Origin of the sequence: Plantibacter sp. LMC-P-059a, assembly GCF_030209505.1 — a bacterium.
Lineage (GTDB): Bacteria > Actinomycetota > Actinomycetes > Actinomycetales > Microbacteriaceae > Plantibacter.
The window spans coordinates 391841-449511 of sequence record NZ_JARVRZ010000004.1 but is presented as its reverse complement, the minus strand read 5'-3'; the positions used below and the strand labels follow the sequence as shown (position 1 = coordinate 449511).

The following is a 57671-nucleotide window of genomic DNA, read 5'->3' as shown; positions in this document are numbered from 1 at the left end:
GCATGATCGACGAGCTGCAGCGCGACTACCCGGTCGACGGCACCGGAGCCTGGTGGCAGCCCCGCTCGCTCGGCGGCACGGCACCGACACCCGCCGAAGCCGCCGCGGCCGACCTCGAGCGCGAACGCCGACGCGAGGCGCGTCGGCAGTCGGCGAGCTGAGCCCACGTCCGCCGCGGTCTATCCTGTGGAGGTGCCACCTCTGACCTCGCCGACCCTTCCCGTGGAGCACCGTCGCTCCGCCGCCCCGTGCCGTGCGTGGACGGTGACACCGTGAGTCGCGGGTGGAACGGCTTCGTGGCGAAGTCGGCCTGGCTCCCCAAGTCCTGGCGTGAACGAGCCGAACGCGCGCTGAGCGAGGAGTCGACGACGGCACCGTCCGCGGCCGACCCGTCGCCCTCGTCGGAGCCGCAGCCCGCCACCTCCGGACGGACACCCGATGCGTCGACCGGTCAGGCCTCCGCCCCGGCGGCACCCGCCGGATCGGCGACTCGGGACGCCACGGAGCACCCGCCGACGCCGGCTCCCACCGCCGACACCGCCACCGCCGCCGGCCAGCAGTCGATGCGATTCATGGACCCGGTCGCGCTCCCCGTCACGGCGTCGGCCCCGGTCGTCCCGCTGAGCGTCGCCATCACCGACTTCGAACTGGCCGACGACTCCGTGATCGGGCCGGCCTCGGTCCTCGACAACCTGGAACTCACCAAAGCGGCCGTCACCAGGATCGCAGCAGCGATCCTCTCAACGGAGGGGCCGATCGCCGTCCCCCGGCTCGTCACGATCGTCGCCCGTCGTTTCGGCGTGGACCGGCTGCCCGAGGAGACCCGGACGGACTTGTCCGCGTTGGTGACGGAGGCGTTCGTCGTGCAGAACGGCTTCGCCTGGCCGACCGGACTCGACGTCGTCACCTGGCGCGGTGTCCGCCGGGTCGTCCATCGCGACCACCGTGCGGTCACAGACATCAGCCCCGCCGAGATCTGCAACGCCATGGAACTCGTCATCGCCGCGAGCCCTGAGCAGGAGGTGGACCGCGAGCAGCTTCCGATGCAGGCGGCCTCCGTCCTCGGCTACGGCCGTCTCGGTGAGACCGCTCGTCGCTGGTTGGATCTGACGCTCGACCAGGCGGTGCTCCACGGCCGTCTCGTCGAGGACGGCGAGCGCATCCGCCTCCCGTGAGACCGGGTCGTCAGCGGACGGGCGGACCCTGCTGTCCGTAGGGGAGGCTCGTGTCGGTGACGCCGTCGATGAAGGCGTCCATGCGCTGCAGGTTGAACCGCCCCTGATCGTTGAGCAGGAACTGGTACTCGTGCTCGAGTCCGGGCCGGTAGTCCGGGTTGAAGATCATGGACTGCACGTCGACCCCGAGCCCCTGGAGTCTCGCCTTGAACTCGACGGACTGCGGGTAGAGCGGGTCCCAGTTGCCGACCGTGATGTAGGTCGGCGGATACTTCGCCGTGAGGTAGTCGACGACCGACGCTGAGGCGACCTCAGGCCGCGTCTTGTAGTCGCGCGCGCCGAAGTAGGACCACAGCACCGTGTCGAGGAACCATCCGAAGCTGCCCTCGGCGTTGACCAGGCTGAGGTCGTAGGCGCCGCAGGCGAGCACGACGCCGGCCAGCTGCTGCGGTTCGATGGGCGACTCGACCTCGATCGAGCTGGCGTACTCGGAGCTCGTCACGACGTTCGCGACCTGGGCGGCGATCTGCGCACCGGCGGAGTCACCGGCGAGGATGAGCTTGGAGGAGTCGACGTTGAGCGCCCGCGCATTGGCGTCGAGGTAGCCGAGGGAGTCGGCGACCTGCTCGATCGGCAGCGGATACTGCCCCTCCGGAGCGATCGTGTACTCCACCGCGACCGCCGTGTACCCCTCACCGGCGAGCACGCGCATGTAGTTGGAGATGAGTTCCTTGCTGCCGGAGATCCAGGCGCCGCCGTGCACCCAGACGATGGTCGGGAGTGCGGCACCGCTCCCGCGGACACCGTCGGGCGTGTAGACGTCGAGGAGGGCGTCGGCGTCGCCGGACCGGTACGGGATGTCGCGTCGCACGTCGACGCCGTCCGGCACGAACTTCTCGAGGTCCGACTGCACGACTTTCGCCCGCTCGTCGAACGCCATCCGGATGACCATCGACCCCGGCCAGGGCGTCAGTTGCAGCCAGACGAAGATGACCAGCGCGATGGCGAGGATCACACCGATGATCCAGAACATGGTGTTGCGGACGATGCGCAGGAATCGCGAGAAGCCGGAACGAGGGCGGTCTGTCCTCAAGCGATTCACCTCCTGGCGGGTCTGGACGGCGGCACTGCCTGGCGGAACACGAACATCAAGTGTCGCATCCGTCGGCGCACCACTGGAGCCGCCGAAGGTTTTCGACGGATTCCGTGACGAATGGGACGCGAGCTGCGTCTTACCTCATGAACCGGTCATCACCGCCGGTTTCCAACGCAGAAGAAGGAGTACGCCATGAGTGCATCGGACAAGATCCAGAACGCCGCTGAAGACCTCGCGGGCAAGGCGAAGGAAGCCCTCGGCAAGGTCACCGGCGACGACAGCAAGGTCGCGGAGGGCAAGGCCGACCAGACCAAGGCCGACGCCAAGAAGGCCGGCGAGAATGTCAAGGACGTCTTCAATAACTAGTCCTCGCGATACAGTGGCTGGCCCCGCTCACCGGCGGGGGTAGCACCACGATCGGTCGGCACCCCGCTCGATCCAGCAATCACATTTGGAGACATCATGAGTTTTCTCGGCTTCCTGCTGCTCGGCCTCATCGCCGGCGCCATCGCCAAGGCCATCCTTCCGGGTCGTCAGGGCGGCGGCTGGTTGATCACGCTGCTGCTCGGTGTCGTCGGGGCACTGCTCGGTGGTTGGCTCGGCGGCCTCCTCTTCGGCGCGAACCTCCAGGAGTTCTTCTCGCTGCAGACGTGGCTCCTCGCCATCGGCGGTTCCATCGTCGTGCTCCTCATCTACGGCGCACTGACCCGCAACAAGAAGGCGTAACGACAGCCTCACAGCACGCGAACGCCCGGTCCCTCTCGAGGGGCCGGGCGTTCGTCGTTGTTCGGTCAGGCGGTCAGGCGTGCTGGCCCTCGTGCTCGCCCTCGCCGATCTCTTCGACGAGCTTGGCGTTGAACGCCGGCAGGTCGTCGGGCGTCCGGCTCGACACCAGACCCTGATCGACGACGACCTCCTCGTCGACCCAGGAGGCTCCAGCGTTCCGCAGGTCCGTCTTGAGGCTCGGGTAGCTGGTCAGTTCGCGGCCTCGGACCACATCGGCCTCGACGAGGATCCATGCGCCGTGGCAGATCACGCCCACCGGCTTGCCCTGCTCGAAGAAGGCCTTCGCGAAGGCGATCGACGCCTCGTCCAGGCGGAGGTCGTCGGCGTTGACGACACCACCGGGCAGCACGAGCGCGTGGTAGTCGTCAGAGGATGCCTCGGCGACGGCCACGTCGACCGGCTGGACGTGCCCGTTCTTGCCGGTCACGTCCTGCGTCGCGGGGGAGACCAGTCGGGCCGTGGCGCCTGCACCGGTGACCGCCTCCCAGGGGCTGGTCAGTTCGCTGTCCTCGTAGCCGTCCGTCAGGAGGAAGGCCACCTGCTTGCCGTCGAGTTCTGCACTCATCGTCGCTCCAATCCATCAGCGTCAGGGACGCCGACCGGCGACCCGTCAGCGACGATACGCGCAGCCCTGAAGCGACGGCCCGGCCTTCCGCCGAGCGCGAACGGGCTTGCTCAGGCGTCGCAGGCGATGCCGTCCCCGTCACGGTCGAGGTCGTACACGTCGCTTCCGACGACGTACACCGGTCCCGGCGTGTAGGCCGGTCCGTTCCCGCTGCCGCCGGCGCAGTCGACGTCGCTCGCGATCGGGACGCACTGCCCCTCGTAGTTCGGGTCGCAGCCGCCGCCGACCGGGTCGGCGACGGGTGCTGGAGCCACGGGCGCGGGTTGCCGGGTACCGACCGAGGTCACCTGCGTGACGGGCTGCACCGTGACGATCTGGGAGACGACCTCGCGGGCGACCTCAGCACCGGCCCGCGTCGTCACGCGGTAGGTGTTCGTCTGCTGACCGTCGACTCCGACGGTGGTGACGGCGACCTGACCGACGTCGAGGTTCGGGTCCTGGACCTCGGTCGCCGTGAATGGCACCGCGACGACCTCCGTCACCTCGGTGACGACGTCGGTCGGGGTGGGTGTCGAGGTGGGACGCGGTTCGACGGCAGCATCGGCCGAGCCGTCTGGGGCGGACAGCAACGCTGCCGGACGGTTCACGACGGGATGGACCGCCGCATTGGCGCTCCCGCCGACCACGACGAGACAGAGGCCCGCCCCGATCACTGCGGCAGCCATGCCGCGGTTCCGGATCCCCAGAGACGTGACTCGACCACGGACGAGCGCGACCGTTCCGATGACCGCCGCAACGACGGCGACGAGCGTGAGCATCGCCCAGAACGCGCCGCCGACTGCACTGATCAGCAGCAGGGCGCCGACGAGACTCAGGAGCACGATGTGGAGCGGGCCGAGCCGTCGCGTCCGCGTCGTCGGGACGCCGTCGGCCGGCGTGGCTGCGAGAGGGAGGGTCGGCGTGCTCGCCAGGACGCGCTGGCCGCCCCAGGCAGCACCGGTCCACCATCGCTGGCCACCGGGCTGTTCAGGGTCCGGGTACCAACCCGCGGGAGACGTCATGCCCTGATGGTGGGGCCTGGCGCCCATCCGCACAAGAACCCCGAGTGGGGCGGTGGGGGGTTTCACCCACAGGTGTCGTCCTGCGAGGCTCAGACGCCCACGAAGCGGACGGTCTGCTGGAGCCTGGTGCGGATGTCGAACAGCTGGTTGCCACCCATGCGCTCGATGCCTGGAAGACCCGTGCGGAGCACGTCGGCGAGCCGGGAGCGCTCCACGAGGACGGTGACGGGGTGCTTCCGGCCGATGAACTCGACGGACTCCTCGACGGCGCCGTCGGGCACGACGATGACCGAGGCGGTGAACTTCACGCGAGCCGCCTTCGCGACCGTGCGCGCCGAGCGGACGATCGATCGCACGGGCTCCTCTCGGGCGCCGAGCGTCTCGCCGACGACCTCACCACGATGCACGCTCACCGGCCCGCCCCAGTCCTCGGACTTCACCGCGAACAGCCCGGTGGGGCCGAGGACCACGTGATCGATCTTCGCCTCGCCGGGAGCCAGGACGTCGTGCCACACGGTGTACCCGATGCCGAGCGTCGCCACCGTGCGCGCTGTCTGCTCCTCCGCCAGTGCGTTGGCGAGCTGGTGTCGGATCTCGCGCGGGGCGGAACGGACGAGCTTCGGGTCGTACGGGTCGTCGAGGGGGACGCCGCGGCCGACCCACTCCCTGATGAGCTCGAGGTAGGCCTCCCGTGAGTCGCCGCCGGGGTGCCCGTAGGCCCGCGCTCGAGGACGGGAGTCCGCCCGCTGGGTGCCGGAGCGACCGGTGGTGGACGCGGACCAGGTGGGCTCGTCGTCCGCGTCGACGCCGCCGGACGGGACGTTCCGACCGCGATCGTACGCGGCTCGACCGTCGACCGTGCCGACGCGTTCCCACGCCAGTTGCACGGCGTTGAACTGCCGGGCGCTGCCGCCGAGGTCGGGATGCGTCTCGCGCATCAGCCGGCGATACGCCCGTCGGAGCTCGTCCTGCGACGCCGTCGCGCTCACACCAAGCACCTCGTACGGGCTGGCTGAGAGTGGGCTCTCCGGCATCGAGGGTGGTCGCTTTCGTCGGCGGGGTCGGTGTCTCCGACACGGGAGACTATCGCGGTCAGCTGGCAGAGCGCCGAAGTGCCGCTCGCCGACCGTGCTCCCGATACGGCGCCCGATCAGACGGCGGGAAGCAGGATCCCGTCGTCGATGAGCGCCCGCACGCGGGGGAGGAGTTCGTCGCCGAGCTCGACGGCGTCGACCTCGACGAGTTGCGCGATCGCGTCGACGATGGCACCGAGGGCGAGTTCGCCGTCGCACGCACCGACGAGTCCGGCGAGTCCCGTGTCGACGCCCACGGACCTGGCCAGCCCGCCGCCCTGGCGCAGGTGCATCGCCGTCGGGTCCTCGTCGCCCGGCCAGTAGTGACGCTCCTCCGTGACGTCGCCGGCGAGGACGACGCGCTCACGGAGCAGGGCCTGGTCGTCGAGCGCGACCTGCCAGTCGTGCGCGGCGAGGCAGACGGCGAGGTGGGCTCCGAGGCCCGCCGAGTTGGATCCCGCATGGCCGTGGAGACGCTCGAGCCGGCGCAGCGGGGTGGGGGAGTCGGTCCGCCGGAGCAGGACGTACCCGAACCCGACGCCCGTCACCGACCGTGATGCGAAGTCGTCGAGCCAGGCTGCCGCGAGGCGTTCGAACTCGGCGGTGCCGGCCCTCGTCCCACCGTCCCGGATCCAGGTCTCGGCGTACTCCGCCGGATCCTGCACCTCGCGTTCGATCACCCAGGCGTCCACCGTCTCGCGACTGTGCTCCACCCAGTCCGCCACGCGATCGAGTCCGTCCGTCCGCGCGCGGTACTCCCAGTTGCCGAGGAACTGGGCCACCCCGTCCTCCGTCAGATGCCGGGCCGCCTCGACGAAGACCGACTCGACGAGGGCGTCACCGACGAGCCCGCCGTCGCGGTACTCGTAGTTCGGGACCCCCTCCATCCGTGGCGTGATGACGAACGGCGGGTTCGAGACGATGCGGTCGAACCGCTCGCCGGTCACCGGCTCGAACATGCTGCCGAGACGGAACTCGATCGAGTCGATGCCGTTGAGCCGCGCGTTGAGTGCCGCGAGCTCGAGCGCCCGCTCGGAGATGTCCGTCGCGACCACGCGGTCGGCGATCCGCGACAGGTGGAGTGCCTGGATGCCGCACCCCGTGCCGAGGTCGAGTGCCGATCCGACCCGCTCGGGCAGGATGATGCCGCTGAGGGTCATCGATGCGCCACCGACGCCGAGCACGTGCTCCTCACCGAGTTCGTGGCCGAGGGCGAGTTCGCCGAGGTCGGAGGCGATCCACCAGGCCCCGCTGCCGTTCGCGTCCACCCAGGCATAGGGGCGGAGGTCCAGGGCCGGCCGGAGACCACCCTCGTCGGCCCGGCTGAGGAGGCCGAGCTCCACCGCTCCGTCGGCGCCGAGCGTCGGCAGAGCGCGGGAGACCGCATCGACGTCCGCCGGCAGCCCGAGGATGAACAGCCTCGCCAAGGTCGCGACCGGCTCCACGCCCTCCGTGCCCTCTCGGGCGTCGAGCGCTCGGATCGCCACGACACGGTTCGATCGGTGCAGGGCCGCCTCGGCCATCTCACCCCACAGGCCGCGCACCCGTTCCACGGTGTACCCGGCGGTCGTGAGGTCGGCACGGAGGAGGTCGATCAGTCGCTGGTCCACGCCCCCAGTGTGCCAGCTGCGGGGTGAGCAGTTCCGCGAAGCGGCCCCACTCACCCCGCCCGCCGATCAGCGGTCCGCCGCCATGATCGACTCCAGGTCCTCGTCCGCGTCCTGATCGGTGGACGCGGCCGCCTGCTCGGCCTTGGCCGCACGCTTCCGCTCCCGCTTCGCGAGACGTCGCTCGGTGCGCCGCTCCAGGAGCAGGTAGAGCACCGGCACGAGGATGAGCGTCAGCAATGTCGAGGAGACGAGACCGCCGATCACCACGATCGCGAGCGACTGCGAGATGAAGACGCCGCCGCCGGTGAGGCCGAGAGACATCGGCACCAGGGCGAAGATCGTGGCGCAGGCGGTCATGATGATCGGTCGCAGTCGGAGCCTCGCGCCGTGCAGGACGGCGTCGTCGATGCCGTCACCCCGCGCACGGTACGAGTTGACCAGGTCGATCAGGACGATCGCGTTCGTGACGACGATCCCGATGAGCATGAGCAGGCCGATCATCGACGGGATACCGAGCGGCGTGCCCGTGATGAGCAGCGCGGCGATCGCTCCGGTGGCCGCGAACGGCACCGAGACGAGCAGGATGAGCGGTTGGAGCAGGCTCTTGAACGTCGCCACCATCACGATGAAGACGAGGACGATCGCGATGAGCATGGCGAGGCCGAGCTGTGCGAACGACTCCTCCTGATCCTGGGCGACACCGCCGACGGACGCCGTGACGCCGCTCGGGAGGTCCAGGCCGTTCAGCCCCTGCCGCACGGCGAGGGTCGTCGCGCTGAGGTCGTCACCGGTCGGGGTCGCCGACACGGTCACGGTCCGCACGCCGTCGATGCGGGTGATCGCTGCGGGGGCCTGCTCCTCCACCACCTGCGCCACCGCGCTCACGGGGATCGGGACGGCGTTGACGTTGGCGAGGTCCTTCTGCGCCTGGGTCAGACGGTCGGCCTCGGCCTGCTGCTCGGCCGCCTCCGCCTCCGCGTCACGCATCGCGGTCAACTGCTCGTCGATCGTCGTGATGGAACCCTGGAGCTGGGTGATGGCGTCGCTCAGCCCTGCGAGCTGCGCGGCACGGGCCTCGTAGGCCTGCTGCGCGGCCTCCTCCTCCGGCGTGGTGGGCGTGACGGGCGGAACCTCGACCGGCGCCGACTGCAGCGCACTCAACTGCGCTCGGAGCGCTTCGAGCTGCGACGCGGCCGTCGACCGCGCCTCCTGGAGTTCCGAGCGTTGCTTCGTAGCCTGGGACGCGGCCTCGTCCTTCGCCTGCTGCGTGGCCTGGTCCTGCTCGGCCGTGAGCGCATCGGTCGCGGCCTTCTGGGCCGCTGCCTGCTGCAACGCGCTGACAGGGAGCGGGAGTGCTGCGATCTCCGCCGGCGTCGTCCCGACGCGCTGCGAGCGCACGATGATGTCCCGGGAAGCGCCCTCGAGGATGACCGAGCCCGTCGGCGTGCCACGGAGTGCGCTGGCAATGGCCTGCCCGACCTGTTCCTGGGTGAAGCCGTAGCGGGCTGCGGCGGCGCGGTCCACGTTCACCTTCAGCAGTCCCTGCTCGTCGGCGAGGTCACTCGTCGCATCCCGCAGACCGTGGGTCGTGCCGAGCATCTCCTGGACGGTCGCGGCGGCCGTCGCCAGGGCCACGGGGTCCTCGCCCTGGAGCGTCACCTCCATGCCACCGCCGCCACCGGCGAGTCCTGCGCCGGCGTCTCCGACGGTGATCTCGCCGACGTCGTCGAGCTTCGCCACGGCGTCGCGGATGGTGTCGGCCACGGCCTCCCGCGAGCTCTCCTCACCCACGGTCACGCTGATCTGCGCCGTGTTGCTCGATCCGCTCCCGCCGACGGTGGTGAGGTACCCCGACACCCCTGCGGTCTTCGCGAGGACGGCCTCGACGATCGCCGCCGCATCGCTGGTCACGTCCAGACTCGTCCCCTCAGGGAGCTCCTGGGTGACGGTGACCGTGTTCTCGCCCCCGATGTCTCCGAGGTAGTCGGTCTTCAGGAACCCGGCCGAGACGATCGTCCCGGCGAACACGACGGCTGCGATCAGCAGGGTGACCACCGGCCGCTTGAGCGCCGTGGTGAGGACCGGGAGGTAGGCGCGCTGCAGTTTGGAGTACGCCTCCGACTCGTCCTCGTCGACGGTCGGAGCGACGTCGGAGGCCGCTGCCGGCGAAGAGGAGCCGCGCATGAACCAGTAGGCGAGGACCGGGACGATCGTGAGCGACACCACGAGCGAGGCGATGAGCGCCACGGAGACGGTGACGGCGAACGGCCGGAACAGCTCGCCGACCGTGCCTCCGACGAAGGCGACGGGCAGGAACACCGCGACCGTGGTGATGGTCGACGCCGTCACGGCACCGGCCACCTCGCGGACGGCGTCGACGACGGTCTCGGCGGTCATGACGCGACCGCTGTGTCGACGTTTGATGTTCTCGATGACGACGATGGAGTCGTCGACCACCCGCCCGACCGCCACCGTCAGGGCGGCGAGGGTGAAGATGTTCAACGAGTAGTCGCCGATCCACAGCCCGATCATCGCGATGAGCAGCGACAGGGGGATCGAGACGGCGGTGATGATCGTCGAGCGGATCGACAGCAGGAACACGAGGATCACGATGATGGCGAACAGGAGCCCGAGCCCACCCTCGACGGAGAGGTCGTGGATCGACTGCTCCACCATCGGCGACTGGTCGAAGACCACAGTGAACTTGGCGCCGGATCCCAGTTCCTGCTCGAGCCCGGGCAGGGCATCGCGGATCGCGTGAGCGAGTTGGACGGCGTTCGCCGACGGGTCCTTGAGGATGGTGAGGGAGAGCGAGGGGAGGCCGTCCGCTCGCGCGATGGAGGTCTCCGCCGCGGGCACGAGCTCGACGTCGGTGACGGCGGAGAGCGCGAACGGCCCGTCCTCGTGCTGGATGGGGAGCGCTTGCAGCTCCTCGAGTGAACCGACCGCCGAGCCGACCTCGATCGAGAGTTCCTTACCGGCGTCCACGCTCGTCCCCGCCGCGGTCACCGCGCCGCTCGCCTGCACGGCGGCCACGACCTCCTCGGCCGTGACCTTCTTGGCGGCGAGGTCGGCCGGACGCATCGTGATGACGAGCTGCGTCGCGTTCTGCCCGGCCAGGTCGACCTGGCGGACACCGGAAATGCCGCGGAGGGCGGGAAGGACGGTGCTCTCGACCCGGCCTGCGAACTCGCCTGTCTCGTCTTCGGAGGCGATGGCGAGTTGGAGGACGGGGATGTCGTCGCTGCCACCGGCGAAGACCTCGGTGGTCGTGCCGCTCGGGAGGGCGCTCTTCAGACCGGCGAGCGCGCTCCGGATGTCGCCGACGATCTTCTCGTCGTCCTGGCCGAAGTCCCAGCTCACCTGCAAGGAGGTGGAGCCGCCGACGGAGGTCGAGGTGACGCCGGTCACGCCCTTGATGCCCTGCACCGCCTGTTCGACCGGCTCGGTCACCTCCCGCTCCACGGACGCGGGCGATGCACCGGGGTAGGTGGCCGACACGTAGGCGCCGGGCTGTTGGACGGACGGCAGCAGCTCCTGCTTCAGGGAGCCGACGGCGAAGAGGCCGAACACGACGATGGCGGCGGTGATCAGGCCCACGATCAATCGGTTGGCGAGACTGAGCCTCGTGAGGAATGACATGGGCGGCTGGCCTCTCGGTCGCGGAGTGGGCGCGAGTCGCCCCAGTCCACGCTAGGGAGTGCCGTCCGCCGCCACATCCGCACGATGATGGACCTCTGGCCGGCCGGCCATCCGCCGATCGGACGACGCCGATGGTCCTCGGGTACCAGGCGCGGTGACGGTTCGACCGCGTCTTGACGGCGAGGTGCGCCGACACGAGGCGTACCCTTGATACCCGAGTGCGCGCCGCCGGTGCGTCGGAGCGAGGAGGGTACGTGGATCTGCAGGCGGTCGACCTCCCGAAGCTGCGGCGTGATGCGCAGCTCGAACGGGACGTCATCATCGAGCACCGCGCACGTGACGGCGAGGACCCGTGGGACTTCCTGCCGTCGATGCCGACGGTCGACGAGCTCGTCGTCGCCGTGCTCCGGGACGACGCGCTGCACGCACGAGGGCTGGCCGCCCAGCACGCCATGGCGCGCCTCGCGGGGTACTCCTCGCTGGAGGACGCCCAGGACCACCGCGACAATGCGGACCATTTGGAGTATGAGGTGCTGCGGGAGATCGCCCGAGTGCACCCGGAACTGACCCGTGCCGTGTGGCGGATGTCGGGCAAGGTCGCTCGCCCGCCGTGGGAGGGCGACGACGCGGAGTAGCGGCGTCTCAGGGCACGATGCGGTGGACGAGTCGTATTCCCGATTTCGAATACGACACATGGTGGGTGACAACCGCTGAACGCGAGCGCATACTCAAATTATGCAGCTAGCTGATCGTTTCCGCGCATGACGGAATCCAACACGTCCGAGACGCCTGGACGAAGCACCGCCGACCGCCGCAAGTGGTTCGGACTCGTCGCCATCAGCGTCGCCGTCGCGCTCATCATCGTCGACTCCACCATCGTCAACGTCGCGATCCCGTCGATCGTGGACGACCTCGGCATCTCGTCGACCCAGGTCCAGTGGGTCCAGGAGTCCTACACCCTCGTCTTCGCCGCGCTCCTCATCGTCTTCGGGACCCTCGCGGACCGGGTGGGTCGCCGGAGGATGCTCCTCCTCGGGGTCGTCGTCTTCGTCGCAGCATCGGTGTTCGCCGCTCTCGCAGCGACCGGCGAGCTCCTGATCCTCGCGCGGGTCGTCCAGGGCGTCGGTGGGGCGATGATCCTCCCCACGACCCTCTCGATCATCAACGCGACGTTCCGAGGGCGCGACCGGGCGATCGCCTTCGCCGTCTGGGGTTCGACGATCGGCGGCATGGTCGCGGTCGGGCCGCTCCTGGGTGGCTGGCTGACGACCGACTTCTCGTGGCGCTGGGCGTTCGGCATCAACGTGCCGCTCGGTGTCGTCATCGTGATCGGCCTGCTCCTGTTCGTCTCCGAGTCGCGAGACGTGGCGACCGGAGGCATCGACGGTGTCGGTGCTGCGCTGTCGATCGTCACGAGCTCGTCGCTCGTCTTCGGGCTGATCGAGGGTCGCAGCCTCGGCTGGTGGACGACCGAGGCACCACTGGTCGTCGGCGACTGGACGTGGCCGTTCTCGCTCTCCCCGGTGCCCATCGCGCTCCTGGTGACCGTCATCGGTGCGATCGCGTTCGTGCTGTGGGGCCGCCGGCGCGTGCGGCAGGGGCGGAGCACCATCATCGCCTTCTCGCTCTTCTCTCTGCCGTCCTTCCGCAACGGCAACATCGCTGCTCTCATCGTCTCTCTGGGCGAATTCGGCATCATCCTGTCGCTCCCGATCTGGCTGCAGAACGTCCTCGGCTACAGCGCGCTCCAGACGGGCGTGGTCCTCTTGGCCCTGGCGATCGGATCGTTCGTCGCGAGCGGCTTCGCCGGTGCCTTCGGGAACCGTGTCGCGCCGGTGACGATCGTGCGGGTGGGCATCCTCGCGGAGATCGCCGGCGTCGTCGGCATCGGGTTCGCGGTCGGAACCTCCACCCCGTGGTTCGCGATCGCCGCGTCACTCTTCGTCTACGGGTTCGGGGTCGGACTCGCGACCGCACAGCTGACCGGCGTCGTCTTGAAGGACGTCCCGGTCGAACAGAGTGGGCAGGGCTCAGGGACGCAGAGCACAGCGAGGCAGATCGGATCGGCCCTCGGCATCGCCGTCCTCGGCACCGTACTGTTCGTCAGCACCGCTTCCGTGCTCGACGCTCGACTCGACGACGCCGGGATCCCCACCACCCAGCGCGACGCCCTGGTCTCGAGCGTGGTCGACAGCGCCGGGGCGTCCATCGCCGGACTCGCCGCAGACCCGGCGACGGCGTCGGTCGCCGAGGATGCCAAGGTCGCGCTCTCGGACGGCACGCGGTACGCGGCCTTCGCTGCCGCCGCGTTCCTGGCCGTCGGGTTCCTCGCGACCCTGTCGCTCGGTCACGGCCGGCGTGAGGGCGAGGGTCCGCCGGACGAGGGCGACGCCGATCGCATCGGGTCAGACGGGTCCTAGCCCGGCGCTCGGTGGCGCTCCCGGCGGATGCCGTGACCTCCCGGTGCACAAGCACCCAGGTTCGTTTGGGGCGCCACCGTAGAATCGTGAGCGGACCACTCCGCCTGAGCGACGTGGTCCATCAGCCCATGACACGACCAAGCCGCCTCCCACGCCTCCTCAGCGCCCTCGCAGCAGCCGCGCTGTCGTTCGCCGTCGTGTCCTCCGGGCTCTTCTCGCCAGGGTCCCTCGCCGCTGCCGCACCCCTGCAGACCGCCCATGCCGCCACGACGCCGGACGGTCTCGTGTCGGTCGAGGTGAGTCCGAGCGACGGGGGAGCGGTCGAGCAGTCCTCGATCACGTCCTTCGGCATCACCCTGACGAACGGCACCGACGACGACCTGCCGGCCGGTTCCCTCTCGCTGGCCGTCACGACCGCGCGCATCACCGGGACGGCCGCGCTCGACACGTGGCTCGACACCTCGGGTGCCGACGCGGCGACGACGCCGACCGGGACGACCGTCGTGCGGACCATCGAGATCCCGGAACTCATCGCGGGGCAGCAGTACGTGGTGAGCGGCCTCGACTTCACGCCCCCGGCACTCGGGTTCGACGACGCGGACGCCTGGGGCTCCTACGGCGTCTCCGCCGGTTACACGGCGGGGGACACGGCCGCCGGAGGGCGGACGGCGCTGGTCTGGCGATCCCAGGGACAGCCCACCGCGGCCTCCCTGGCCTTCGTCGCCCCACTCACTGTCCCGATCAGCTACGGCGGCCTCCTCGACGCCGACGAGCTCACCGAGCTCACCGACGACGACGGCGCCCTCACCACCCAGCTCGACGCGTACTTCGGCGAACAGATCGCCCTCGGGATCGACCCTCGGATCATCGCCTCCATCAGAGCGCTCGGCACCCGTGCGCCCCAGGGCGCCGTGGCCTGGCTCGCCCGGCTCGAGGCCGCACCGAACGAGACGTTCGCCCTCCAGTACGGCGACGCGGAACCCGCCGTCCAAGCCGAGGCCGGGCTCGGACAGTTGATGGCACCGACCTCGTTCTCGTTCGCCTTGGACGTCGCCGACTTCCCTGCGGTGCAGCCCACCGACACCCCGACGCCGACCGACGCACCGACGACCGACCCCGACGGCGTCCAGCCGAGCCCGCAGACCGGCCCGTCACCCGCGACGGCGACTGATGAAGCGTCCCCGACCACGACACCGTCCGAAGGGCCCAGCCCCACGCCGTCCCCCTCGGAGACGCCCGCTCAACCCGTCCCGACCGTTCCGACGATGGCCGAGCTGCTCGAATGGAGCTACTCACTTCCGAACATCGTGTGGGCGAGCGGCGCGGTGACCGATGCCGACCTCTCCGTCTTCACGGCGTCCGGTGGCGCGGTCGCGATGATCGACTCCGACAACACCTCCACGAGCGGCCAGACGGTCCGCGCATCGGCGACAGTCGGGACGACGCCGACCCTCCTGGTCGACCATGGACTCGCCGACTCACTGGGCGCCGCCGCCTCGGCGACGACGGACAGCGCGTTCCAGAACGCCATCGCGGACGTGAACGCCCGGGCCGCCGCCATCGGGACCGAGGGGTCGACGGGCGGAACGGTCGTCGCCGTCCTCCCGCGCGCCGTCGACGCTGCCCTCCCAGCCCTGGGCGACACGGTCAACACGCTCCGCTCGTTGCCGGCCACCGCCCGGACGTCCCTCGCGAGCACCCTCACGGAGCAGCCGACCGCGGTCAGCCTCGGTGCGATGGCCCCGAACGACGACCGGGTGTCGGACGTCCGAGTCCTCCTCGACGACGAACGCCTCGTCACCGAGTTCTCCTCGGTGCTGAACGAACCGGAGTTGTTGACCGGGCGTGAGCGCGCCACGCTGCTCTCCAGCCTCGCCGCCGGGTGGCTCCCTACGGCTGAGGGTTGGGGCGCCGCGGTCACCGCGCAGCAGGAACGCACGGACACGGTCCTCGCATCGGTCCGCGTGACGGACAGCAGTCGCATCAACATGGTGGGCGGCGAGGTGTCGTTGCCGTTCGCGGTCCGGAACGACCTGCCGTACCCCGTCACCGTCGTGATGCAGGCGTCGCCGAGCAACGGTCGCCTCAGCATCTCCGGGTCCGTCACGCAGGAGATCGCCGCGGATTCACGGGCCACCGTCCTCGTCCCCGTCCAGGCGCAGATCGGGAACGGTGACGCCACCCTCCGACTGCAACTGTTCAGCACGAGTGGTCAGGCCATCGGCGAGCAGTCGTTCGTCGGGGTGAACGTCCGCGCCGACTGGGAGGGCATCGGCGCCGTCGTCCTCGCGCTGCTCGTCGCCCTGCTGTTCGTTAGCGGGGTCGTCCGCATGGTGCTCAGCCGTCGGGCGAAGCGCCGCGCTTTGTCCGATTCCGCGGGCGTCACTCCCGCCGACGATGAGCGTCCGGACGGAACGCCCCCGGTAGAGTCGTCACCCGGACGACGGGAGACGAATGGCTGACGGCATCGGCAGGGCGAGCGCCCTCCTCGCCTCGGGGACGCTGGTCTCCCGGCTCCTTGGCTTCGTCAAGGCCATCCTCGTGGCACAGGCGATCGGTGTCGTCGTCATCGGCGACACCTTCGCCATCGCGAACCAGTTGCCGAACACGATCTACGTCATCATCGGCGGCGGTGTCCTCAGCGCCGTGCTGGTGCCGCAGATCGTCCGAGCCGGCATCCACGCCGACGGTGGCAACGCGTACATCAACAAGCTCGTGACCATCACCCTGGTGTTCATCGGTGGAGCCACGGCGGTCATCACACTGCTGGCGCCGATCTTCGTGTTCATCGTTGCCGCCACCCTGCCGCCGGACCAGTTCGCGTTGGCGACGGCGTTCGCCTACTGGTGCCTCCCGCAGATCCTGTTCTACGCCCTGTACACGGTGCTCGGCGAGGTGCTCAACGCACGCAAGATGTTCGGGCCGTTCACCTGGGCGCCCGTGCTCAACAACGTCATCGCGATCGCCGGCCTGGTCGCCTTCATCGGCGTGTACGGCAGCGGTGACCTCGCTGTGCGCGAGTGGACCGACGGCAGGACCGTCCTGCTCGCGGGGTCCGCCACGCTCGGCGTCGTGGTCCAGGCCGCGTTCCTCATGTTCTTCTGGCGGAAGGCCGGGCTGCGCTTCCGGCCCGACTTCCAGTGGCGGGGTGTGGGACTCCGAGCCACTGGTCGAATCGCCAGCTGGACCTTCGGCATGTTGCTGCTGACGACCGGCGCGGGGATCATCGAAACCCAGATCGTCGCCTCCGTCAGCGATCAGGGGCCATCCGTCGCGATCCTCAACTACGCGTGGCTGATCTTCATGCTGCCGCACTCGATCATCACCGTCTCCATCGCGACGGCGTACTTCACCCGCATGAGCGAGCACGCGCAGGGCACCCGGGAGCACGGGCGTGACATCCCTCGACTCCAGGCCGACATCTCGGCGGCGATCCGCGTCGTGAGCGTCCTCATCGTCCTCGCCGCCGCGGTCATCATGGTGGTGGCCGTCCCCTTCGGCAGCGTGTTCGCGGAGACCTTCGAGCAGGCTCAGGCCATGGGCGGCATCATCATCGCCTTCGTCATCGGACTGGTCCCGTTCTGCATCCTCTTCGTCCTGCAGCGCGCGTTCTATGCGCTGGGTGACACGAGGACACCGTTCTTCTTCACGCTGTTCCAGACGCTGCTCTTCGTGCTGCTCGCGATCGTCGTCCTGCTCGTCCTGCCGAAGCACCTGGTGGGTGCCGGCGTCGCCCTCGCCATCACGGTCGCGTGCATCGCCCAGACGGTGGTCGCAGCATGGTTGCTCCGGCGTCGGCTGGGCGGCCTCGACACGAAGCGGATCCTCCTCAGCCTCCTGCGATACGTCGCGGCCGCGATGCCGGCCGCCGCGGTCGGCGTCGTCGTCCTGTCGCTGTTGGGCGGCATCGGGGAGGAGGGGTTCACCACCGCGACGATCCCCGGAGCAATCATCACGATGGCGGTCGTCGGCGCCGTCATGGCGGCGGTCTACCTCGCCGTCCTCGCCCTCCTGCGGACGCCGGAACTCAAGGCCGCTCTGGCACCCGTCCTCGCTCGCCTCGGCCGCTGATCGCCGCCTGACGGACGAGCGCATCGCGCGCACCTGAGAGCTGTCCGAGGCCCCACAGCAGCGGAATAGGCGCCGGTTAGGATGTGTTACACCACTCGGAACCCCGGAACCCACCTGGTCCGGGAGTCCACGAACCACTGAGGAGCATCGTGCGTCAGGTCATCATCATCGGATCAGGACCCGCCGGCTACACGGCGGCGATCTACGCTGCGCGTGCCTCGTTGCAGCCGTTGCTCGTCGCGTCGTCGGTCGAGGCGGGTGGCGAGCTCATGAACACCACCGAGATCGAGAACTTCCCGGGCTTCCCCGACGGCATCCAGGGCCCTGAGCTCATGATGAAGCTGCAGGAGCAGGCCGAGCGGTTCGGCACCGAGGTGCTCTACGACGACGTCACCGACCTCAAGCTCGACGGCGACGTAAAGACCGTCACCCTCGGCAACGGGCAGGTCCACGAGGCGCACACCGTCATCTTCGCCACGGGCTCCGCGTACCGCAAGCTCGGGCTGGCCGACGAAGAGCGTCTCTCCGGCCACGGCGTCTCCTGGTGCGCGACCTGCGACGGATTCTTCTTCAAGGAGAAGACCATCGCGGTCATCGGTGGCGGCGACAGCGCGATGGAGGAGGCCACCTTCCTCACGCGCTTCGCGTCCAAGGTCTACGTCATCCACCGCAAGGACACCCTCCGCGCGTCGAAGATCATGCAGGACCGCGCCTTCGCGAACGACAAGATCGAGTTCATCTGGAACAGCGAGGTCGCAGGCATCACCGGCGCCGACGCGGTCGACGGCGTGACGCTGCGATCCACGACCGACGGCACCGAGACCCACCTGCCGCTCGGCGGACTGTTCATCGCGATCGGCAACGACCCTCGCACGCACCTGATCCACGGGCAGCTGGACCTCGCTCCCGAAGGCACGATCGCGGTCAAGGGTCGCTCGTCGAAGACCAACCTGCCCGGCGTCTTCGCCGCCGGCGACGTCATCGACCCCACCTACCGTCAGGCGATCACCGCTGCCGGCAGTGGCACCATCGCGGCCCTCGACGCGGAGCACTACCTCGCCGACCGCGAGCAGGCCGCAGGCGAGCTGTCCGCCATCGGCGAGGCTCAGACGGCTGGCCGCCCCCAGCCGTCCGACCCGGTCCTCGCCACCACCGTTTGATCGACCGCGCGCCCATCTCGACGCGCGCACCACGAAGGAGAACACTCATGTCAGATGCAGTCACCGAAGCAACGTTCGACGAGCTGGTCATCAACAGCGACAAGCCCGTCCTAGTCGACTTCTGGGCCGCCTGGTGCGGCCCGTGTCGCGCCGTCGGCCCGATCCTCGACACCATCGGCTCCGAGAACAGTGACAAGATCACGGTCCTCAAGCTGAACGTCGACGAGAACCCGAACCTCGCGATGAAGTACCAGATCACCTCCATCCCGGCCATGAAGGTCTTCAAGGGCGGCGAAGTCGTTCAGACCGTCATCGGTGCGAAGCCGAAGGCCGCCCTCGAGAAGGACCTCGCAGCTTTCATCGGCTGACCAGGAGATACTGCTCGTCCAGAACCGCCCGACTCTCCGGAGTCGGGCGGTTCTTCGTTTGCAACGGGGTGTTCCTGTGGTCGCCGGCGATGCCCGGCCGCGGGCTTTCGTTTCACGTGAAGCGTCCGACGATTCCGACCGTTCATCGAGCTGATCAGGGCTTCTATCATCGGGCCGCGAACATCTGCGATGCGTCACTCATGACATCACGCTTCGACATCGCGTCAGAATACGAGCACAAACGCGGGGCCCGATCGGCTGATCGGACCCCGCGTTTCACGTGAAACGTCGCTAGGAGGATTGTCCGAAGCCGGACTCGCCGAGCTCGCTGAGGATGCGGTTCAGATCTGCGATCGTCGCGAACTCGACCACCATCTGGCCCTTCTTCGCTCCGAGCGTGACCTTCACGCGTGTGTTCAGGCGGTCACCGAGGCGGTCGGCGATCTCGTCGAGCTGGCCACGGCGGGAGCCTGCGATCGGCCTCGGCTTCTTCGCCTGGACGCCTTGAGCGGCGGCGGCCTCGGCCGCACGAACGGAGAGGTCTTCGTTGACGATCTTGTCGGCGAGACGCTGCTGCGCTTCGGGGTCAGTCAGGGACAGGATGGCCCGTGCGTGGCCGGCACTCAGCACGCCCGCTGCGACCCGCTGCTGGACTGCCGCGGGCAGCTTGAGGAGACGGATGGTGTTGCTGATCTGGGGCCGTGAGCGGCCGATCCGGTTCGCGAGCTCATCCTGGGTGATCCCGAAGTCGGCGAGGAGCTGCTGGTACGCAGAGGCCTCTTCCAGCGGGTTCAGCTCGGAGCGATGGAGGTTCTCGAGGAGCGCGTCCCGGAGCATGTCCTCATCCGCAGTGTCCTTGATGATCGCCGGAATCCGGTCGAGGCCGACCTCCTTCGAGGCGCGGAGACGTCGCTCACCCATGATGAGCTCGTACTGCTCCTCGTCGCCGGGGATGGGGCGGACGACGATGGGTTGGAGGACGCCGACCTCGCGGATGCTGGTCACCAGCTCAGCGAGGTGGTCCTCATCGAACACGGTACGGGGCTGGTTGGCGTTCGGGACGATGAGCCCGGGGGAGAGGTAGGCGAGCCGAGCGCCGGGCACGGCGACGAGCTGTGGACCCTCGTCGGATGCCGCCGGCTCCGACGACGGCGCTGAGGAGTCGGCTGCCGCAGCAGCAGCGTCGGCAGCCGCCGTAGCCGCATCCTTCGCGGCCTTCCGAGCCGTCCCCTGGTTGTCGGGGAAGAAGACGTCGACGGGCCGGTTGGCCTGGGTATCGGAGCTCGTGGTCGGGATGAGGGCACCGATCCCACGGCCGAGTCCGGTTCGTTTCGTTGCCATCAGTGACTGACTCCCTCAGGGTGGTTCGTATCGGGTGATGCGTGCTGCTGAGCAGCCCAGCGATTCGCAATCTCTGCAGCGGCCTCGAGGTAGGAGACAGCACCCAGAGACGTCGGGTCGTAACTGATGACGCTCTGCCCGAAGCTGGGCGCCTCCGAGATCCGCACGGCGCGGGGGATGATGGACTCGAGGACCTGACCCGTGAAGTGGTCACGGACATCCTGAGCGACCTGCTGCGCGAGGTTGGTGCGGCCGTCGTACATCGTGAGCAGGATGGTGCTCACGGCCAGACCGGGATTCAAGTGGCGCTGAATCAGCTGGATGCTGCTCAACAACTGGCTGAGCCCTTCCAGCGCGTAGTACTCGCACTGAATCGGGATGAGCACCTCCTTCGCGGCGACGAAGGCGTTGATCGTGAGCAGGCCGAGAGATGGCGGGCAGTCGATCAGGACGTAGTGGAATGGCTCCTCAGCATCTTGGATGAACTGCTCGAGCGCGGTACGCAGCCGGTGTTCACGCGCGACCTGAGAAACGAGCTCGATTTCAGCTCCGGCCAGGTGGATGGTGGAGGGAGCACAGAAGAGGGTGGGGAACTCCGGACTCTGCTGCACCACGTCGGCGAGCGGGAAGTCGTCGATCAGGACGTCGTACACGCTGGGGACGTCCGAGTGGTGCTCGACTCCGAGGGCCGTGGAGGCGTTCCCCTGCGGATCGAGGTCGATGACCAGCACGCGTGCGCCGGAGCGGGCGAGAGCAGCGCCGATGTTGACGGTCGTCGTCGTCTTGCCGACGCCGCCCTTCTGATTGGAAACCGTGAACACCCGGGTGTGGTCTGGAGTCGGCAGCGTTGCGTGAGCCAAGGCTTTGCGCCTCTCAGTCAGATGGTGGAGTTCGCGAGCCAGGGGAGTCGATGCGTCGAAGGCGCTACCAACGGAGTCTCGCGCGGATGCTGCGGAATGCGTTGGTTCGGGTTGTTTCACGTGAAACCTTCTCGCTCGAAACGTGTTCTTCAACCGTACCAGCGCAGGCTGACGCAGGGGACGGAGATGTTCCGCAAGCACGACTGATCCGATCGTTTCGGGCTGTGGATTTCGGGTTCATTCTCCGCCGTCGGCACCACGAAGGACCGGACTCACTGAAGCCGGCGCCCCGGACGACCAGAGTTGTGCACACGGTTATCCACAGGCTCTCTTGGCTCCAGCATGTCATCTGCCGAGCCACCCATGTCCGGCGTTGTCACTCCACTGGCACTCGAGCGATCACGGTACTCGGCGATGGCCTGAACTCGACGGAACCCCGTCGGAGGACGTCAGTCCTCGACAGAACCGCGGAAACACGCGGAACTTGGAGCCATACTGCCGGTACGAGACGGCGACGGATACCGGACAGCCCACGCGTGCAGGCTACCTGCGTCGCCCAGCCGTGCCCCGGCGTTCGCTCCGAAAGGGGAGGGGACGACCGATGAGTTGTGGCGACGACCTCGAACTGTCCACAGAGTTATCCACAGACGAGAGGCGCGAGAATGTGCGCTGAACCGCCGAGCGTCATGCGTGCGTTCTGCGCCACTGTTTCACGTGGAACATCGCACAGTCAGACCAGCTGAGACGGAACCGCGAGACTGCCGCAGCGCCAGTGGACTGCCTACGCGTCGGGCGCGCCCTGTGCAGAGCAATGCCGGCCAACTCCCCATCAGTGACGCCGCACCACAGCTGAGACACGACGGGAAGGAGCAGCGCCTGCATGGTCCGACCAGAACCGTGCGAAGTACGCTGCCCGGATCACCACACGATTGTTTCACGTGGAACACTCCTTGTATGCCCAACCCGGGCAACGATGATGTATGGGTCCGCAACTTGCGAAGTCCGGTTCGCGGATTGACCGCAACTCCCGCTCGCCAGACATCCGCCACTCGCGTTCATCATGCACCGACACCCGTTACGGCTCTGAGCCACGCTGGATGACCTCGGCGGGATGGGCCCTCCTGCCTGTGCACCGCGTCGCACGGGAGTTGTCCTGCATCGATGTCCACGCGTGATGGAACACAACCAATGGACCGACGGTGTCGGCGCAGCTGCGTCGGCATCCTGTGGATCGAGCGTGGTGTTTCACGTGAAACATCGAGCTCAGTTCTTCACCAAATCGTTGTGATGCGGGCAAGGGAGGGCCCCGCATCTGGTTCCGCATACTTCACCGAGCCGCATTCGGGCTGAACGGGGGAGTGGGTCCATCCCCGGATCGGTAGAACCGGCCGTCATCCGTATTGAGCACCCCAGCGGGACCGAGGACAGAGCCGGGATTCGGCGACAACGTCCAGCCGCGTCGCGATCCAATCACAGCGCCTCGCCGGAATCGGAGGCGAAGCCGCACCGACCAGCGTCAGGCAAGCTCTCTTCACCGGATCAGCCGTATACTCGGCGACAGACGCCTCTCGCGGCAGACGACAGGATGCGACCATACCCACCGTTCCACGTGAAACACCGCAGGGGGTACATCGCTGCTCCGCCTTCAGTAGAAGGACGCGCGATGGCGTCTTCAGCCGGCGTTTCACGTAAAACAGGCCGCAATACGGTTGCTCATCGCATCGGGCCAGATGGCTACGGCATACAACGGAGCAGCGAACACCCTTCTCGCCAGGCTCCCTCGGCAGACTCCTCCGTGTGGACATGCGGGAGGGAGCCGACGTGTCAGGCTCTAGCGGGCACGCACTCAGACATGGCTAGCCGCATACAGGCATCCCAAGTCCCACTCACGGACGCGGCTCACGTGATGCAACCCGGGCCCGCCCAGCGACCGAGCGCTGCGCTGAAGCTCGCAGCATCCGTGGTGTGGTCCGTCCGCAGCCGGGCCGCAATACGCACCACCGACGCAGCTTGCCCTCGCCGAATCGGTCCGATCGCGTGGATTGCCGCACCACCGACATCATCATCCGTGGCAGCACCGCGGATTCCACGGAGCCCGGCGCGCACCGCACCGACGGCCAGCCGCCTCCATCGACTGCTACGCCGTTGAAGATCAGCTCTCTCCACCTCGCCGGTCCAGGCGAACCCCCGTGCTGACGAGGTTCGCAGCCACGCGACAGCCTCCGGGGGAGTGGGCCCGACCCGCCCACCAATTGGTGGACGCGGGGACCAGCGCTCGTTCATACGACCAGGAGGACTCGCTGGATGAGCACACTCGCACGAAGGGCCGACGTGAAGCTCCAGCAGCTCGCCGCACGCATGAACTGGAACCCGGATGGCCATCAACGAGCGGGGAGGCTCTCGGTACTCCCGGTACAACGTTGGCGCGCGGATCATGTCGTCGCGCCAAGCCCAGCGGCTGGGTGACCTATGCCGGCATATCCAAGCTTGCGCACCGATAGTCGGTGAAATGCTTCATATCAGCACCCCGAGCACCAAATCCACGCCAAACGGAGCGTCTTTAGCCGGCGAATCGGCCGAAATCGATGCCCAATATGACCGGAGAATCGCTCCTGACGAACTCCGGCACGCTATGAGGGGGCCTCAGCTCGGCCGAGTTCGTCAGGAAGGATTCTCTTGGCGGGTGCGGATCGGCTTGATCGCCGAGATCAGAGGCACCGGCGGAACACTCGGCACCATGCCGAATCACAACTCAGCCGCGAACGGTGCCCAGAATGACTCGCGTCGGCTCGGCGAGCACGCCCTCGCCGAGCGTGCGTACCTCGACGCCAGACACCTTGTACTTGCGCAGCTCCTTCGTCGACGCATCGACCTCGGCTTGCGCGCCGGCACCCTTCATCAGCACGAGCTCGCCACCGTCGCGAAGCAGGGGAGCGGTGAGCGGCAACAACTTGCGGAGCGCGCTGACCGCGCGAGCTGTCACCTGATCGAGCTGCTCCGCGAGTCGGACCTCTTCCGCTCTCGCCCGCACGACCTCGACGTTCCGCAACCCGAGCTCCCGCACCTGATCGTTCAACCAGGCGACGCGACGCTCCATCGGCTCGATGAGGACGAAGTCGACATCAGGTCGTGCGATCGCCAGGACCAATCCGGGAAGCCCGGCGCCCGTGCCGACATCGCCGACTCGTCCGGGACGAAGCAACGGCGCGACGATCGCGCTGTTCAGGATGTGTCGCGTCCACAACCGAGGGAGCTCCAACGGCCCGATGAGCCCGAGGGGTTCACCGTGCGTCGCCAGATTCATAGCGAACGAGCGACCGACCTCGATCTGCTCACCGAACAGTTGGGCAGCCTCGGCCGGCTCCGGCTCGAGGACAGCAGCGTCTTGTGCGTCAGTCATCGCAGTTTCACGTGAAACGCGCGCGTCAGCCGCGCGTGATGACCGTGTGGCGATCGCGTCCCTCGCCGTGCGATTCGGACACGAACCCACGAGCGGAGACGATGTCGTGCACCAGCTTGCGCTCGTAGCTCGACATGGGGGGAAGTGCCGCCTCGGTCGATCCGGCTTCGATACGCTCGACAGCCCGCTCGACGAGAGCACCGAGCTCCTGCTGACGAGCCTCGCGGGACCCACCGATGTCGAGGATGAGACGCGAGAACCCGCCCGTGCGGTTCTGCACAGCGAGACGCGTCAGCTCCTGCAACGCGTTCACGGTGTCGGGGCGCGACAGGAGACGCAGGTTGCTCTCGGTGGGGGAGTCGATCGACACGTACGCACGACCGTTCCGGGCATCGATGTCGATGTCACCGTCGATGTCGCAGATGTCGAGGAACTCCTCGATGTAGTCCGCCGCGACGTCGCCCTCTTCTTCGAGCTGGCTGATCGTGGGGGCTTCTTCGTCCTGGGCTACGGCCAGTTCCTGGTCAGTCACCGATACTCCTACTTGTCTCGTCCGTCGGACTGCTGCTTCTTGGCGCGCGCCTTGCCCATGGGCTGCTGGCGCTGAGCCGGGACCTTCTTCTCCGGCACGGGGGCCTCGGAGATCGAGATGACGTCACCGTTCGGCGTCATCAGCTTGCCCTTGCGGGCGAGGCGCTCCTCGCGGGCCTTCGCCGCGTCGGATCCGGGCGTCGGCATGTTCCGGATGACGAGGAACTGCTGCACCATCGTCCACGCGTTGGAGGTCAGCCAGTAGAACATGACACCGAGCGGGAACGCGAAACCGGAGAACAGGAAGACGAACGGGAGGATGTAGAGGAGGATGCGCTGCTGCTTGAACTGCGGGCTGGCCTTCGTCTCGGCGGACATGTTCTTCGAGACGATCTGCAGCTGGGTGATGAACTGCGAGGCGCACATCAGGATGACCATGACCGCGGCGATGATGACGACGGCCCAGTTGACCGGGTTGCCGGCCAGCGCGGCCTGCATGCTGGTGTGCAGGGGGGCGATACCGAAAAGGTTCGCGTCGCCGAACTGCACGGCGAGCGTCTCATTCAGGGGACCGACGCCTGCCTTGCTCTTCTGGGCGTCGTTCAGCACGGAGAACAAGGCGAAGAAGATGGGCATCTGGACCAGGAGGGGCAGACATCCGCTGACGGGGGAGGTGCCGTGCTTCTTGTACAGCTCCATGGTCTCGCGGGACATGGCCTCGCGGCTGGCCTGGTCGCGCTTGCCCTTGTACTTCTCCTGCACCTTCTTCATCTGCGGCGCGATCTCGAGCATCTTGCGCTGGCTCTTGATCTGCTTGATGAACAGGGGGATGAGCGCCGCACGGACGACGAGGACGAGGCCGACGATCGAGAGGACCCAGGTCAGGCCGGCTGCCGGGTCGAGTCCGACGGCCGTCCACAGCAGGTGCCAACCCACGAGAAGCAGCTCGACCGCCCACTTGAGCGGCCAGAGAATTGTGCCGATGATGTCCATAGGTGCGGGTCAGCCCTTTCCGTGGCTCGGTTGCACTACAAATCCGTGAGGCGTGACGCTGTAGCGGAAGTTCTTCTTGGGAGGGACCTCGTCGAAGCGCGGTGCCGCCCACGGGTGGCAGCGCGCGATCCGCGCTGCAGCCAGGCCTGCGCCGACGACGACGCCGTGCTGTTGCACCGCTCCCAGAGCGTATGCGGAGCAGCTGGGGTAATACCGGCAGACATCACCGTAGAGCGGCGACACGGTGGCACGATACCCGCGAAGCGCCAGCACCGCGGCATTGCGGGGCGCGAGGCAGGCAGCAGCGAGAACACCGTTCATCAGCGTGCATCCGTCGGGATCGGGGTGACGCCTCGTTTGGCGAACGCGCGGTCGAGCTCGTCGTGGAGCGCGGCGAACGGCGCGGTCGCGGCCGACGGCAACGCGCGGATCACGACGTCGCTCCCGCGGGCAGCGGAATCGACGCTGTCGTGGCAAATGGCCTTGAGGCGCCGTCTGACGAGATTGCGTGTCACTGCGTTTCCGACCGTTTTCGCAACGATGAACCCGAAGCGCGGCTGTCCGCCCTTCGGGTTCATACGTACGTAGGTGACCGTGTGCTCGCCGACGAACCGGGATCCGCGACGGACTACCCCTCGGTAGTCGTCGCCGGACGTGATCCGGCTCCCACGCTCGAGCACGACGGCTCTACGCGGAGAGTTCGGTGCGGCCCTTGGCGCGACGAGCCGACAGGATGCCACGGCCGGCACGCGTGCGCATGCGCAGACGGAAGCCGTGCTTCTTGGCGCGACGGCGGTTGTTCGGCTGGAAGGTTCTCTTGCTCATAATTACGATCTCCGGATCATGACCAACCACTGCACAGGTGGCAGCAGGGTACGGAAGGGTGCCCGTGGGCAGAAGTCAACTGATTCAAACTACGGGGTCGACGGTCGAAGGTCAAACCAGGTGCGGCCAAACGACTGATTATCCACAGGATTCCCAGAAATTGTAGCAGTGACACGCAGGCCCGCCGTACAGTGATTTGGGCCTGGGGCGACGTGTTGTTAGCGTGAGTCCCCGGGTTATGCACAGCGTGTGGATAGCACCGTGTTCGGCCCCGCATACTCAGGGGAGAGCCTGTGGATGAACCTGTGAGTATGTGTGGGGAGAACTATGTCGGACGCCGACGATGCGATCGCTGAGACCTGGCAAACGGTGCTCGGGATCCTCTCCGTCGACGACCGCATCACCCCTCCGCTGCGAGGGTTCCTGAACCTCATCGTGCCCAAGGGCATCATGGGCGGCACGTTCTACCTCGAGGTCCCGAACGAGTTCACGATGGGGATGTTGAACCAGCGCATGCGCGCGCCCATCCTCGCCGCCCTCGGTTCGATCGTCGAAGGCGGCCCCGTCAGCAACTACGCGATCGTCGTCAACCCCGACATCGTCGAGGAGCGGTACGAGCAGGCCGGCTTCCAGCACATCGACCCGGCGCCGTTGGAGTCTCCCCAGCCGCAGCTGACGCCGACGCCGACGCTGCCGGCGCGGGAGAACGACACCCGTCTCAACCCGAAGTACAGCTTCGACAACTTCGTCATCGGTCAGTCCAACCGGTTCGCGCACGCGGCCGCCGTCGCGGTGGCCGAAGCTCCGGCGAAGGCCTACAACCCGCTGTTCGTCTACGGCGACTCCGGCCTCGGCAAGACGCACCTCCTCCACGCCATCGGCCACTACGCGATGAACCTCTACGCCGGTATCCGCGTACGGTACGTCTCGAGCGAGGAGTTCACGAACGACTTCATCAACTCGATCGCGAACAACCGCGGGTCCTTCTTCCAGTCGCGGTACCGGGACATCGACATCCTCCTGATCGACGACATCCAGTTCCTCCAGGGCAAGGCGGAGACGCAAGAGGCGTTCTTCCACACCTTCAACACCCTGCACGACCACAACAAGCAGGTCGTCATCACGAGCGACCTGCCGCCGAAGGCGCTGACCGGCTTCGAGGAGCGCATGCGTTCGCGCTTCGAGTGGGGCCTCATCACCGACGTCCAGGCACCCGACCTCGAGACACGGATCGCCATCCTGCGCAAGAAGGCGCAGAACGAGAAGCTCCACATCCCGGACGAGGTGCTCGAGTTCATCGCGACGAAGGTGTCGAGCAACATCCGCGAGCTCGAGGGCACCCTCATCCGGGTTGTCGCCTTCGCAAGCCTGAACCGGACGGCGGTCGACATGACGCTGGCCCAGACGGTCCTCAAGGACGTCATCAGCCTCGACGACGACAACGTCATCTCGCCCATCGACATCATCAACACGACCGCGGACTACTTCAAGCTCTCGGTCGACGACCTGTACGGCTCGAGTCGCTCGCAGGCCGTCGCGACGGCACGGCAGATCGCGATGTACCTGTGCCGTGAGCTGACCAACCTGTCCCTGCCCAAGATCGGCCAGCTGTTCGGCAACCGCGACCACACCACGGTCATGTACGCCAACCGGAAGATCACGGACCTCATGCAGGAGAAGCGCTCGATCTACAACCAGGTCACCGAGCTCACGAGCCGCATCAAGCAGAACCTCCGCTACGGCTCCTGAATCCCGCACCCGTCCTGACGCGTCCTGATGAACGTTTCCGGCCTCTCGACACCCATGACGGGCTCGAGGGGCCGTTTTCGTTCATCAGGCGTCGACGAGCAGGACTCCACCGCCCGGACCGACCTCGGATCTGTCCACATTCCGCCGTCCCAGCCCTGTGGATAACCTGTGGAGAGATGTGGAAGCATCGGACCGCCTTGTGAGTGAACATCATTCACCGGCGATCGACTCCCACACACCCGCTGCGCTCTCTCCACAGGCCACCACCAAGTTACACACATGTAGTTCCCTGTGTTCAAGCGGGTTCGAGCGACTTATCCACAGTTTCCACACCGGTTAAGACTGTTAACCGTTAATTCAATGATCTCTCCGCCAAACAACCTTTCCCCAGGCTCGCTTCTCCACAGCCGCGACGCCACTCGACGCCGGAGGCCGACCCACTAGCATTGGTGACGTCATCGAGAACCAGAGACAGGGGACTTGTCGTGCGATTCAGCGTCAACCGGGATGTATTCAGCGAAGCCGTCTCGTTCGCAGTGAAGCTGCTCCCGCAGCGCCCGACGCTGCCGATCCTCAACGGCATCCTCATCGAAGCCGGCGACGACGGTCTCATTCTGTCCTCGTTCGACTACGAGGTCTCGAGCCAGACCGGCATCGCAGCCGAGGTCGAGGAGTCCGGTACCGCGCTCGTCAACGGCCGGCTGCTCTCCGAGATCGCCAGCCGACTCCCCAATGCGCCGGTCCGCTTCAGCAAGGTCGAGAACCGCATCGAGGTCACCTGCGGTTCCGCACGGTTCACGCTCGGTTCGATGCCCGTCGAGGAGTACCCGACCATCCCGCAGGTCGATGCCGAATTCGGACTGGTCCCCGCCGACGAGTTCGCCACCGCAGTCAGCCAGGTCGCCGTCGCGGCGAGCCGCGACGACGTCACCCCGGTCATCACCGGCGTGCAGCTGGAGGTCTCGAAGACGAGCCTCAGCCTCGTCGCCACCGACCGATACCGGGTCGCGGTCCGCGAGATCGACTGGGACTCCGGTCAGGGCGACGGATCCAGCGAGACGGTCACGGCGCTCGTGCCCGCCCGCACCCTGCAGGAGGTCGGCAAGACCTTCGGGCACAGCGGCAACATCAACGTCGCGATCACGAACCGCGACGATCGCGAGCTCATCGCGTTCCGGGCCGACCGCAAGACGGTCACCTCGCTCCTGATCAAGGGCAACTTCCCGCCGGTCAAGCGACTCTTCCCCGAGACGACGGACAACTACGCGATCATCAACACCGCGGAACTCATCGAGGCGACCCGACGCATGTCGCTGGTCCTCGAGCGCGAAGCGGCCCTCCGCTTCACCTTCACCATCGACGGGCTCACGCTCGAGGCCGTCGGATCCGAGCAGGCGCAGGCATCGGAAGGCATCGACGCCCTCCTCACCGGCGACGACATCGTGCTCTCCCTGAAGCCGCAGTTCCTGATCGACGGTCTGACCGCGGTCCGGAGCGAGTATGTGCGCTTCTCGTTCACCAAGACGGAGAACACGAACAAGCCGGGACCCATGCTCATCACGAGCCAATCCTCCAAGGATCAGCCGGGTGCCGACAGCTACAAGTACCTGCTGCAGCCGAACCTGCTGCTGCGCTGACACGCAAAGGATTTACCATGCACATCGGTCTCGTCGGTCTCGGCAAGATGGGCAACAACATGCGCACGCGCCTGCGTGCGAACGGCATCGAGGTCACCGGTTTCGACCGGAACCCGGATGTCACGGACGTCGCGACGATCAGCGACCTCGTCGCTGCACTCCCGGCACCTCGCACGGTCTGGGTGATGGTTCCCGCGGGAGCGATCACCGATTCGGTCGTCGAGGAACTCAACGGTCTGCTGGAAGCCGGTGACCTCGTCATCGACGGTGGCAACAGCCGGTTCACCGACGACTTCAAGCACGCCGAGCTGCTCTCCGCCAAGGGCATCGACTACATCGATGCCGGCGTCTCGGGCGGTGTCTGGGGTGTCGACAACGGTTACGGCCTCATGGTCGGCGGCTCCAAGGAGCAGGTCGAGCGGGTCATGCCGGTCTTCGATGCGCTTCGGCCCGAAGGTCCGCGCGACGAGGGCTTCGTCCACGTCGGTGAGGTCGGCGCCGGCCACTACGCCAAGATGGTCCACAACGGCATCGAGTACGCCCTCATGCAGGCATACGCCGAGGGCTTCGAGCTCCTCGACAAGCGCGAGGACATCATCAAGGACGTCCCGGGCACCTTCAAGGCCTGGCAGCGCGGTACCGTCGTGCGGTCCTGGCTGCTCGAGCTCCTCGTCCGCGCCCTCGAGGAGGACCCGGACTTCGAGCAGATCGAAGGGTACGTCGAGGACTCCGGTGAGGGTCGCTGGACGATCGAGGAAGCCATCGCCAACGCGGTGCCCGTCCCGACGATCTCCGCGTCGATCTTCGCCCGGTTCGTCTCGCGCCAGGAGGACTCGCCGGCGATGAAAGCCGTCGCAGCCCTCCGGAACCAGTTCGGCGGACACGCGGTCAAGAAGGCCGACGACTGATTCACGTCGCCTCCTGACGAACGAAACGACCCTCCCGCGGCTGTGTGCTCGCCGGGAGGGTCGTTTTCGTTCACCATGCGCTCCTCAGTCGGCGGTGTCGCCGGTGTCGTCGAGTTCGCAGGAGGCCGGCGTCGGGGCGAGACGGTAGGGTGACGTGGTGATCGTGCGGCACTTGAATCTCACCGACTACCGCAACTACGCGGTGGTCGATGTGGCGCTCGAACCCGGCCCCAATCTGTTCGTCGGGCGGAACGGTCAGGGCAAGACCAACCTCGTCGAGGCGATCGGCTACCTGAGCAGTCTCGGGTCGCACCGGGTCTCGTCCGAGCAGGCGCTGATCAGGCACGGTGCGGATGCGGCGATCATCAGGGCGCGGATCATGCACGACGGTCGCGAACTCCTGGCCGAGGTGCAGCTCAACCGAGGCGCGGCGAACCGGGCGCAGGTCAACCGCTCGCAGATCAAGCCACGCGAGCTCCCGCGCTACGTCTCGACCGTCCTGTTCGCTCCGGAAGATCTCCTGATCGTGCGCGGCGACCCGTCCGCGCGACGGCGGTTCATCGACCAACTGCTCGTCCAGCGCATCCCGCGTCTCGCCGGTGTCATGGCCGACTACGACCGTTCACTGAAGCAGCGCAACTCGCTCCTGAAGTCCGCGCGGGCGCGGGGCCTGAAATCGGGCCCGTTGGCGACGCTCGACCTGTGGGACGACCGACTCGTGCAGTACGGCACCGAGATCATCGCGGAACGCCTGCAGCTCATCGCGATGCTCGGCGGCCCGCTCCGTGCCGCGTACCGGGCCGTCGCCGGCGACGATCACCGGCCCGTCCTGCTGCCCGTCCTCAGCATCTCCGGGACGGACGCCGAAGACGAGTCCGCCGTGGCGGATCCGACGGAGACCCCGGAACCGGGTGCGCCGGTCGATTCGGCGCTCATCGCGGAACGGTTCCGTGCCGCGTTGACGAACCGTCGTTCCGCCGAGCTCGAGCGCGGGCTGACACTCGTCGGGCCCCACCGCGACGACGTCTTCTTCGGCCTCAACGGTCTGCCGGTGAAGGGCTATGCCAGTCACGGTGAGTCCTGGTCGTTCGCGCTCGCGGCGAAACTGGCCTCCGCGGAGCTGCTCCGTGCGGACTCATCCCTCGGCGACCCGGTGCTGATCCTCGACGACGTCTTCGCGGAACTCGATTCGCGTCGTCGCGAACGGTTGGCGGCGGCCGTCGCCGAGTACGACCAGGTGATCATCACCGCTGCGGTCTTCGACGATGTCCCGGAACGGTTCACCGCTCACGTGGTGCGCATCGAGGCCGGTCGGATCGTCGACGACACCGACGATGCGAATTCGTTCCCCACTGAGCCACCGGTTCCGGAGTCGACCCATGACTGAGCCGAGACGACTCGGTCGCGACGCCGATCCGGCCGGCGAGCTGTCGGCGGCGGTCTACCTCCGGTTCAAGGAGATCTTCGGCGGTGAGCGCGTCTCGCGCGACCGCAAACGGCGCGAACGATCGGCCGCCACCCCGCAAGACTCCGTCCCCTACGGCGTCGGTCGTGACCCCAAGGGGCTCGGGTCGGTCATCGATTCGCTGACGGCCGGACTCGGCTGGAACTCGCCGCTCGCGCAACACGACCTCCTCGGCAACTGGGCGGAGCTGTGCGGCGAGGACACCGCCAGGTACTCCGAACCGGTGTCGATCTCCGACGGCGTGCTGCTCGTGCAGTGCCAGTCGACGGCCTGGGCGACCCAGTTGCGCCACATGCGTCACGAGATCCTCGTCCGCATCGCCGAACGGTACCCGGAGGCAGGGGTCGACACGATCCGTTTTCAGGGCCCCGGAGCACCCTCCTGGAAAAGAGGCCCCAGGTCGATTCCAGGGCGTGGTCCACGCGATACTTACGGCTAGGAAGGCAAATACGCCCTCCAGGCTCGGAAACCTGTCTCAAACGGGCGTTTTCTCGCGGCCTGACGAGCTCTGTTTGGTAGGATGAAACGGTCGAATCTCGACGGTTTGGAGCTCTCTTTTCAATGACATCAGAACCGAATACGCACGCCGACGAGTCTGACTACGGCGCAAGTGCCATCCAGGTTCTCGAAGGTCTCGAAGCCGTCCGGAAGCGGCCCGGTATGTACATCGGGTCCACCGGTCCACGTGGTCTGCACCACCTGGTCTACGAGATCGTCGACAACTCCGTGGACGAAGCCCTCGCCGGCTACTGCGACACGATCCTCGTGACCATCCTCGAAGACGGCGGCGTCCGCGTCGTCGACAACGGTCGAGGCATCCCGGTGGACATCCACCCGGTCGAGAAGAAGTCCACGGTCGAGGTCGTCCTCACGATCCTCCACGCCGGCGGCAAGTTCGGCGGCAGTGGCTACGCGGTCTCCGGTGGTCTGCACGGTGTCGGGTCGTCCGTCGTGAACGCGCTCTCCACCCGTCTCTCGGTCGAGGTCCGCCGACAGGGGTCGGTCTGGCGCCAGAGCTTCCAGCACGGTGTGCCGGATGCACCGCTCGAGCAGGGTGAGCCCTCCTCGGAGACCGGCACCACGATCACCTTCTGGCCGAGCCCGGACACGTTCGAGACCACCGAGTTCGACTACGAGACGCTCCGCACGCGCTTCCAGCAGATGGCGTTCCTCAACAAGGGGCTCCGCATCGAACTCGCCGACGAGCGACCGTTGCGCGACGCGATCGAGGCCGAGGACGCCGACGACAACTCGGCTGCGCACTCGCAGCGGAAGGACGTGTTCTTCTACGAGCGCGGTCTCGAGGACTACGTCGAGTACCTCAACAAGGCGAAGCGTGCCGAGCTCGTCCACGACGAGATCATCTCCTTCGAGTCGGAGAACACCGAGCGCAAGATCGCGCTCGAGGTCGCGATGCAGTGGACCACGGCGTACAACGAGAGCGTCCACACCTACGCGAACACGATCAACACGCACGAGGGTGGGACGCACGAGGAGGGGTTCCGCGCCGCGCTCACCACGCTCGTGAACCGCTACGCCCGCGAGAAGGGCATCCTCAAGGAGAAGGACGACAACCTCTCCGGTGACGACGTCCGCGAGGGTCTCACCGCGGTCATCTCCGTCAAGCTGTCCGAGCCGCAGTTCGAGGGCCAGACGAAGACGAAGCTCGGCAACACCGAGGCGAAGGCCTTCGTGCAGAAGGTCGTGAGCGAGCAGCTCAACGACTGGTTCGACCGCAACCCGAACCAGGCGAAGGAGATCATCCGGAAGGCGCTCCAGGCGGCGACCGCCCGGCTCGCGGCTCGCAAGGCCCGCGAGACGGCCCGTCGCAAGGGACTCCTCGAGGGCGGCGGCATGCCCGGCAAGCTCAAGGACTGCCAGTCGAAGGACCCCTCGCTCTCCGAGATCTTCATCGTCGAGGGTGACTCCGCAGGCGGATCCGCTGTCCAGGGTCGCAACCCCGAGACGCAGGCGATCCTCCCGCTCCGCGGCAAGATCCTCAACGTCGAGAAGGCGCGTCTGGACCGCGCCCTCGCGAACAACGAGGTCCAGGCGATGATCACGGCGTTCGGCGCCGGCATCGGTGAGGACTTCAACCCCGACAAGGTGCGGTACCACAAGATCGTGCTCATGGCCGATGCCGACGTCGACGGCCAGCACATCACCACCCTGCTGCTGACGCTGCTGTTCCGGTACATGCGACCACTGGTCGATCTCGGGTACGTGTACCTCGCGCAGCCGCCGCTCTACCGCCTGAAGTGGTCGAACGCCGATCACCAGTACGTGTACAGCGATCGCGAGCGCGACGCTCTCCTCACCGACGGTGTCGCCTCCGGCAAGCGCATCCCGAAGGAGAACGGGATCCAGCGCTACAAGGGTCTCGGCGAGATGAACTACAAGGAGCTGTGGGAGACCACGATGGACCCGCAGACGCGGACGCTCCTGCAGGTCACGCTCGACGACGCCGCGGCTGCCGACGAGATCTTCTCCACCCTCATGGGTGAAGACGTCGAGTCCCGCCGCACCTTCATCCAGAAGAACGCGAAAGACGTCCGCTTCCTCGACATCTAACGGCCGACACCGGTCACTGAGCTTGTCGAAGTGCGACAGCCTCGAGGACCTTCCGGCCCCGACATAGCCCCTCGACACGCTCGGGGGAGCGTAGATCGTTCAGCTCCGCAATCGAAAGAGTCAGTAGACACATGGCAGACGAAACCAACGACGAGGTAGTGGTCCCCGACGAGGACCACGGCGTACACGGCCGCATCGACCAGGTCGACCTCCAGCTCGAGATGCAGCGCAGCTACCTCGACTACGCGATGAGTGTCATCGTCGGCCGTGCGCTCCCGGACGTCCGCGACGGCCTGAAGCCCGTCCACCGCCGGGTCATCTACGCGATGTACGACGGCGGCTACCGTCCAGACCGCTCCTTCTCCAAGTGTGCTCGCGTGGTCGGCGACGTCATGGGCCAGTTCCACCCCCACGGCGACACCGCGATCTACGACGCCCTGGTGCGTCTCGTCCAGCCGTGGAGCCTCCGCTACCCGCTCGCGCTCGGCCAGGGCAACTTCGGTTCGCCCGGGAACGACGGCGCTGCGGCCCCTCGGTACACCGAGACGAAGATGGCGCCGCTCGCGATGGAGATGGTGCGCGACATCGACGAGGAGACCGTCGACTTCCAGCCGAACTACGACGGCGAATCGCAGGAGCCGGTCGTCCTGCCGGCGCGGTTCCCGAACCTGCTCGTCAACGGTTCCGTCGGTATCGCGGTCGGCATGGCCACCAACATCCCGCCGCACAACCTGCGCGAGGTCGCCGACGGCGCCCTGTGGCACCTGTCGAACCCCGACGCCAGCCGTGAGGAGCTCCTCGAGGCGCTCATGCAGCGCATCAAGGGACCGGACTTCCCGACCGGCGCCCAGATCCTCGGCATCAAGGGTATCCAGGACGCCTACCGGACCGGCCGTGGCTCCATCACGATGCGCGCCGTCGTCAACGTCGAAGAGATCCAGGGTCGTACCTGCCTGGTCGTCACCGAGTTGCCGTACCAGGTGAACCCCGACAATCTGGCGCTGAAGATCGCCGACCTCGTCAAGGAGGGTCGCCTCGGCGGCGTCGCCGACATCCGCGACGAGACCTCCGGCCGCACCGGCCAGCGACTCGTGATCGTGCTCAAGCGCGACGCTGTCGCCAAGGTCGTCCTCAACAACCTCTACAAGCACACGCCGTTGCAGGACAACTTCGGCGCGAACATGCTCGCGATCGTCGACGGCATCCCGCGTACGCTGCCGCTCGACGGCTTCATCACCAACTGGGTCACCCACCAGGTCGAGGTCATCGTCCGCCGCACGGTGTTCCGTCTGCGGAAGAAGGAGGAGCGCGCGCACATCCTCCGCGGCTATCTCAAGGCGCTCGACGCCTTGGACGAGGTCATCGCCCTCATCCGTCGCTCGCCGTCGGCCGACGAGGCGCGGACCGGCCTGATGGACCTCCTCGAGATCGACGAACTCCAGGCGAGCGCCATCCTCGACATGCAGCTGCGTCGTCTCGCAGCGCTGGAACGTCAGAAGATCATCGACGAGGCTGCCGAGATCGAGGCGCAGATCGCCGACCTCAAGGACATCCTCGCGAAGCCCGAGCGCCAGCGTCAGATCGTCAGCGAGGAGCTCACCGCGATCGTCGACCGGTACGGCGACGACCGCCGCACCGAGATCATGTTCGGCTTCGACGGCGACATGAACATGGAAGACCTCATCCCCGAGGAGGAGATGGTCATCACCGTCACCCGCGGCGGATACATCAAGCGGACGCGGAGCGACAACTACCGACAGCAGCACCGCGGCGGCAAGGGCGTGAAGGGTGCCCAGCTGCGCGCGGACGACGTGGTCGACCATTTCTTCGTCACGACGACGCACCACTGGCTCCTCTTCTTCACCACCAAGGGTCGTGTGTACCGGGCCAAGGCGTACGAGCTGCAGGAGGCCGGCCGCGACGCGAAGGGCCAGCACGTCGCGAACCTGCTCGCCATGCAGCCGGACGAGGAGATCGCGGAGATCCTCGACATCCGCGACTACGAGGCTGCCACCTACCTCGTCCTCGCGACGCACGACGGTCTCGTCAAGAAGACGGCCCTGTCGGAGTACGACACGAACCGCTCCGGCGGCATCATCGCGATCAACCTGCGCGAGGGCGACGAGCTCACCTCCGCCCTCCTCGTGGAGAACGACAGCGACATCCTGCTCGTCTCCCGCAAGGGCATGTCGATCCGCTTCACGGCGAGCGACGAGACGCTGCGGCCGATGGGACGCGCCACCAGCGGCGTCATCGGGATGCACTTCCGCGACGAGGACAAGCTGCTGTCCGCCTCGGTCCTGCCGTCGCTAGAGGGTGAGGAACGGGAGGCGTTCGTCTTCGTCGTCACCGAAGGCGGGTTCGCCAAGCGGACCAACATCGACCAGTACCGCGGTCAGAACCGCGGTGGTCTGGGCATCAAGGTGGCCAAGCTGAACGACGATCGAGGCACGCTCGCCGGCGCCCTGATCGTGGATGAGGGCGACGAGGTCCTTGTGGTTCTTGCCAGTGGCAAGGTGGTAAGGTCTGCCGTGGCCGAAGTTCCAGCGAAGGGGCGCGACACGATGGGCGTCGTCTTCGCACGTTTCGCGGAGAGCGACCGAATCATCGCGCTGGCCAAGAACAGTGACCGAAACCTTGAGACCCAGGATGTTCCGGAGACGGTTGCAGACGCAGCGGCTCTGGAGGGTGCAGAACCCGAAGCATCCGTGCCGGACGAGACTCCGGCGATGAAGGAAGAAGTAGATGAGCAGTAGCGTCGCAGAGAAGTTGGCCAAGAAGTCGACCAAACGCACCAGCACCAAGCAGGTGCGCCTCAAGCTGGTGTACATCGACTTCTGGTCGGCGGTGAAGCTGTCGTTCCTGGCGGCGATCGCGGTCGCCGTGGTCATCGTGGTCTTCTTCTTCCTGGTGTACACCGTGCTCAACACCACGGGTGTCTTCACGAAGGTGGGCGGGCTCTTCACGGACATCGCCGGCCCCGGGAACAACATCCTCCAGTACGTCAACCTGCCGCAGGTCATGGCCTTCGCCGGCATCGTGGCGCTGCTCAACCTGATCGTCATCACGCTGATGGGTGCTCTGCTCGCCGGGCTCTACAACCTCAGCGTGAAGATCACGGGTGGTCTCCTCGTCGGGTTCACCAACAACTGACCTTGCTCCGGTCCCAGCGCGGCTCGATTATGCGTTGCGCTGGGAATCGGGTAGTCTCATCAAGGTTCAAAACGGGGCTATAGCTCAGGCGGTTAGAGCGCTTCGCTGATAACGAAGAGGTCCCAGGTTCAAGTCCTGGTAGCCCCACCCTGCACGACACGCAACACACTCGATGGATCAGGATCTCGCATCCGGATCTGTTCGGGGCCTTAGCTCAGTTGGTAGAGCGCCTGCTTTGCAAGCAGGATGTCGGGAGTTCGATTCTCCCAGGCTCCACAGTCCAGAAACGCCCTCGGCAGACGCCGGGGGCGTTCTCCGTTGTCGCAGGGCCCGGCGGTTAGGCTGGCGGCATGGACATCCGCGTCGCTGCATATGCCGTCATCGTCGACGAACGGGGCATGCTGCTCTCCCACTGGAACGAGAGCGGCCACAGCGGCTGGACACTTCCCGGCGGCGGGATCGACCCCGGTGAAGACCCAGCAGACGCGGCCGTGCGCGAGGTGTTCGAGGAGACGGGGTACCACGCAGAGCTCGACGAGCTGATCGGCGTCGACTCACAGGTCGTGCCCGCTGAGCGTCGCCTCAGCTCGACGGCCACCGGGCCGCTCCACACCCTGCGGATCGTGTACCGGGCGCACCTCACCGGCGGCACCCTGACCTACGAGGCCGACGGCAGCACCGACTACGCCGCCTGGTACCCGCTCGAGGAGGTCGGCTCGCTCGACCGCGTCAGCCTCGTCGACGTCGGTCGACGCTTCGCCGGCCTCATCTGAGCGAACCGGCCTCGTCTGAGCGAACCGGCCTCAGCACACGCTGCCCGAACAACACGAAGCCCCTCCCCGGTCGGAACCGGTGAGGGGCTGCGTCGTGCGAAGCGAACTCAGGAAGCCGCGGGCTCCTCGTCGGAGACCCAGAGCTCGTCGTCGGCACGGAACGTCTGCCAGACGGCGTACGCGACACCGGCTGCGGCGAGGACGCCCAGGCCGATCGCGATGACGGTACCTGCGCCGGCACCCTTCTTGGCGGGCAGCACCTGCTCGGGGACGTGGAGGCGACGCAACGCCGACTGCACGCGCGTGTCCTTCGCGATGTCGCCGATGCTCAGCACCGTACCGACGACGCCACCGACAGCGGGGACGACGCCGTGCGAGATGCCGTGCTTCACGCCGTCGACGGCGTTCCGCGAGTACTTGATGCCGCGGTCGACCGTGGGGACGACGCGGTGCTCGTAGGTGTCGCGGACGACAGGCGCCACCTGCTCCTTCGAGAAGTTCCCGAGCTGACGGCTCACCTCACGAGCGACTTCGTTGGCGTGGTTGAGAACATCCTGCTGGGAGTCCCAGAGGTCGGCAGCGGAACCCTTGAGCTTCTTGAGCTCTTTCCGGCGCTTGCGTGACAGGCTCATGTGGTCATCTCCAATGATCGCGGCAACAACGTAACCTCCATCTTGCCACTTAGACCCCTGGATACCATCCGAGAGTCCCGAACCCTTGTGCAAGAATTGTCTGTATGTCAAAGCACACCGCAGTCGCCACGTTGCACACCAACCACGGTGAGATCAAGGTCAACCTCTTCGGAGACCACGCTCCCAAGACGGTCAAGAACTTCACCGACCTGGCGACCGGCGGGCGCGAGTGGACGGACTCGAAGACGGGTCAGACCCGGAACGACGCGCTGTACAGCGACCTCATCTTCCACCGCATCATCCCGGCCTTCATGATCCAGGGCGGCGACCCGCTCGGGACCGGCACCGGCGGCCCGGGCTACAACTTCGACGACGAGATCCACCCGGAGCTCACCTTCGACGAGCCCTACATCCTCGCCATGGCGAACGCCGGCAAGCGCCGCAACGCGATCACCGGTGCCGTCGAAGGCACCAATGGCTCGCAGTTCTTCATCACCACCGTTCCGACGCAGTGGCTCCAGGGTAAGCACACCATCTTCGGTGAGGTCGCCGACGCCGACTCCCGCGCCGTGGTCGACGCCATCCAGGCGGTCCCGACCGGTGCCGGCGACAAGCCGATCGAGCCGGTCGTGCTGCAGAGCGTCACCATTTCCGAGGCGTAGACCCGACTCGGAGGACAGACCGTGACCCTGCCCCGGGATCCGTCGGCCAACGTCTGCTATCGCCACCCAGATCGTCAGAGCTTCGTGCTCTGCCAGCGCTGTGGTCGGACGATCTGCGGCGAATGCCAGACGCCCGGGGCAGTCGGTTTCATCTGCCCTGAGGACATGAAGGCGCAACGCCAGAGTGCTCCGCGCAACCGGATCGGCGCGAAGATCAGCAACTCCTCCCCGATCGTCACCTATGCGATCATCGCCGTCACGGCGTTTGTGTTCCTCCTGCAATGGATCCCCGGGCTCGGCGTCACGAACGCTCTGCTGTACGCCGGCGTGTACTCGGATCCCGCCTACGGAGCGTTCCAGCCCTGGCGGATGCTCACCGCGGTGTTCGTGCACTCGCAGGGCTTCATCTTCCACATCCTGCTGAACATGTACACGCTCTGGATCTTCGGCCGGATCCTCGAGACCATGCTCGGACACTGGCGGTTCCTCGCGCTGTACCTCGTCGCCGGGTTCGCCGGCTCGCTCGGCGTCCTGTTCCTCTCCGCTCCGCAGACCCCCGTCGTCGGTGCGTCCGGAGCGATCTTCGGCCTGCTCGGCGCCTTCCTCGTCATCCAACGACGGATGGGGGCGGACACCCGCGGACTCCTGGTGCTCCTCGGCATCAACCTCGTGATCGGGTTCATCCCGGGCGTGAACATCGCCTGGCAGGCTCACCTGGGCGGTCTCGTCGGTGGCGCGCTCATCGGCCTCATCCTCGTCAATACCCGAAAGCGTGCGCAGCAGCCCCTCCAGGTGATCCTCATCGGCGCCGTCAGTGTCCTGCTGGTCGGCGCGAGCCTGGTCCCCGCGCTGGTCTGACGCACCTCGACAGGCTCGGTGACCGGGTTCGGCTCGGTGACCGGGTCCAGCTCGGTGACCTGGTTCGGCTCGGCGGCCTGGCCTCAGCGGCGATCCGGGCCGCACTCGTTCCGCGTCCGTCGATCGGGCTGCCGGTAGCGTTCGCGTTCGCGAGGCCCGTGAAGGCTCAACCATGCAGCCGACGTTGAAGGTTGCGGGAGTTATCCACAGAGTTATGAACACTGGGGATAATTACACGGTTGTCATTCCCCGTGTTTCCGGGGGCCTCAGGAGTTCTCCACAGCACGGTGTGGATAACTGGGAAGTTCTTCACATTCCTGTGGAGAACTCGGCCGCCCGGGGCGCTCCGCACATGAAACAGCGGGCCGTCCGAAGGACGACCCGCTGTGCACGAAGTGTTGGGATGGGGCTAGCGCCACCTGGTGGTCATGAGGAACCCGATGAAGGCGATGCCGAAGCCGACGAGGATGTTCCACGGCCCGAGGGACTGCACCGGCAGCAGCGTGCCGCTCAGGTAGTAGACGACGATCCAGGCGAGGCCGAGGAGCATGAACCCGAACATGACCGGCTTGAACCAGACGGCGTTCGGAGCGGGCTCGCCGCTGCGCTGCTCGGGTTCGCGGGACGGTTTAGTGCGTGCCTTCGTGCGTGCCATGCCGACATTCTACCTGTTCGGCTCAATCGCTGCCTTGAGGATCAGCCGAACGGAGGTTCTTCTGGGTAGAATCCATGGGTGACAGACGACCTTCCCTCGCGAGCGAGCGCACGAGCCTCAGAGCGCCGCGCCCCGGCGAAGCACCGCGTCAGCGTCTTCGGCGTCGCGGGAGAGCTCCTCATCACCGCAGGCATGGTCGTCCTGCTGTTCCTGGCTTGGCAGCTCTGGTGGAACGACATGATCATGGCCGGTAGCCAGGCGAACGCCGCATCCAGTCAGTCGCAGCAGTGGATCGCGAACGCCGAGACGGAGCCCGCTCCGGAGCCGACCGTCGACGCGAGCGGCACCCCCAACTACGGAGAACCGCCGGTGACGGCCCGCCCGGCCCCCGGCGATCCCTTCGCCGTGCTCTACGTGCCCCGGTACGGAGCGGACTACCGTCGCGTCGTCGCCGAGGGCGTCGACACGGCGACCGTGCTCAACAGCTTCGACCTCGGCGTCGGCCACTACCCCAGCACGCAGATGCCGGGTGAGGTCGGCAACTTCGTGGTGGCCGGGCACCGCAAGGCCTACGGTGGCGCGATGACGCTGATCAGCGACCTGCAGATCGGCGACCGGGTCTACGTGCAGACGGCCGACGGCTACTACACCTACGTGTTCCGGAACATCACCTACGTCCTGCCCACCCAGGTCGAAGTGTTGAACCCGGTTCCCCAGTTGGACGGCGTCGCGCCCACGCAGCGCATCCTCACCCTGACCACCTGCAACCCGCTCTACTCGACGGCGGAACGCAGTATCGCTTACGCGGTGTACGAGTCCTGGCAGCCGCTGTCCGCCGGGCCGCCCGCCGAGATCGCCGCGTCCGTCGCGGCTGCAGGAGGCTGACGATGTACGGCGCACTCTGGAGGGTCCTCCCTGGACCCGTGTGGCTGAGGATCATCATCCTCGTCGTGCTGTTCGTGGCCGTGGTCGCGGCGCTCTTCACCTGGGTCTTCCCCTACGTGGACTCGTTCATCGTCGATCAGAACGTGACCGTCGGCGAGGAATGACCCGCATCCTGGTCATCGACAACTACGACAGCTTCGTCTACACGCTGATCGGATACGTCGAGCAACTGGGCGCTGAGACCACCGTCGTGCGGAACGACGGCATCGACGTCGACGACCTCGAGGACCGCATCCGCGAGGTGGACGGTGTTCTCGTCTCACCTGGACCAGGACGTCCCTCGGACGCCGGCATCTCCGTCGCCGCCGTACTGGCGGCCTACAGTACCGGCACCCCGCTCCTGGGCGTGTGCCTCGGGCACCAGGCGATCGCCGAAGCCTTCGGGGCAACCGTCGGCACTGCTGAGGAACTCATGCACGGCCAGACCTCGTCGATCGAACACGACGGCAGCATGCTCTACGAGGGCGTCCCCCACCCATTCAGCGCCACTCGCTACCACTCCCTCGCCGTCGTCGACGACACCGTCCCCGACGACCTCGAGGTCACCAGTCGCACGGTCGGCGGCGTCATCATGGGCCTCCGGCACCGCGAGGCGCCCATCCACGGCGTCCAGTTCCACCCGGAGTCCGTGCTGTCCGAGGGAGGCTATCGCCTCCTGGCGAACTGGCTCGAGACAGCCGGGCTGCAGGGCGCCAGGCAGCGGGCGGCGGGACTCAGCCCACTCATGCAGCGAGGCCCTTCGACAAGCTCAGGGACCGGGGTTCGCTGAGGGGCTGAGGCCGGTTGACGGGCTGCGGCCCTTCGACAGGTTCAGGGAGCGGGGGTTCTCTCAGGGACCGGGACTCAGGGGCCGGGGTTCGCTGAGGGACGGACCCTTCGACAAGCTCAGGGACCGCGGAGTGCGGCTCAGGTGCCGGGGGTGCAGCTCAGGGACGGGCAGGCGGCTCAGGTGCCGGGGCGGCCTACGGGCCGGTGCAGTAGGTCAGGGTGATGACGGACTTCTGCGGGACGTCTCCTGGGCCGGGCGACATCGCCTTCACCGGGTCGCCGGCGACGGCCTTGCAGGTCGCGTCCGCCTGAGGCTGCACGACGAACTGCCTCGTCGAGTCCTGCAGGTAGTTGGTCGCATCGACGAGCGGCTGGCCGACGACGTCCGTCAGCGTCACATTGCCGCTCGACACGACGAGGTTCACCGCGGAACCCTGATCGACCGAAGTCCCCGCTGCGGGGTCCATCCGGAGCACCACACCTGCCGGCACGGTCGGCGAGTTCTCGCGCGTCACGGAGCCCTGGGTGAGGCCTGCGGCGGCGATGGCGGCCCAGGCGGCCTCGGACGACTGGTTGGTGACGTCCGGGATCTCGACCTGCACACGGCCGGTGGAGACGTAGACCTTGATCTGCGTATTCTTCGTGACCGTCGTGCCGCTCGGCGGATCGGTGCGGATCACGTGCCCGGCCTCGTAGTCGCTGCTGGCCTCGTCGAACTTCGTGGGCACCAGCTCGAGCTGTTCGATCGTGCTGTTGGCGCTCTCCCACGTGGCATCGACGAGATCGGGGACCTCGCGGGAGTCGGTGGAGATGCTCGTGGCCGGCGGCAATTGCACGACCCAGAAGACCAGCGAGAAGAGGATGACCGCGATACCGGCGACCGCAGCCCAGATCCACACGACCGGTGGCCTGCGCTGGGTGCGCGTGACGGTGTCGTCGGAGGTGAGCTGGCGGATCGCCTGTTCGGTGCTCGAGGCGGCCGTGGGCGATGGCCCGAACAGCGAGTCGTGGTCGTCGCGACGGACGGGGACATGACCGGCACCGGCCTCGTCGAGGTCCTCGCGGAACTCGACCGCGCTCTGATAGCGCTCGAAGCGGTCCTTCGCGAGGCCGCGGAGCACCACCTGGTCGAGGGCGGGAGACACCTTCGGGTTGATCGAGCTCGGCTTCACCGGTCGCTCGCTGACGTGCTGGTACGCGACGGCGACGGCGGTGTCGCCGCGGAACGGCGCCTTGCCCGTCAGCATCTCGAAGAGGACGACACCGGTCGAGTAGAGGTCGGTCCGTGCGTCGACCGTCTCGCCCTTGGCCTGCTCCGGGGAGAAGTAGGCGGCGGTGCCGAGGATGGCGGTGGTCTGCGCGACGGTGGTCGACGAGTCGGAGACGGCGCGGGCGATACCGAAGTCGGTGACCTTGACGTCGCCGGCCGTCGTGATCATGACGTTGCCCGGCTTGATGTCGCGGTGGACGACGCCGGCGCGATGCGAGTACTCGAGCGCGGTGAGGATGCTGTGCGCGATCCGGACCGCCTCGTCCGCTGCGACCGGGCCCTCGGCGATGAGGTCCTTGAGCATGCGCCCTTCGACGTACTCCATGACAATGAAGGGCTCGATGAGATCGTGGCCGGAGCCGTCCTTCACGCGCTCCTCGCCGGCGTCGTACACGCGGACGATCGTGGGGTGCGCCATGCGCGACGCGGCCTGTGCCTCCTGGCGGAAGCGGGACCGGAAGGCGGGGTCGGTGGCGAGTGTCGACTTCAGGACTTTGATGGCGACGGTGCGCCCGAGCTTGGTGTCGACACCGCGGAAGACGTTGGACATGCCTCCGCGACCGATGAGGTCGCCGACGACGTATCGACCTGCGAGCAGGCGTTGATCGTCAGCCACGTACCACCCCTGAATTCGCTTGGAGGACAAACACTAACAGCTTACTCGCGCGCCCTTCGAGCGCTCTCAGGGATGACCCTGAGAGCACTCGCGGAGGCATCGGCCTACTGTTCCTTGATGACGTTGACCGCGGTCGACGACGGCGATCCGGACGAGGTGCCGGTGCTGCACCGGACCGCGTACGACACGGTCAGCTGCCCCACGGCGTCGACCGTGATGGTCCCGGTGGTGGTGTTCGCGTCGAACTGCCCGGAGGAGTTGTTCTGGAAGTACCCACCGGAGACGGCGACGGTGTAGCCCAGGAAATCAGCACCGGTCGGGCAGGCGTTCTGCAGCGCGAGCCAGTCGACCTTGATCGTGGTCGAGGTGGCGTCCTTCGGGATGACGAGCGAGCCGTCGTCGAGGGAGGACTGGTCGAGTTTCGGAGCCTCGGTCGGCGGGTCGATGACGGCGACCTCGTCGTAGACGGTCAGGGTGATGGCCGAACCCGTCTTGACGTTGCCCGTGGGGTTCACGTCGTAGACCGTGTCGACCTGCTCCGGAGTCGTCGCCGGGTTGCCGACGTTCTTCGAGACGCTGAAGTTGTAGGGCGGTGCACTGAAGATCGTGTTGAGCTCTTCGAAGGACCGACCCTGGAGGTCGCTGAGGTTGATCGGGAAGATCGTCGGCGTCGGGGTGGGTGTCGGCGTCGGGGTCTTGGTCTTCGTCGGGGGCGCGGAGCTGGCGGTGGCCGTCGGCGTGGTCCCGCCGGCATCGTTCCCCTGGTTCGCGAACACGGCGATGAGCGAACCCACCAGCACGATGACGAGGAGCGCGACGAGACCGATGAGCGGCCAGGTCCACTTGCTGCGCTTCTTCTTCTCACCCTCGACCGCTGCGTCGTCCTCGAACTGCTCGGCCTCTGCTGCCGACAGCAGCTGCGTGGTGGCGTCGTCGGCGGCCGGCATGCGGCGCGTCTGGTCCATCACGGTGGTCGCGGCTTCGCCGGCTCCACCGAGGATCATCGGGACGGCTGCGGCCGCGGCGTTGAGGTCTCCGCGGCGGAGGGCCTGGGCAGCGCGGGCGACGTGCGCCGAGGACGCGGGGCGATCGACCGGGTTCTTGGCGATCATCGACATGACGAAACGGCGGACCGGCTCGGCGATCGTGACCGGGAGCTCCGGCGGGGCCTCGTTGATCTGGGCCATCGCGATGGCGACCTGCGACTCGCCCGTGAACGGACGGCGTCCGGCCAGGCACTCGTACGCGACGATGCCGAGCGAGTAGATGTCGGTCGACGGCGACGCCGGGTGCCCGCTCGCCTGCTCCGGCGAGAGGTACTGGACCGTGCCCATGACCTGACCGGTCGCGGTGAGCGGCACCTGGTCGGCGATGCGGGCGATGCCGAAGTCGGTGATCTTGACGCGGCCGTCGGGCGTGATGAGCAGGTTGCCCGGCTTGATGTCGCGGTGGACGAGGCCGGCGGCGTGCGCGGCCTGCAGTGCCGACGAGGTCTGCGCGACGATGTCGAGCACCTTGTCGGTGGGGAGCACACGCTCGCGCTCGAGCACCGTCGAGAGCGCCTCGCCGGGGACGAGCTCCATGACGAGGAAGGCGCTGCCGTCCTCCTCGCCGTAGTCGAAGACGTTGGCGATGCCCTCGTGGTTCACCAGGGCGGCGTGCCGCGCCTCGGCACGGAAGCGCTCGAGGAACCCGGGGTCCCCCATGTACTCGTCCTTGAGGATCTTGATGGCGATGGTGCGGCCGATGACGAGGTCAGTGGCCTGCCACACCTCGCCCATTCCACCGATCGCAATACGAGATTGCAGTTCGTAGCGACCCCCGAAGGTCAGCCCGGCTGTCGGTCTCATTTATTCAGCACCGCCTCTAGTACTTTCTTCGCGATCGGCGCGGCCACGAGGTTGCCGTAACCGTCCTGTCCGAGTCCACCGCCATCTTCAACAACGACCGCCACGGCGACCTTGGGGTCGTCCGCGGGCGCGAAACCGGTGAACCACAGCGTGTACGGATCGTCCGATCCGTTCTGCGCCGTGCCTGTCTTTCCAGCCACATCGACCCCATCTATTCTTGCATTAGTCGCAGCACCGCTCTGGACGCCCTGGACCATGATGTCCGTGATCTCCTTGGCCACGTCGCTCGTGATCGGCTGCGACAACTGCGCCGGTTCGAACTCCTTCAGCACGCTCAGATCCGGGTTCACGACGCGGTTGACGAGCTGCGGGTTGCAGACGACACCGCCGTTCGCGATACCCGCGGAGACCATGGCCATCTGGAGCGCCGAGGCCCGGACCGTGTACTGCCCGAAGGCGGCCATGGCGGTCTGGTCGTCGCTCAGCGCGTTCGGGAACGTGCTCGGCTGCATCGGCATGGGGTTGAGGCCGGTGCCCGTGATGTTCACATCCATGTTGAAGCCGAAGCTCTGCGCCATGTCGCGGATCTTCTCGTACCCGAGCTCGACACCGAGCTCGGCCAGCGGGATGTTGCAGCTGAGCTGGACGGCCGTCGCGATGGACACGGTCGCCCCACCGCCGCAGCTGCCGCCCTCCGAGTTGCGGATCACGGTGCTCGTGCCGGGGAGGGTGTAGGTCGACGGGTTCGGGAACTCCGACTCCGGCGTGTACTGGCCGGAGGCGAACGCGGCCGCCGCGGTGACGAGCTTGAACGTGGACCCGGGCGGATCGAGGTCGCCGTCGACCCCCTTGTTCAGCAGGGGCTGACGGTCGTCGTCGTCGAGGGCGCGATAGGCGTCGAGGACGGCCGCGTTGTCGTGGCTCGCGAGCACGTTCGGGTCGTAGCCGGGGCTCGACACCGACGCGAGGATCTTGCCGGTCTTCGGTTCGATCGCGACGATCGCACCCTCCTGGTCGCCGAGGGCGTCGAACGCGGCCTGCTGCACCACGGGGTCGAGCGTGACCTCGACGGCGGCACCCTTGGGAGCCTGCCCGGAGATCAGCCGGTTGATGGAGTCGAGGAACTGCGAGTTCGACGTGCCGCTCAGGTAGTCGTTCGTGGCGAGCTCCAGCCCGGAGGACCCCTGCGTCGGCGAGAAGTAGCCGGTGACCGGTGCGTACAACGGCCCGTTCGCGTAGACCCGCTGGTACTTGTACTCGTCGTCGCTCGCGACCGATGAGGCGATCGCGGTGCCGTCCGTCAGGAGGATAGGACCGCGTTCCGTGCGATAGCTGTCGTACAGCGTGCGCGTGTTGCGGCCGTCCGCGTTGAGGGTGTCGGCCTGGAACATCTGGATGATGGTCGTCGACCCGAACAGGGCCAGGAACATCGCCAGCACGACGATGCTCACCCGCTTGAGTTCACGATTCATGAGACCACCGCCTTGGGTTGGGTTCGGACCGTATCGGAGATGCGCAGCAGCACGGCGATGATGATCCAGTTCGCGACGAGCGACGATCCACCGGCGGCCAGGAACGGCGTCGTGAGGCCGGTGAGCGGGATGATCCGCGTCACGCCGCCGACGACGACGAAGACCTGCAGGGCGACCGTGAACGCGAGGCCGATCGAGAGCAGCTTGCCGAAGTCGTCTGTGCCCGCGTAGCCGACCCGGAATCCGCGGGAGACGAGCAGCAGGTAGAGCGCGAAGATGGCGAACAGACCGGCGAGACCGAGCTCCTCACCGAGGCTGGCGATGATGTAGTCGCTCTGCGGGACCGGCGTGATCTCCGGCATGCCCTGGCCGAGACCGGTACCGAGCAGCCCGCCGTGGGCGAGGCCGAAGATCCCCTGGACGAGCTGGTAGCTGCCGCCGTCACGGTCGAAGACCTCCGGGTTGAAGGCGTCCCACCAGTTGTGGAACCGACCGGCGACGTAGGACAGCGTCTGGCCGGCGATGAACGCCCCGGCGAAGAACATGGTGAGGCCGATGATGATCCAGCTGGCACGGCTCGTCGCGACGTACAGCATGACGAGGAACATGCCGAAGTAGAGCAGACCCGTTCCGAGGTCGCGCTGGAAGACGATCACGCCCATCGCCATCGCCCAAACCACGAGGATCGGGCCGAGGTCGCGCAGCCGGGGGAACTGGACACCGAGGAACTTCTTGCCGACCATCGACAGGCTGTCGCGGGTGCGGACGAGGTAGCCGGCGAAGAAGACGGCGAGGGCGATCTTCGCGATCTCACCGGGCTGGAACGTCACCGCGTCGCCGATCCCGATCCACACGCGCGCTCCGTTGACCTCGCGCCCGATGCCCGGGAGCAGCGGCAGGAGGAGGAGGACGAAGGCGAAGAGGCCGGCGACGTAGGTGTACTTGAAGAGGATGCGGTGGTTCCGGATGATGAGGACGACCGCGATGGCCCCGCCGATGGCGATCGCGCTCCACACCATCTGGCGGACGGCCGCGCTCTCCCAGCCGGCGTCGCCGAGGGCGATGTCGATCCGGTAGATCTCCGCGATGCCGATCCCGCCGAGGACGGTGGCGATCGGCAGGAGGAACGGGTCGGCCTCGGCTGCGGTGTAGCGGAGCACGATGTGGAACGCGAGGACGAGCAGCGACAGCCCGGAGCCGAAGGTGATGAGGGCGAAGTCGAGATGACCGAGAGCGCCGAGCTGCACGAGCATGACGGCGACCGCGTTGATCGCGAAGGCGAAGATGAGGAGTGCCAGCTCGAGGTTGCGGAGCTTCTTCGGGAGCCGGAGCCGACGCATCGTCTTGATGACGCCGGTGTCGGCCTGGATCGGGGCTGCGACGTCACTGGTCATCGGTCACCCGCAGACGTTTCACGATGTCGAGGGCCTCGGAGAACGAGGACGCGCTGATGGTCTGGTCGACGGCCTGCCGGTCGAAGTCGGAGAGCGAACCGAGTGGGATGCCCGTGTCCTCCTTGACGCTCGACAGCTGGATCGGCCCGACGTCCTGCTGGATGCCCTGGTAGATGACGACCGTGTCGGTGTCGCCGCCGACGAAGTAGCGCGTCTGGGTCCAGGCGTAGCCGAGCACGACACCGCCGACGATCGCGACGATGACGACGATGAGTCCGACGAGCCAGGTGATGCGGCGGCGCCGCGCACGGCGCTCGTCCTCCTCGATCAGCTCGTCGAGGTAGTCCTCCGACGCCGGCTCGAAGTGGGAGTTGCCGAGCGAGGTGACCCGCCCCGGGTGCAGCCAGCTGTTCGGGATGAGCGACGGCTTCTTCACCGAGGGGGTGAGCGCGAAGGCGACGGGCTTCGAGGCGGAACCGACGACGACAGGATCGGCGTCGCCGACCGGCTGGTCGACGATGTCGACGACGACGACGGTCACGTTGTCGGGTGCGCCGCGGTCGAGGCTCTGTCGGACGAGCTTCTCGGCGGTCCGCTGCGCCGACAACTCCTCGGTGAGCGTGGCGGCGATGTGCGGCTCGTCGACGACGCCGGAGAGGCCGTCGGAGCAGAGGATCCAGCGGTCGCCCGGCTGCGTGCCGAGCGTCATCGTGTCGATCTCGGGTGAGGCGTCGACGTCACCGAGGACGCGCATGAGCACCGATCGACGCGGGTGCACCATCGCCTCCTCCGCCGTGATCCGGCCGGAGTCGACGAGTCGCTGGACGAAGGTGTGGTCGACCGTGATCTGGCTGAGCTCGCCCTCACGGAACAGGTAGATGCGGGAGTCGCCGATGTGGGCGATGGCGACCTCGTTGCCGATGACCGCGAGGGCGGAAACCGTGGTGCCCATGCCCGTGAGTTCCCGGTGCTTCGAGACCGTCTCGCCGAGGATGGAGTTGGCCGCGAGGATGGCCGCCTGCAGCGTCGCCTCGGCCGCCTCCGACGAGGGATACGGCTCGTCGGCCTCGATGATGCGGTTCAGTGCCATCGCGGAGGCGACGTCGCCTCCGGCGTGGCCACCCATGCCGTCGGCGACGACGAACAGATGACGCCCGGAATAGCCGGAGTCCTGGTTGTTTGAGCGCACTTTACCCACATGGGAGAGCGCCGCGCCGGCGCCGCTGGTCGTCACCGGGTTACCGCCGCAGCTCGAAACTGGTCTGGCCGACCTTGACAGGGGTGTCGAGCGGGATCTGCGTCGGGACACTCACGCGCTTGCCGGCGAGGAACGTGCCGTTGGTGGAATCCAGGTCCTGGACCATCCATTCGTCGTTCCAGAGCATGAGGCGTGCATGATGGGTCGAGGTGTAGTCGTCGCGGATGATGAGTCCCGAATCGGCCGAGCGGCCGATGGTGATCGGCTCGCGTCCGAGGGGCAGCTCGGTGCCCTGTTTCGGACCGGAGACGATGACGAGGCGGGACGTGTTGTCGACCGTCGCACGCGCGGGCGTGCCGCTCGTGCCGCTCGACGTCGGCCGGCTGGGAGCCGGCGCGGTCGCAGCCCGCATCGGCTGCGGCGGCGTTGCCGGCGCACCGTTGGACGACTGCGGTTGTGGCTTCCGGGTGCGCGGACCGAAGAGGTCGGTGCGGAGGGCGTAGACGATGCCGAAGACGAACGTCCAGAGCAGGAGCAGGAAGCCGATGCGGAGGACCAGCAGGGTCAGTTCGCTCACGCGCCGTCTCCCCACGAGTCGCTGAAGGACGACACGTCGTGACGCCGGGTCGCGTCGCTCATCCGTCGGTCCGATCCGGCGGCCTGGGCCACGACCCGGAACACGATCCGGGTGCGGCCGATCTCGATGACGGCGTCGGGGGAGAGTGCCGCCTGACGGAAGGGCTGACCGTTGAGCTTGGAGCCGTTCGTCGAGCCGAGGTCGCGCGCCTGTCCGGCGTTGCCGTCCCAGAGGATCTCGACGTGCTTCCGCGACGTGCCCGTGTCGGGGATGGTGATGTCGGCCTCGGTGCCGCGGCCGATGACGGTGCGGGCCTGCGTGATCGGGTAGCGCTTGCCGCCGATGTCGAGCACGGGTGCCCAGGTGACGGAGCCCTTGAGGTTGACGCTGTCGATCTGGACGAGGCCGTCGGGCAGGGAGCGGTCGCCGGACAGCCGGATGGTCACGGCACCGGGGAAGGAGTAACCCTGGCTCTTCGCGTGCTTCTGGACGAGCGAACCGAGCTCGTCGATGAGCGAGGGCCCGATGGCGTCCATGCGCTCGAAGTCGGTGGGGGACATGCGGACGGTGAACTTGTTGGGCACGAGGATGCGGTCGCGGGAGACGACGGCGGCCTTGGTGTCGAGCTCGCGTCGGAGGGCGCTCGTGATCTCGACCGGCTGGAGTCCGGACTTGAAGGTCTTCGCGAAGGCGCCGTTGACGGCGCGCTCGAGTCCCTTCTCGAAGTTGTCCAGAATGCCCACGGTCTCTCGATTCGTGTCGGTGTCCTGGCAATGTTAGACGGTTTGGCTGTACAGGAGGCCAATCGACGCCGGTGCCGACGACAGGTGTTCACCCGTTCGGCAGGCCGGGATCGGGCCCTGTGGAGGAGCCTCGTGGCCGTTTCGTCCCGCTCTGGCGCGGATCTCCGGTGTTCTCCGCCGTGGGTTCCGCGTGCTATCCTCGATAAGTTGCCGCGAGAGCGGTGACGTCTGGTGTCTCGCGCGAGTGGCGGAATTGGCAGACGCGCTGGCTTCAGGTGCCAGTGCTCGAAAGGGCGTGCGGGTTCAAGTCCCGCCTCGCGCACCAGGGCGGTTCACGTAAGAACGCGAATCAGTTCATGAAATGCGAGTCCGGCGGTTGCCTCGGTGAAAATCGAGGCAACCGCCGCTTCATTTTCGGGCCTCAGCGTGGTTCGTGATCGGGGATCCGCGCTCGCCGCGTTCTGTGTCCACGACGAATAGCCCCGTGAGGGGCTGTCCGGTGGCGACACTGAACAGGCGAAGGAGCGCTTGGCTTGCGGCGGTCTTGCCGGTGGCGTTTCCTCCGAGCAGTGCGGTGAGCCGCTCATCAAAGCGGATGGACTCCGGGTCGGGGCCAAAGCTCTGAAAGTTCTGGAGCGTGAGTCTTTCCAGGAACATCGTGCTTTTCTGCGCTGCTGTCGGGGAGATCAGGGGGTACGTGATGCTTGCAGGTACGTGAGCACTGCTTTCACACGCCGGTTCTCATCTACGGGGCTCAGGCCGAGCTTCTGGAAGATGCGTCCGACGTGCTTACCGACCGCGGGGTCGCTGAGCACGAGCTTCTCGGCGATGGCGGCGTTTGATTGGCCGTCCGCCATGAGAATGAGGACTTCGGTCTCCCGTGGCGTGAGCGTATCCAACGGGCCGGGGTGTGCGCTGCTGAGGAGGTGCTGGACCACATGAGGGTCGATAGTCGTCCCCCCGCTGGCGATGTTCTGCAGTGCGCCGGCGAAGTCACGCACCCGGTTAATGCGGTCCTTGAGCAGATACCCGACGGCACCTTCGGGCAGTGTGAGGAGACGGCGGGCGTTCGTGTCCGCGAGGTACTGCGAAAGGACGAGGATCGGCTGGTGCGGGTGCTGCTCCCGGATGCGAAGGGCGGCCTGCAGGCCGTCGTCCTTGTTCGCGGGTGGCATGCGGACGTCGGTGATGATGATGTCGGGAGCACTGTCCAGTCGCGCGTACGCTTCCTCCAGCTGGGGTGCCGTCTCGGCGGCGCCCACCACCGTGTGGCCCAGCCGCTCGAGCAGAGCGATGAGTGCTTCACGCAGGAGCGCTGAGTCCTCAGCGATCAGTATTCGCATGCAAGGCGTTCCCTTCTTCGGGTAGGGGGAGGTCCATTCGCAGGACGGTGGGTCCGCCGGCGGGGCTTGTGACTTTCAGATGACCGTTGAGAGCCTCTGCACGTTCGGTGAGTCCTCGTAGTCCGGTTCCGTTCCGTTTGTCGGCACCGCCTGTTCCGTTGTCGGTCACGGTGACGATGAACGTCTTGCCATCGGTGCCGGTGGCGACCACGGCAGAGGAGGCGGATGCGTGCTTGGCGATGTTCGTGAGGGCCTCTGCGACCAGATAGTAGACGGTGGTCTCGTGTGCGGCGGGGAGGTGAACGCTGGGGTTCCCTTCGACGGTCACTCGAATGTCGCTGCGCTCAGCGAGCTCCTCGAGGGCCGCGCGGAGTCCGTAATCGGTGAGTACTGAAGGGTGGATCCCGCGGACCGTGTCACGGAGGGTCGTCATCGCATGCTCCGCCTGAACCTGGGCTTCGTCGACCGCTCGCAATAGCTGAGTGGTGTCAGTGCCTCTCGCGGCGAGCTCGTCCACTTCGAGGCCGATCATCCCCAGTCGTGCGCCGAGTGCGATGAGTTCTTGCTGTACGCCGTCGTGCAGGTCCCGTTCGATGCGACGGCGCTCCGCGTCTGACGACTCGGCGAGAGCACGGCGCGAGTTGATGAGACGCTGGATGTTCGCGTCGACGCCGCGTGCTTTCGGCCCGCACAGGAGTCGCAACACACATGCTTGACCAGTTGCGAGACACGCGTTGATGTAGCCGAACAGGATCAGCACGACGAGGGTGATGAGCGCGACTGGCCACCAGTTTGTGGGGGTCATGACCCCTTCGGCGTCTCCGAAGAACTGGGTCGGTGTGGGTCCGGTGATACCGGCGGCAGCGACCATGCCGAGCGCCAGAAGTGTGATGGTCTCGAAAAACAGCACGATGAGTGCGAGGAGAGCGCAGACAAGGTCCCAGATGAGCGCCAGTGCCTCGCGCCACGTCGCACGTTCTGTGAGGCGGATGTTGATCCAGTGGTGACGCTCGCTGGCATCGACCGCGGCGTGGTCGCTCATCTGCACGGGGAACCCGAGGAGGCGTGTGCGTCGGCGCTCCATGGATCCGAGGACGAGACCCCAGAATGGCAACAGCAGGAATGTTAGAATCACAAGCGGGACGAGAGCTGCTCCAACGAGCACACTCAGCATCAGGTAGATGAGTGCCCGCCACGGCCAGCGGCTGAGAACGAAGCGCCACGGGGGCAACCTCATCGCCTTCCACACGTGACCCGCCGTCGACATGGGTCCAGCCTAGGGATCCCCCACGCCGGGCATCGCCAGCGGCACCGAAAGGTATAGCCAGCCCTACCTCGAAGAGTAGGGCAGGACTCATCGTGCGGGTGCCCAGGGCTGAGGTTCGATGGACGCCAGGCGCCACCCACCAGGAGGAGTCAGCCAGGAACGCAGCGGAAGGAGATGCCATGACAGACAGCCGATGTCAGGCATCGTCAGCGCTCGGGGCCTCAGCGACAAAGCCGGTGCGGGTCGCTCGGACCAGTCAGCCACGTGAGGCCTGATGTACCGCAATCACTCCATGCTGCGGTTGCAGCACTGCACGCCCGGCGAGGCGTACTACGAACAGTCGACCACCGCTGCATCGGGTCGCCACTTCTCACACCCCGCGCCCCCCACCTGGTCGCTCTCGAAGTTCGGCCCATGGGCGACGCTTCACCCGGACGATGGTAGCGTTCTCCCGCGCCAGGGGTGGAAGGTACACGTCAGCACTCGCCCGGAGCAGGCGCGAGACGCGCTTCGCATCGTCGGCGACATCTGCGTCGAGCGTGGTGTCCCCTTCAAGTACCTCTCTGACGAGACCGAACTGCGCCGAACCAGCATGAAGTACGCCAACCGTGGGTCGGCAGGCAAGTTCATCACTGTCTTCCCCCGCACCGATGAAGAATTTTGCGAACTCCTGCCACTGTTCGATGAGGCTCTTCGCGGATTCGACGGCCCATACATTCTGTCGGATGTGAAGTTCGGCGAGAGTCCCGTCTACTTCCGTTACGGCGCCTTCTTCCTGGACCGCTTCGAGCATGCGGACGGTTCGGCGGGCTACGCCATTCAGAGCCCAGACGGAGAGAAAGTTCACGACAGTCGCGCCGCCGTCTTCACGCTGCCGAGCTTCGTTGATCCCCCGGCCCTGATCCGTGAACTTGTCGAGGAGCGACTCAGTCCGACGCCGGGGGTGTTGGAAGAACTTCTGCATCCGTACGTCGTGCGCTCCAGCTTGCATTTCAGCAATGCCGGCGGTGTGTACCTTGCTGACGCCGGATCAAGTCAGGTGGTCTTGAAGGAGGCGCGGCGATGGTCGGCGTACAGCTCGGACTCCGCCGACGCGACCTCGCGGCTGCGGAGTGAACACCGGGCTCTGAAGCAGCTCGCCAGCGTGGGCGCCGTCGTCAACGCCATCGAGTACCGGGTTGTCGGCGACCATGAGTTTCTCGTCGAGGAGTACATTCCCGGGCTCACGCTCCAATCCTGGGCAGCCAGCAACTATCCGTTCAGCACGGAGGAGACTGTCCTCGCCGACTACGCTGCACGAGCTCTGCCACTCGCCCGGCAGATGATCACCGCGGTCGATCAGATTCATGATGCAGGCTGGAGCATTCTCGACCTGCAGCCGAAGAACATCCTGGTCGACGGCGACCGTGTCCGACTCATCGACCTCGAAGCCGCCCGTGAGATGGATGCCTCGGCGGTCGGCAGTATCGGCACCCCGGGCTTCATACCCCACGCGCAGACTTCGAACCGTGACCGCGACAGGTACGCGCTCGCTGCCGTTGTCCTGCACTTGTTCTGGCCGTCGCTGGCCGGGGCGTTCGACCCGTCCGTGCTGACCTACCGGGCACAGAAGGTTGCGGAGCAATTCCCGGAAGACGTCGCGGACGTCGTCAACACCTTGGTCGACGCTGTGCCCCCGGACGCGATGGCAACGTCGCACCCGTACCGCCACGCCACAGGCCTTGCTCTCACTCCAGGGAGACAAGTCTTGGAGCAGGTGTGCAACGGCATCGAAGGAACCCGACGTGACGGACCCCGCCGATTCCCCGGGGACGCGACACAGTTCGCAGACGGAGCCAGCGCCTTAGTGAACATCGAGACGGGAGCCGCAGGCGTGATCCTCATGCTCGCAAGAGCCGGCCGCGACGTCACGCAGGACCACAGGTGGTTGAGCGCGCGCCTGCGAGAAGTGGACGACATTCCGTTTCACGGTCTCCTCCGCGGAACCGTGGGCATCGCGGCCGCACTCGCCCAGCTCGGCGACACTGCAAGTGCCGAAGTGATCCTCGCGGCTGGAGAGGTAAGCGCCGACCCCGGACTTGACTTATCCGTGCGGAGTGGCTTGGCAGGCACGATCCTCGCTCTGTGCGATGCTGCCTTCGCGGACACAGACTCCGCTCGCGACATGCGCGACCGATACGCCTCGTTG

Annotated in this window: 51 protein-coding genes and 3 tRNA genes (2 of these 54 running past the window's edge); 28 read left to right on the top strand and 26 right to left on the bottom strand. The window is 67.0% G+C overall.

Going from position 1 to position 57671, the window contains the following annotated elements; all coding sequences use genetic code 11:
* Window positions 1-161 carry the end of a lysophospholipid acyltransferase family protein gene (locus QRN27_RS11685; RefSeq protein ID WP_285042372.1) on the top strand. 613 nt of this gene lie to the left of the window's left edge, so the window shows 161 of its 774 coding nt (coding positions 614-774); the start codon falls outside the window, past its left edge; its stop codon occupies window positions 159-161.
* 111 nt (window positions 162-272) lie between these two features.
* A complete protein-coding gene (locus tag QRN27_RS11680) occupies window positions 273-1175 on the top strand; it encodes a hypothetical protein (RefSeq protein ID WP_285042371.1) in 903 nt (300 codons plus the stop codon).
* Between the two features lie 10 nt (window positions 1176-1185).
* Here QRN27_RS11680 and QRN27_RS11675 read toward each other — a convergent pair whose 3' ends face one another.
* Window positions 1186-2268 (bottom strand): alpha/beta hydrolase, encoded by a 1083-nt coding sequence (locus QRN27_RS11675; RefSeq protein WP_285042370.1) that lies wholly within the window; start codon window positions 2266-2268, stop codon window positions 1186-1188.
* A 195-nt stretch (window positions 2269-2463) separates the two neighbouring features.
* Between QRN27_RS11675 and QRN27_RS11670 the strand changes: the two genes are divergently transcribed.
* Both QRN27_RS11670 and QRN27_RS11665 read left to right on the top strand, forming a co-directional pair.
* Complete coding sequence (locus QRN27_RS11670) at window positions 2464-2637, top strand: CsbD family protein (protein ID WP_285042369.1); 174 nt, start codon at window positions 2464-2466, stop codon at window positions 2635-2637.
* A gap of 96 nt (window positions 2638-2733) precedes the next feature.
* Complete coding sequence (locus tag QRN27_RS11665) at window positions 2734-2997, top strand: GlsB/YeaQ/YmgE family stress response membrane protein (RefSeq protein WP_056010248.1); 264 nt, start codon at window positions 2734-2736, stop codon at window positions 2995-2997.
* 73 nt (window positions 2998-3070) lie between these two features.
* Here QRN27_RS11665 and QRN27_RS11660 read toward each other — a convergent pair whose 3' ends face one another.
* The 5 genes from QRN27_RS11660 to QRN27_RS11640 form a co-directional block, all read right to left on the bottom strand.
* Window positions 3071-3622 (bottom strand): type 1 glutamine amidotransferase domain-containing protein, encoded by a 552-nt coding sequence (locus tag QRN27_RS11660; protein ID WP_285042368.1) that lies wholly within the window; start codon window positions 3620-3622, stop codon window positions 3071-3073.
* Between the two features lie 110 nt (window positions 3623-3732).
* A complete protein-coding gene (locus tag QRN27_RS11655; RefSeq protein ID WP_285042367.1) occupies window positions 3733-4683 on the bottom strand; it encodes a G5 domain-containing protein in 951 nt (316 codons plus the stop codon).
* An 89-nt stretch (window positions 4684-4772) separates the two neighbouring features.
* Window positions 4773-5717: a DnaJ domain-containing protein gene (locus QRN27_RS11650; RefSeq protein WP_285042366.1), complete on the bottom strand. Its 945-nt coding sequence runs from the start codon at window positions 5715-5717 to the stop codon at window positions 4773-4775.
* A gap of 116 nt (window positions 5718-5833) precedes the next feature.
* Window positions 5834-7366, bottom strand: coding sequence for a DUF7059 domain-containing protein (locus QRN27_RS11645; protein WP_285042365.1), 1533 nt, complete (start codon window positions 7364-7366; stop codon window positions 5834-5836).
* Window positions 7367-7432: 66 nt separating this feature from the next.
* On the bottom strand, window positions 7433-11008 hold the full coding sequence (locus tag QRN27_RS11640; protein WP_285042364.1) for an efflux RND transporter permease subunit: 3576 nt from the start codon (window positions 11006-11008) through the stop codon (window positions 7433-7435).
* A gap of 254 nt (window positions 11009-11262) precedes the next feature.
* On the opposite strand from QRN27_RS11640, the gene QRN27_RS11635 reads away from it, so the two are divergent.
* The 6 genes from QRN27_RS11635 to trxA all read left to right on the top strand — a co-directional run bounded on the left by QRN27_RS11635 (window position 11263) and on the right by trxA (window position 19027).
* The gene (locus QRN27_RS11635; protein WP_285035232.1) at window positions 11263-11643 is read left to right on the top strand and encodes a hypothetical protein; all 381 of its coding nucleotides are present in this window, start codon (window positions 11263-11265) and stop codon (window positions 11641-11643) included.
* Window positions 11644-11769: 126 nt separating this feature from the next.
* Entirely contained in the window at window positions 11770-13428 is a 1659-nt protein-coding gene (locus QRN27_RS11630; protein WP_285042363.1) for a DHA2 family efflux MFS transporter permease subunit, read from the top strand.
* Window positions 13429-13556: 128 nt separating this feature from the next.
* Entirely contained in the window at window positions 13557-15890 is a 2334-nt protein-coding gene (locus QRN27_RS11625; RefSeq protein ID WP_285042362.1) for a DUF6049 family protein, read from the top strand.
* The gene (gene murJ / locus QRN27_RS11620) at window positions 15883-17499 is read left to right on the top strand and encodes a murein biosynthesis integral membrane protein MurJ (RefSeq protein WP_285042361.1); all 1617 of its coding nucleotides are present in this window, start codon (window positions 15883-15885) and stop codon (window positions 17497-17499) included. Before QRN27_RS11625 ends, murJ begins: the two co-directional genes overlap by 8 nt.
* A 149-nt stretch (window positions 17500-17648) precedes the next feature.
* Entirely contained in the window at window positions 17649-18659 is a 1011-nt protein-coding gene (gene trxB, locus QRN27_RS11615) for a thioredoxin-disulfide reductase (protein WP_056780521.1), read from the top strand.
* A 47-nt stretch (window positions 18660-18706) separates the two neighbouring features.
* Entirely contained in the window at window positions 18707-19027 is a 321-nt protein-coding gene (trxA, locus tag QRN27_RS11610; protein WP_056010228.1) for a thioredoxin, read from the top strand.
* Window positions 19028-19318: 291 nt separating this feature from the next.
* Here the strand turns inward: trxA and QRN27_RS11605 are convergent, their stop codons facing one another.
* The 8 genes from QRN27_RS11605 to rpmH form a co-directional block, all read right to left on the bottom strand.
* Window positions 19319-20368, bottom strand: a complete 1050-nt coding sequence (locus tag QRN27_RS11605; protein WP_285042360.1) for a ParB/RepB/Spo0J family partition protein — start codon at window positions 20366-20368, stop codon at window positions 19319-19321.
* Window positions 20368-21348, bottom strand: coding sequence for a ParA family protein (locus QRN27_RS11600; protein ID WP_194668414.1), 981 nt, complete (start codon window positions 21346-21348; stop codon window positions 20368-20370). Before QRN27_RS11600 ends, QRN27_RS11605 begins: the two co-directional genes overlap by 1 nt.
* A gap of 2632 nt (window positions 21349-23980) precedes the next feature.
* Window positions 23981-24628 carry a 16S rRNA (guanine(527)-N(7))-methyltransferase RsmG gene (gene rsmG / locus QRN27_RS11595; RefSeq protein ID WP_285042359.1) on the bottom strand — a complete coding sequence of 216 codons (648 nt, stop codon included), beginning with the start codon at window positions 24626-24628 and terminating at the stop codon, window positions 23981-23983.
* Between the two features lie 25 nt (window positions 24629-24653).
* Window positions 24654-25160 (bottom strand): Jag family protein, encoded by a 507-nt coding sequence (locus QRN27_RS11590; RefSeq protein ID WP_194668416.1) that lies wholly within the window; start codon window positions 25158-25160, stop codon window positions 24654-24656.
* Window positions 25161-25168: 8 nt separating this feature from the next.
* Window positions 25169-26152, bottom strand: coding sequence for a membrane protein insertase YidC (gene yidC, locus QRN27_RS11585; RefSeq protein ID WP_194668417.1), 984 nt, complete (start codon window positions 26150-26152; stop codon window positions 25169-25171).
* 9 nt (window positions 26153-26161) lie between these two features.
* Window positions 26162-26473 carry a membrane protein insertion efficiency factor YidD gene (gene yidD / locus QRN27_RS11580; protein ID WP_082456005.1) on the bottom strand — a complete coding sequence of 104 codons (312 nt, stop codon included), beginning with the start codon at window positions 26471-26473 and terminating at the stop codon, window positions 26162-26164.
* Window positions 26473-26832 (bottom strand): ribonuclease P protein component, encoded by a 360-nt coding sequence (gene rnpA, locus QRN27_RS11575; protein ID WP_285042358.1) that lies wholly within the window; start codon window positions 26830-26832, stop codon window positions 26473-26475. The genes yidD and rnpA overlap by 1 nt, the downstream gene beginning before the upstream one ends.
* A 7-nt stretch (window positions 26833-26839) precedes the next feature.
* Window positions 26840-26977: a 50S ribosomal protein L34 gene (gene rpmH / locus QRN27_RS11570; protein ID WP_056010217.1), complete on the bottom strand. Its 138-nt coding sequence runs from the start codon at window positions 26975-26977 to the stop codon at window positions 26840-26842.
* 327 nt (window positions 26978-27304) lie between these two features.
* On the opposite strand from rpmH, the gene dnaA reads away from it, so the two are divergent.
* From dnaA to QRN27_RS11515, 11 genes are all read left to right on the top strand, one after another.
* Complete coding sequence (gene dnaA / locus QRN27_RS11565) at window positions 27305-28726, top strand: chromosomal replication initiator protein DnaA (RefSeq protein ID WP_194668419.1); 1422 nt, start codon at window positions 27305-27307, stop codon at window positions 28724-28726.
* Window positions 28727-29211: 485 nt separating this feature from the next.
* Window positions 29212-30363 carry a DNA polymerase III subunit beta gene (dnaN, locus tag QRN27_RS11560; RefSeq protein WP_056010213.1) on the top strand — a complete coding sequence of 384 codons (1152 nt, stop codon included), beginning with the start codon at window positions 29212-29214 and terminating at the stop codon, window positions 30361-30363.
* A 17-nt stretch (window positions 30364-30380) separates the two neighbouring features.
* Complete coding sequence (gene gnd, locus QRN27_RS11555; protein WP_056010210.1) at window positions 30381-31271, top strand: phosphogluconate dehydrogenase (NAD(+)-dependent, decarboxylating); 891 nt, start codon at window positions 30381-30383, stop codon at window positions 31269-31271.
* Window positions 31272-31428: 157 nt separating this feature from the next.
* Window positions 31429-32658: a DNA replication/repair protein RecF gene (gene recF, locus QRN27_RS11550; RefSeq protein WP_285042357.1), complete on the top strand. Its 1230-nt coding sequence runs from the start codon at window positions 31429-31431 to the stop codon at window positions 32656-32658.
* Window positions 32651-33175: a DciA family protein gene (locus tag QRN27_RS11545; protein WP_194668421.1), complete on the top strand. Its 525-nt coding sequence runs from the start codon at window positions 32651-32653 to the stop codon at window positions 33173-33175. The genes recF and QRN27_RS11545 overlap by 8 nt, the downstream gene beginning before the upstream one ends.
* A 122-nt stretch (window positions 33176-33297) precedes the next feature.
* Window positions 33298-35307 (top strand): DNA topoisomerase (ATP-hydrolyzing) subunit B, encoded by a 2010-nt coding sequence (gyrB, locus tag QRN27_RS11540; protein WP_056010206.1) that lies wholly within the window; start codon window positions 33298-33300, stop codon window positions 35305-35307.
* 131 nt (window positions 35308-35438) lie between these two features.
* Window positions 35439-38063: a DNA gyrase subunit A gene (gyrA, locus tag QRN27_RS11535; RefSeq protein WP_056010204.1), complete on the top strand. Its 2625-nt coding sequence runs from the start codon at window positions 35439-35441 to the stop codon at window positions 38061-38063.
* Window positions 38053-38460: a DUF3566 domain-containing protein gene (locus QRN27_RS11530; RefSeq protein ID WP_056010202.1), complete on the top strand. Its 408-nt coding sequence runs from the start codon at window positions 38053-38055 to the stop codon at window positions 38458-38460. Before gyrA ends, QRN27_RS11530 begins: the two co-directional genes overlap by 11 nt.
* Window positions 38461-38533: 73 nt before the next feature.
* Window positions 38534-38607: transfer RNA gene (locus tag QRN27_RS11525), tRNA-Ile, on the top strand.
* Window positions 38608-38663: 56 nt separating this feature from the next.
* Window positions 38664-38736 (top strand) — tRNA-Ala (locus QRN27_RS11520).
* 74 nt (window positions 38737-38810) lie between these two features.
* Window positions 38811-39233, top strand: coding sequence for an NUDIX hydrolase (locus QRN27_RS11515; RefSeq protein WP_056010199.1), 423 nt, complete (start codon window positions 38811-38813; stop codon window positions 39231-39233).
* Between the two features lie 107 nt (window positions 39234-39340).
* On the opposite strand, the gene QRN27_RS11510 is transcribed toward QRN27_RS11515, so the two are convergent.
* A complete protein-coding gene (locus QRN27_RS11510; protein ID WP_056010197.1) occupies window positions 39341-39865 on the bottom strand; it encodes a hypothetical protein in 525 nt (174 codons plus the stop codon).
* 104 nt (window positions 39866-39969) lie between these two features.
* On the opposite strand from QRN27_RS11510, the gene QRN27_RS11505 reads away from it, so the two are divergent.
* Both QRN27_RS11505 and QRN27_RS11500 read left to right on the top strand, forming a co-directional pair.
* Complete coding sequence (locus tag QRN27_RS11505; protein ID WP_056010195.1) at window positions 39970-40527, top strand: peptidylprolyl isomerase; 558 nt, start codon at window positions 39970-39972, stop codon at window positions 40525-40527.
* Between the two features lie 165 nt (window positions 40528-40692).
* Window positions 40693-41385, top strand: coding sequence for a rhomboid family intramembrane serine protease (locus QRN27_RS11500; protein ID WP_285042356.1), 693 nt, complete (start codon window positions 40693-40695; stop codon window positions 41383-41385).
* Window positions 41386-41794: 409 nt separating this feature from the next.
* Here the strand turns inward: QRN27_RS11500 and QRN27_RS11495 are convergent, their stop codons facing one another.
* Window positions 41795-42040, bottom strand: coding sequence for a cell division protein CrgA (locus QRN27_RS11495; RefSeq protein ID WP_056010191.1), 246 nt, complete (start codon window positions 42038-42040; stop codon window positions 41795-41797).
* A gap of 78 nt (window positions 42041-42118) precedes the next feature.
* Here QRN27_RS11495 and QRN27_RS11490 point away from each other — a divergent pair, with 78 nt between their 5' ends.
* The 3 genes from QRN27_RS11490 to QRN27_RS11480 are packed head-to-tail and all read left to right on the top strand — an operon-like array spanning window position 42119 to window position 43754.
* On the top strand, window positions 42119-42925 hold the full coding sequence (locus QRN27_RS11490) for a class E sortase (RefSeq protein WP_157579941.1): 807 nt from the start codon (window positions 42119-42121) through the stop codon (window positions 42923-42925).
* A gap of 2 nt (window positions 42926-42927) precedes the next feature.
* Complete coding sequence (locus tag QRN27_RS11485; RefSeq protein ID WP_285042355.1) at window positions 42928-43089, top strand: hypothetical protein; 162 nt, start codon at window positions 42928-42930, stop codon at window positions 43087-43089.
* Entirely contained in the window at window positions 43086-43754 is a 669-nt protein-coding gene (locus QRN27_RS11480) for an anthranilate synthase component II (RefSeq protein ID WP_285042354.1), read from the top strand. The genes QRN27_RS11485 and QRN27_RS11480 overlap by 4 nt, the downstream gene beginning before the upstream one ends.
* Before the next feature lie 193 nt (window positions 43755-43947).
* On the opposite strand, the gene pknB is transcribed toward QRN27_RS11480, so the two are convergent.
* From pknB to QRN27_RS11445, 7 genes are all read right to left on the bottom strand, one after another.
* Window positions 43948-45639, bottom strand: coding sequence for a Stk1 family PASTA domain-containing Ser/Thr kinase (pknB, locus tag QRN27_RS11475; RefSeq protein WP_056010187.1), 1692 nt, complete (start codon window positions 45637-45639; stop codon window positions 43948-43950).
* 104 nt (window positions 45640-45743) lie between these two features.
* Window positions 45744-47489, bottom strand: coding sequence for a protein kinase domain-containing protein (locus QRN27_RS11470; protein WP_285042353.1), 1746 nt, complete (start codon window positions 47487-47489; stop codon window positions 45744-45746).
* Window positions 47486-48961 (bottom strand): peptidoglycan D,D-transpeptidase FtsI family protein, encoded by a 1476-nt coding sequence (locus tag QRN27_RS11465; RefSeq protein WP_285042352.1) that lies wholly within the window; start codon window positions 48959-48961, stop codon window positions 47486-47488. The genes QRN27_RS11470 and QRN27_RS11465 overlap by 4 nt, the downstream gene beginning before the upstream one ends.
* Window positions 48958-50355, bottom strand: coding sequence for an FtsW/RodA/SpoVE family cell cycle protein (locus tag QRN27_RS11460; protein ID WP_056780493.1), 1398 nt, complete (start codon window positions 50353-50355; stop codon window positions 48958-48960). The genes QRN27_RS11465 and QRN27_RS11460 overlap by 4 nt, the downstream gene beginning before the upstream one ends.
* The gene (locus QRN27_RS11455; RefSeq protein WP_056010180.1) at window positions 50345-51589 is read right to left on the bottom strand and encodes a Stp1/IreP family PP2C-type Ser/Thr phosphatase; all 1245 of its coding nucleotides are present in this window, start codon (window positions 51587-51589) and stop codon (window positions 50345-50347) included. The genes QRN27_RS11460 and QRN27_RS11455 overlap by 11 nt, the downstream gene beginning before the upstream one ends.
* Before the next feature lie 4 nt (window positions 51590-51593).
* The gene (locus tag QRN27_RS11450) at window positions 51594-52130 is read right to left on the bottom strand and encodes an FHA domain-containing protein FhaB/FipA (RefSeq protein WP_285042351.1); all 537 of its coding nucleotides are present in this window, start codon (window positions 52128-52130) and stop codon (window positions 51594-51596) included.
* Window positions 52127-52873: an FHA domain-containing protein gene (locus QRN27_RS11445; RefSeq protein ID WP_056010176.1), complete on the bottom strand. Its 747-nt coding sequence runs from the start codon at window positions 52871-52873 to the stop codon at window positions 52127-52129. Before QRN27_RS11445 ends, QRN27_RS11450 begins: the two co-directional genes overlap by 4 nt.
* Window positions 52874-53111: 238 nt before the next feature.
* Here QRN27_RS11445 and QRN27_RS11440 point away from each other — a divergent pair.
* Window positions 53112-53198: transfer RNA gene (locus QRN27_RS11440), tRNA-Leu, on the top strand.
* Between the two features lie 83 nt (window positions 53199-53281).
* On the opposite strand, the gene QRN27_RS11435 is transcribed toward QRN27_RS11440, so the two are convergent.
* The 3 genes from QRN27_RS11435 to QRN27_RS11425 are packed head-to-tail and all read right to left on the bottom strand — an operon-like array spanning window position 53282 to window position 55483.
* Window positions 53282-53530 carry an AAA family ATPase gene (locus QRN27_RS11435; protein WP_285042350.1) on the bottom strand — a complete coding sequence of 83 codons (249 nt, stop codon included), beginning with the start codon at window positions 53528-53530 and terminating at the stop codon, window positions 53282-53284.
* 29 nt (window positions 53531-53559) lie between these two features.
* On the bottom strand, window positions 53560-54216 hold the full coding sequence (locus tag QRN27_RS11430; RefSeq protein WP_056010174.1) for a response regulator transcription factor: 657 nt from the start codon (window positions 54214-54216) through the stop codon (window positions 53560-53562).
* Complete coding sequence (locus QRN27_RS11425) at window positions 54197-55483, bottom strand: sensor histidine kinase (RefSeq protein ID WP_285042349.1); 1287 nt, start codon at window positions 55481-55483, stop codon at window positions 54197-54199. The genes QRN27_RS11430 and QRN27_RS11425 overlap by 20 nt, the downstream gene beginning before the upstream one ends.
* A 292-nt stretch (window positions 55484-55775) precedes the next feature.
* Between QRN27_RS11425 and lanKC the strand changes: the two genes are divergently transcribed.
* A protein-coding gene (gene lanKC / locus QRN27_RS11420; RefSeq protein ID WP_285042348.1) for a class III lanthionine synthetase LanKC crosses the window boundary here: on the top strand, window positions 55776-57671 show its 5' portion. The gene runs 711 nt beyond the window's last position; 1896 of the gene's 2607 nt are visible here — the first part of the coding sequence; it begins with the start codon at window positions 55776-55778; the stop codon falls past the right edge of the window.

Coding starts and splice junctions, on each gene's coding strand:
- gyrB (WP_056010206.1), top strand. CDS start 33,298: ATGACATCAGAACCGAATACGCACGCCGACGAGTCTGACTACGGCGCA.
- QRN27_RS11625 (WP_285042362.1), top strand. CDS start 13,557: ATGACACGACCAAGCCGCCTCCCACGCCTCCTCAGCGCCCTCGCAGCA.
- QRN27_RS11530 (WP_056010202.1), top strand. CDS start 38,053: ATGAGCAGTAGCGTCGCAGAGAAGTTGGCCAAGAAGTCGACCAAACGC.
- QRN27_RS11480 (WP_285042354.1), top strand. CDS start 43,086: ATGACCCGCATCCTGGTCATCGACAACTACGACAGCTTCGTCTACACG.
- dnaA (WP_194668419.1), top strand. CDS start 27,305: ATGTCGGACGCCGACGATGCGATCGCTGAGACCTGGCAAACGGTGCTC.
- gnd (WP_056010210.1), top strand. CDS start 30,381: ATGCACATCGGTCTCGTCGGTCTCGGCAAGATGGGCAACAACATGCGC.
- QRN27_RS11640 (WP_285042364.1), bottom strand. CDS start 11,008: ATGTCATTCCTCACGAGGCTCAGTCTCGCCAACCGATTGATCGTGGGC.
- QRN27_RS11505 (WP_056010195.1), top strand. CDS start 39,970: ATGTCAAAGCACACCGCAGTCGCCACGTTGCACACCAACCACGGTGAG.
- trxA (WP_056010228.1), top strand. CDS start 18,707: ATGTCAGATGCAGTCACCGAAGCAACGTTCGACGAGCTGGTCATCAAC.
- QRN27_RS11430 (WP_056010174.1), bottom strand. CDS start 54,216: ATGCGAATACTGATCGCTGAGGACTCAGCGCTCCTGCGTGAAGCACTC.
- QRN27_RS11605 (WP_285042360.1), bottom strand. CDS start 20,368: ATGGCAACGAAACGAACCGGACTCGGCCGTGGGATCGGTGCCCTCATC.
- QRN27_RS11655 (WP_285042367.1), bottom strand. CDS start 4,683: ATGACGTCTCCCGCGGGTTGGTACCCGGACCCTGAACAGCCCGGTGGC.
- QRN27_RS11435 (WP_285042350.1), bottom strand. CDS start 53,530: ATGTTCCTGGAAAGACTCACGCTCCAGAACTTTCAGAGCTTTGGCCCC.
- QRN27_RS11630 (WP_285042363.1), top strand. CDS start 11,770: ATGACGGAATCCAACACGTCCGAGACGCCTGGACGAAGCACCGCCGAC.
- QRN27_RS11470 (WP_285042353.1), bottom strand. CDS start 47,489: ATGAGACCGACAGCCGGGCTGACCTTCGGGGGTCGCTACGAACTGCAA.
- QRN27_RS11465 (WP_285042352.1), bottom strand. CDS start 48,961: ATGAATCGTGAACTCAAGCGGGTGAGCATCGTCGTGCTGGCGATGTTC.
- QRN27_RS11460 (WP_056780493.1), bottom strand. CDS start 50,355: ATGACCAGTGACGTCGCAGCCCCGATCCAGGCCGACACCGGCGTCATC.
- QRN27_RS11500 (WP_285042356.1), top strand. CDS start 40,693: ATGAAGGCGCAACGCCAGAGTGCTCCGCGCAACCGGATCGGCGCGAAG.
- QRN27_RS11425 (WP_285042349.1), bottom strand. CDS start 55,483: ATGTCGACGGCGGGTCACGTGTGGAAGGCGATGAGGTTGCCCCCGTGG.
- QRN27_RS11650 (WP_285042366.1), bottom strand. CDS start 5,717: ATGCCGGAGAGCCCACTCTCAGCCAGCCCGTACGAGGTGCTTGGTGTG.
- QRN27_RS11515 (WP_056010199.1), top strand. CDS start 38,811: ATGGACATCCGCGTCGCTGCATATGCCGTCATCGTCGACGAACGGGGC.
- QRN27_RS11495 (WP_056010191.1), bottom strand. CDS start 42,040: ATGGCACGCACGAAGGCACGCACTAAACCGTCCCGCGAACCCGAGCAG.
- QRN27_RS11660 (WP_285042368.1), bottom strand. CDS start 3,622: ATGAGTGCAGAACTCGACGGCAAGCAGGTGGCCTTCCTCCTGACGGAC.
- murJ (WP_285042361.1), top strand. CDS start 15,883: ATGGCTGACGGCATCGGCAGGGCGAGCGCCCTCCTCGCCTCGGGGACG.
- yidD (WP_082456005.1), bottom strand. CDS start 26,473: ATGAACGGTGTTCTCGCTGCTGCCTGCCTCGCGCCCCGCAATGCCGCG.
- yidC (WP_194668417.1), bottom strand. CDS start 26,152: ATGGACATCATCGGCACAATTCTCTGGCCGCTCAAGTGGGCGGTCGAG.
- gyrA (WP_056010204.1), top strand. CDS start 35,439: ATGGCAGACGAAACCAACGACGAGGTAGTGGTCCCCGACGAGGACCAC.
- QRN27_RS11545 (WP_194668421.1), top strand. CDS start 32,651: ATGACTGAGCCGAGACGACTCGGTCGCGACGCCGATCCGGCCGGCGAG.
- QRN27_RS11665 (WP_056010248.1), top strand. CDS start 2,734: ATGAGTTTTCTCGGCTTCCTGCTGCTCGGCCTCATCGCCGGCGCCATC.
- rsmG (WP_285042359.1), bottom strand. CDS start 24,628: ATGACTGACGCACAAGACGCTGCTGTCCTCGAGCCGGAGCCGGCCGAG.
- rpmH (WP_056010217.1), bottom strand. CDS start 26,977: ATGAGCAAGAGAACCTTCCAGCCGAACAACCGCCGTCGCGCCAAGAAG.
- QRN27_RS11670 (WP_285042369.1), top strand. CDS start 2,464: ATGAGTGCATCGGACAAGATCCAGAACGCCGCTGAAGACCTCGCGGGC.
- QRN27_RS11485 (WP_285042355.1), top strand. CDS start 42,928: ATGTACGGCGCACTCTGGAGGGTCCTCCCTGGACCCGTGTGGCTGAGG.
- QRN27_RS11510 (WP_056010197.1), bottom strand. CDS start 39,865: ATGAGCCTGTCACGCAAGCGCCGGAAAGAGCTCAAGAAGCTCAAGGGT.